The sequence below is a fragment of the Stenotrophomonas sp. 71799_Sma genome (genome assembly GCF_056482505.1).
Genome location: NZ_CM151202.1, coordinates 227509 through 282781, shown reverse-complemented (window position 1 = coordinate 282781; position 55273 = coordinate 227509). Strand labels below are relative to the sequence as shown.

The following is a 55273-nucleotide window of genomic DNA, read 5'->3' as shown; positions in this document are numbered from 1 at the left end:
AGCCCGGCCGCATCCTTACCCAGACCGCGCGCATGCCCGACGGGCGCCGCCATTTCTGGCTGGCGCGGCAGGTCAGCAGCGGCCCGGTCGGCCATGGCCAACCGCGGAAGACGTTCGCGGTGGCGCTGGGCTGCGATCTGCAGCATGCCGAGCGGCTGGTGTATTCATTGGGGCTGGATGTGCAGAGCCCGGGTAATTCGGTGTCGATCGGACCGGGGTGCCGGGTGTGCCCGCGCGAGGACTGCATGCAGCGCGCATTCGCGCAGTTGCCGGGGCGGTAGGGTTGGTTCGGCAGGGCTGCGCCCTGCACCTGCTTCAATCCAAGGCAACAGCAAAAGCAACAGCGGGCTTTCCGTGGGATGGCGGGGTGGATCCGGTTGCGGGGGACGCTGCAAGTCCCCCTCCGGGGCCCGGCCCAGCCGCTGGCGGCTGTGCGTTCGGGCGCTTGCGAAGCAATGCTTCGCAAGCAAAGCGCCCTCACCCATGTAAGCTCGGTCGCCGCTTGCTCGTGTGCGCAGTCCTGCGCACACGGCAAGACCGGGGTTGGGCGTCCTGCCCAACCCGCCCGAGGCATGCCTCGGGCCCATGCGGCTCACGCCCCCGCAACCGGACCCACCCGCCTTCGACAGGTCTCCGCGAGCTGTCGAAACGGCATCCTTTGCTGCTGTGGGTAGGTGTCGACCTTGGTCGACACGGTGGATCCACGTCGTGCAGGGATGCTCTTCGATGAATGTTCGAAATATTCGATTTCGATGGGGTTCCATCCACGCATGGCGTGGATCTACTACCGGGTCAGTAGATCGGCGTCACCTTCATCTGCGGCAGCGGGCGCGGTGCGCCGTCGGTGAGGTCCGGGCCGAGGTCCTCCCAGGTACGTCCCTGCTCGACCATCAGCCCCCACAACTGCTGCGATGCCAGCCGCTTGTCTTCCGAGCCCAGCTTGTACGACGGTGGCGTCGGCTGGCCACTGGCAACCATCGAGTACGCCGCGCGGTAGGCCAGTACCTGCTGCGCCGGGTCGTCGGTGCGCGCCACTTCCAGCGTGTAGCGCTGGTAGGCCGAGGCCAGGTTGCGCCAGCGGATCCAATAGTGGTTCTCGAACGAGAACGAACAGAAGCGCGCACCGGCCAGGCTGCCCTTGTCGGCGATGCGGGTCAGCACGTCCTGCGGCATGTCCAGGTTCATGCCGCCCTCGTCGCCCTGCAGGCTCACATGCACGATGCGGTCGCGGTAGCCCGGGGCACGCGCCTGCAGCAGGTCGCGCCAGTTCTGCATGGTCGCCACCACCGCGAACAGGAAGCGGCCCAGCTCGGCGGCCGCCAACGGCGTGGCGATCGACTGGTAGGTACGCTGCCAACCGTGGCGGTTCTCGGTGGGCAGGAACACAGCATGTTCCAGCGCCTGTCGGCCACTGCTGCCGTGGCTCACGTCTTCGGCGTGCTGCGGGTAGACCAGATTGATGGCGAAGGTCGGCCAGCGCGGCAACGCGGCATCGAACAGGTGGATCGGGAAGTTGCTGCTGATGCCACCATCGGAGAACCAGCAGATGCGGAACGCGGTGATCACCGGTCCGCAGGTCTGCCCGGCACTGGTCAGCCCTTCCATGCTGTCGGCGACGTTGTGCTCCTGGTCGGCCGCAGGTGCGGTCGGTTCACAGCGACGCTCGCGGCGTGAGGGCTCATGCAACGGCACCGCGCTGATCAGCAGCGGGAAGCTCAGGCTCATGCGCGTGGCCACCAGCACCGGCAGCTTCGGGCCCTGCGGCAGGTGGTAGTACCGGCGCCCATCCACCTCCAGTGGCGGGCCGGCCTGCGTCACCAGCCACTGCACCACGCTGGCCGGAAACAGCTGCTCGAACTCCTCGCGCAGGAACCAGAACTGCGCGCCGCCCAGCGGCAGCGTGCGCGGCTCGTTGTGCGACACACAGGTGGTGATCATCTGCAGGCTGATCGCATGCGGGCTGTCCGGCTCGCCGGCATAGCGCGGCGCATCGTGCAGGTCGGCGAAGGTGAGCGGTGCATCCAGCGGCTTGCCGGACAGCTGCTGCAGGCATTCATGCAGCCACTCGGTCAACGCCGGCGTGCGTGCATCGCGGCCGAGGCCGCTGCACAGGCCCAGCAGGTTACGGCGCGCCACCCGCGCTACCCGCAGCGCGGCACCGGCCACGCCGGCACCGTACGCGCACAGCAGTGATGGCAGCAGCGTGGCGGCCACGCCGCTCCAATCGCCGCCCCACCAGCCCAGGCCGAGCAGCAGCGCCAGCGACACCAGCACCTCCAGTGGCGCAATCTCGAACACCGCGATGGCCAGGCACAGCAGCTTGTGTGGCAGGCGGGCATTGCCGGTCAGCACCACCAGCAACCGGTAGGCGGCGCGCGCCCCCCGTGCCGGCTGGAACAGGCTGTAGATGAAGCCGCGCCGCGACAGCTGCGCCGACACCGCCGACAGCCCGCCGTAGCCGGCATCGCCGGGCAGGTGCTCGCCGGCCTGCTGGCGGCGATCACCGCATGCCGCCGCGGCCGCTACGGCTGCAGCGATGGCGCCGGCCGAGGTGCCGCCGATGCTCTTGAAGCGATACTCGCGCGCCAGCGCCAGTACCGCATTGGGGTACACGATGCCGCTGGTGATGCCGCCTTTCATGACCAGATCGCAGTACTTCGCCGCCACGAGCCACCTCCCGTCTGTCGGTGCCCAGTATGGCAAGAGGCGCTCTCACAGCCTGAGAAGCGAGCCACAGCCCTGCGCTTTCATTGGCCCTTGACCATTGGCCTCGACGCGTCCACCGTTGGCACGCCGAAGGTATCCCTGCCGTGGCCTTGATGGCGGCAGGGATTTAAACGGGAATCCGGTGAAGGCGCCTCGCGCGCCCATTCCGGAGCTGCCCCGCAGCGGTGAATGGAAACGAATCCTGCCAACAGCACTGGGCTCACGCCTGGGAAGCGGCGGGTAGTAGGTGGGCTGCGGCCCGTGTCCATCAGCCCGAATACCGGCCCCGGCCGGGGGACACGACCGTCCCCTGACTCGACCTGGAATCTCCGCGGGGAGGTTGCCGGGGCCGTCGTTGTCCTGCGCGTGCAGGCGATGCGGCCGCGCGCGTCCTGTTCACGGTATCCGGCCAGCCCTGTTCACCCACGCGCTGATGCATGGGCCACCGCCGTTGCCGGCGGTCCATGCGGTACCTGACGATGACCGAGCTCCAACGCCCCACCCTGACCCTGCCCGCCGACGGCAAGCGCCTGCTGCTGCATTCGTGCTGCGCGCCCTGTTCCGGCGAAGTAATGGAGGCGATCACCGCCTCCGGGATCGACTACGCGATCTTCTTCTACAACCCCAACATCCACCCGGTGAAGGAGTACGAGCTGCGCAAGCAGGAGAATATCCGCTTCGCCGAACAGCACAACATTCCCTTCATCGACTGCGATTACGACACGGACAACTGGTTCAGCCGTGCACGCGGCATGGAGAACGAGCCCGAGCGTGGTATCCGCTGCACGATGTGCTTCGACATGCGTTTCGAGCGCACCGCGCTGTATGCGCACGAGCACGGCTACGACACCATCAGTTCGTCGCTGGGCATCTCGCGCTGGAAGAACATGGCGCAGATCAACGACTGCGGCATCCGTGCCGCGTCGCGCTATGAAGGCCTGCAGTACTGGGACTACAACTGGCGCAAGGGCGGCGGTGCCAGCCGCATGATCGAGATCAGCAAGCGCGAGCAGTTCTACCAGCAGGAATACTGCGGCTGCGTGTACTCGCTGCGCGATGCCAACCGTCACCGCCGCGAGAATGGCCGCGAACGGATCAAGATCGGCCTGCTGTACTACGGGCAGGACGCTGAGACGCCGCAGGGCGATTGACGTGTGGGCATGGGGCGGCCACGCTGGTCGCCCCTTCTGCTGTACCGGAACTGCCATGACCGCCCTGCCCGCCGATGTCGCCCTGCTGGTGATCGACCTGCAGCCGGACTTCATGCCCGGTGGCGCGCTGGCCTGCGACCAAGGCGATGCGCTGGTGGCACCGATCGCCGATCTGCTGGCACAGCGCCGCTACCGCACCGTGGTGGCAACACAGGACTGGCACCCGGCCGACCATGCCTCGTTCGCCAGCCAGCACCCCGGCCAACGCCCCTTCGAGACCATCCTGCTGCACGCGCAGCCGCAGACCCTGTGGCCGGACCACTGCGTGCAGGGCAGCGCCGGTGCCGCGCTGCATCCGGGCGTGGACTGGACCGTGGCCGACCTGATTCTGCGCAAGGGCACCCGCCAACAGGTGGATTCATACAGCGCCTTCCGCGAGAACCATGGCCCCGATGGCGAGCGCCCGGCCACCGGCCTGGCCGGCTGGCTGCACGAACGCCGCATCCGCGAAGTGCACGTGTGCGGCCTGGCCCGCGACTACTGCGTGCTGTGGAGCGCGCAGGACGCGGTGAAGTCCGGCTTCCGGGTGAAATTCCTGTGGGAGCTGACCAAGCCGGTGACCGACGCCAACGACGCGATGGTGCGTGAAGCGCTGGGCAAGGCGGGGATTTCGATCGCCTGAGGCGTGACCGCCGGGCATGGCCCGGCGCTACCGCGCACGTCGCTTATGCCGCTTGCGCGCTCCTGCCCACGACAACACAATCGATTCATCCAGCCCCCTAACTACGCCCCCCCTACAGATCGCGGGACGGCCGAACCGGGGGCTTTTCATTGGATGAAATCAGGATTCGGTAGTGCCGGCCGCTGGCCGGCAACCTCGGGATCTCTGCAGTTGCCGGCCAGCGGCCGGCACTACCGGATAGCACCCGTGGTAGCGCCGGGCCATGCCCGGCGGACGCGGGATGGGCGATTACCGGAACACGACCGTACGGTGCCCGTTGAGCAGGATGCGGTGTTCCACATGGCGGCGCACGGCGCGCGCCAGCACCAGCGATTCGGTATCGCTGCCCAGCCGCACCAGCTCGCGCGGCGCCATCGCGTGGTCCACGCGGGCCACGTCCTGTTCGATGATCGGGCCTTCGTCCAGATCCTCGGTGACGTAGTGCGCGGTGGCGCCGATGATCTTGACCCCGCGCGCGTGTGCCTGGTGGTACGGCTGCGCGCCCTTGAAGCTGGGCAGGAAGCTGTGGTGGATGTTGATCGCACGGCCGGCCAGCGCGCGGCACAGCGTGGGTGACAGGATCTGCATGTAGCGCGCCAGCACCACCAGATCGATGCGTTCGCGCTCGACCAGGTCGATGATCTGCTGCTCCTGCACCGCGCGCGTATCAGCGGTCACCGGCAGGTGGTGGAACGGCACCTGGTAGGACGCCGCCAGCGGCGCGAAGTCGGCGTGGTTGGACGCTACTGCGGCAATGTCCACCTTCAGCTGGCCGCTGTGGGCACGGAACAGCAGGTCGTTGAGGCAGTGCCCCTGCTTGCTGACCAGCACCAGCAGGCGTGCACGGCGGCGGCCATCATGCAGCTGCCAGTCCATGCCGAAGCCGGCGGCGAGCGTGGCCATGGCGGCGTGCACGGTCTCCAGCGGCAGGCCAGCATCGCGATCGAAATGCACGCGCAGGAAGAAGCGGCCGCTCTCCTCGTCGCCGAACTGCTGGGCGTCGAGAATGTTGCAGCCGTGGTCGAACAGCAGGCCGGATACGCGGTAGACGATGCCGGTACGGTCGGGGCAGGACAGGGTGAGGATGGAATCGGGGCGCATCGCCCGAGTGTAGGGCAGCAGCCTGTCCTCGGGATCGATGGTCACCGATGCAACCGACCTGCTTGGTTCAGTCCCAAGCGATACTTGGGTTTCTCCATGGCAAGCTGGTCGGTCATGAACCTGTTGCAACTGATCCGCAGCTTCACCCGCACCGCAGAGACCGGCAGCATTGCCGCAGCGGCCCGCATCCTTGGCATCAGCGCCACCGCAGTCGGCCAGAACATCAACCGGCTGGAGGCGCATCTGGGCGTACGGTTGCTGAACCGAAGTACGCGCCAGCTGGCCCTCAGCGAGGCCGGCGCGTTGTACCTGGCGCAGGTGCGCCACATCGAAGCCGACCTGGCGCGCGCGCAGGCGATGGTCACCTCCGGTGACATCGAACCGGCAGGACCGCTGCGCATCGCCAGCAGCAGCGCGTTCGGTCGCCACGTGCTTGCGCCGTTGCTGCCTTCGCTGCAGCAGCGCTACCCGCAACTGCAGCTGGAGCTGCGGCTGACCGATCGCGCCGTGCAGCACGGCCCGGAAGCGGTGGATGCCAGCATCCGCATCGGTGCACAGCTGGAGGACGGGGTCGTCGCACGGCAGCTGGCGCGCGTGCCGTTCGTGTTCTGCGCCTCGCCGGCCTACCTGAAGGCACACGGCACCCCGCAGCAACCCTCCGAGCTGAGCGGCCATCGCGGGCTGCTGCACCGCTTTCCCACCGACGGCCGGCCGCTGCGCTGGGGACTGCTGAAGGATGGCCAGCGCGTGGACGCCGCACTGCCGCCGAGCATGGTCTGCGATGACATCGATGCGCTGGCGACGCTGGCCGCAGCCGGTGCCGGCATCACCCGGCTGGCCGCATTCGTGGCAGAGCCGTACCTGCGCGATGGCCGCCTGCAGGCAGTGTTCGGCGCCGACACTGCATGGCGCCCGGAGCCGATGGAGGTCTATTTCTGCGTCAGCGACCGCCGCGATTTCACTGCCAAGATCCGCGCGCTGTTCGAGCACCTGCAGGCCGGCATGGCGCCGGCCTGGCGGGTGTGAGCCTCAGCGCGTCTTGAACACGCCGCGCGCATCACGCGGCTCGCAGCGCAGGTACTGCGGTGCCGGCTCCACGCTGTCACGCAGCGCGGCGGCGGCATGCCACGGCCAGCGCGGGTCGTAGAGGATGCCGCGCGCCAGGGCTACCGCATCGGCGTGGCGATGGCGCAGGATCGATTCGGCCTGCTCCGGCTCGGTGATCATGCCCACGGCGATGACCGGCATGCGCACCTTGGCCTTGATCGCCGCCGCGAACGGCACCTGATAGCCCGGGCCGACGGTGATCTTCTGGCGCTCGTCCAGGCCACCGCTGGAGACATGCAGGAAGTTGCAGCCGCGCGCGTCCATCACCTGCGCCAGCGCTTCGCTCTGCACCAGATCCCAGCCGCCATCGACCCAGTCGCTGGCGGAGATGCGCACGCCCACCGCGACCTTGTCGGACACTGCCGCACGCACAGCATCGAAAACCTCCACCAGCAGGCGCAGGCGGTTCGGCAGCGAGCCACCGTAGCCATCGGTGCGGCGGTTGCTCAGCGGCGACAGGAACTGGTGCAGCAGATAACCGTGCGCGGCATGCAGCTCGATCAGCTCGAAGCCCAGGCGCTCGGCGCGCACCGCACTGGCGGCGAAGGCGGCGATGACCTCGGCGATGCCGGCCTCGTCCAGTTCCTGCGGTGCCGGATCGGCGGCATGGAACGGCAGCGGCGACGGCGCCACGGTGGCCCAGCCACGCGCATCATCAGCCGGCAACTGGCCACCACCGTCCCACGGACGCCTCACCGAGGCCTTGCGGCCGGCATGGCCCAGCTGGACGCCCAGCGGCATCGGCGACCAGCGGCGGACGCTGGCCAGCACCTGCGCCAGTGCGGCCTCGGTGCCGTCATCCCACAGGCCCAGGTCGGCCCAGCTGATGCGGCCGCGCGGTTCGACCGCGGTGGCTTCCAGGATCAGCAGGCCGGCACCGGACTGCGCCAGGTTGCCCAGATGCATGGCGTGCCAGTCGCTGGCGCGGCCATCTTCGGCGGAGTACTGGCACATCGGCGCGATGACGATGCGGTTGGACAGGGTCAGGGGGCCGAACGAGATCGGCGAAAACAGCTGGCTCAAGACGGTGATGAACGACGTAGGGGGTGCGTATTGCACCGCCGCACGGCCTGCGAATCAACCGTCTGGATGGATCTCTGTTTCGCGGTGGGCGTGCAGCCGAGCGTGTGCTCGGCTCAGGACGAAGCCCACGCGGCCAGCGCCTCGGCGCAGTCCCGTTCATCCTTGAACTGCAGCAGGTCGTCGGCGCGGGTGCGGCCACGGTTCAACGCGGCTACCGGCAGCCCCGCCTTGGCTGCGGCCTGCACGAAGCGGAAGCCGGAATAGACCATCAGCGATGAACCCACCACCAGCACGGCGTCGGCCTGCTGCAGGTGCTCCTGCACCGCCTGCACGCGCTCCCGCGGCACGTTTTCGCCGAAGAACACCACATCCGGCTTCAACAGGCCGCCGCAATGCGGGCACTCGGGCACCACGAACGCGGAGAAATCGGTCTCCAGATCGGCATCACCATCGGGCGCGATGCCTGCCTCCAGCGCGTCCCAGCCGGGATTGGCGTCCAGCAGGCGCTGCTGGAAGCCTTCACGATCGCTGCGACGCTCACAGCCCATGCAGCGCACAAGGTCCAGGCGGCCATGCAGGTCGATCACGTTGTGGCTGCCGGCGCGCTGGTGCAGGCCGTCCACGTTCTGGGTCAGCAGCACCTGCAGCGTGCCGCGGCGTTCCAGCGCGGCCAGGGCCTGGTGGGTGCCGTTGGGCCGGGCCAGGCCGAAGCGCGGCCAGCCGAGCAGGCTGCGCGCCCAGTAGCGCTGGCGGGTGGCCGCCTCGCCCATGAAGGCCTGGTAGGTCACCGGCGGCGTGCGTTTCCACTGGCCGTCGGCATCCCGGTAATCGGGAATGCCCGAGGCGGTGCTGCAGCCGGCGCCGGTCAGCACGAACAGGCGCTGGGCACGGTCGATGAAGTCGGTCAGTGGCAGGGTCATGGCTGCCAGATGGGGGCGCGGTGGCGCCCCCGCAAGCGCCGGTCCGTTGGCCGGGTCAGGCCGCCGGCAGCGGCGGTACCGCGATCGGGTGGCCTTCCTCGTCCAGCGCGATCATCACGAAGTGGCCGCGGGTGCACAGCTTGCGCTCGCCGCTGTGCAGGTCTTCGGCGACCAGTTCCACCTCCACCTTCATCGAGCTGCGGCCGACTTCGACGATGCGGCCGATGGTTTCCACCATCTGGCCGATGCGGATCGGCAGCTTGAAGTCGACCTGGTCGCTGCGCGCGGTCACCACGGTGCGGCGCGAGTAACGGGCGGCGGCCAGGAAGGCGGCCTTGTCCATCCACGCCAGCGCCTGGCCACCGAACAGGGTGCCAAGGTGGTTGGTGTGGTTGGGAAAGACGATTTCGGCCATGCGCACTTCGGTGGGCGGCACGGTCTCGGGGATGGGGGTCATGGGGGGCTTCGGTGTGGGGTGCTGCGAATTCTAAGCGACCGGCGTGATGGCCATCGGAATGCACGTGCAACGGTCACCCGGCAGCGGTGCCTGCGCAGGCCGCGCCTGCGGCAGGCGTTAAACTGCGCCACGCCCACTGCCAGGACCGCCCATGCCCGCCACTTCCGACCTGCTGGCCTTCGCGCTGGTTTCACTGGCCATGGTGCTCACGCCCGGACCGAACATGATCTACCTGATCTCACGCTCGATCTGCCAGGGGCCGATGGCAGGCCTGATCTCGCTGGGCGGGGTGGCGCTGGGCTTCGTGTTCTACATGCTGTGTGCGGCACTGGGCATCACCGCCCTGCTGATGACCGTGCCGTTCGCCTACGACGCGCTGCGCATCGGCGGCGCGCTGTACCTGCTGTACCTGGCCTGGCAGGCGCTCAAGCCCGGTGGCCGTTCGCCGTTCGCGGTGCGCGAACTGCCGCAGGACAGCCCGCGCAAATTGTTCACGATGGGCTTCCTGACCAACCTGCTGAACCCGAAAGTGGCGGTGATGTACCTGTCGCTGCTGCCGCAGTTCCTGCATCCGGACGGCGAAGGCGGTGTGCTGATGCAGTCGATCGTGCTGGGCTCCACCCAGATCGCGGTGAGTGTGACCGTGAACGGCATGATTGCGCTGACCGCTGGCAGCATCGCCGGTTTCCTGGCCGCGCGCCCGACCTGGCAGGTGGTGCAGCGCTGGCTGATGGGCACGGTGCTGGCCGGGCTGGCGGTACGCATGGCGGTGGAAGGGCGACGCTGATTGTAGAGTCGAGCTTGCTCGACCGCTTTGCGCGAACGGCAGTCGAGCAAGCTCGACTCTACAAAGGCCCGCGTGCAGCATGACGGCCGGTAGCACCAGGCAGGCTCCGCCGGGCATGGCCCGGCGCTACCAACAAAAAAACCCCGGCGTTGGCCGGGGTTTTTCGTTGCGACAGATCTGATCGTTTCGATCAGAAGTTCATGTCGAAGGCGACTTCGCCCTGCACGCCGACCTGGTAGGCAGAGACGCGGCGTTCGAAGAAGTTGGTCAGTTCCTGCACGTCCTGCAGTTCCATGAACGGCAGCGGGTTGCGCACGTTGTACTTCTTTTCCATGCCCAGCTTGGCGAAGTGCTGGTCGGCGCAGTGCTGCAGGTACTGGCGCATGTCACGGGTCGAGATGCCGGCCACGCCACCGGACAGCACGTCCTCGGCGAACTGCACTTCGCATTCGATGGCTTCGGCCAGCATGTCGTAGACCTGCTGCTTCATCTCGTCGTCGAACAGGTCCGGTTCTTCCTCACGCACCACGCGCACCGACTCGAACGCGAACTCCATGTGCGCGCTCTCGTCGCGGAACACCCAGTTGGTGCCCGAGGCCAGGCCCGGCAGCAGGCCGCGCGAACGGAAGTAGTACACGTAGGCGAAGGCAGCGAAGAAGAACAGGCCTTCGATGCAGGCGGCGAAGCAGATCTGGTTGAGCAGGAACTGGCGGCGCTCGGCACGGGTCTCGATGCGCTTCAGGTCCTGGATCGAGTCGATCCACTTGAAGCAGAAGTCGGCCTTCTTCTTGATCGAGTCGATGTTCTCCACCGCGGCGAAGGCTTTGACGCGCTCTTCCGGATCCGGCAGGTAGTTGTCGAGCAGGGTCAGGTAGAACTGCACGTGCAGCGCTTCTTCGTACAGCTGGCGCGACAGGTACATGCGCGCTTCCGGCGCGTTCAAGTGCTGGTACAGGTTCAGCACCAGGTTGTTGGACACGATCGAGTCGCCGGTGGCGAAGAACGCGACCAGGCGGTGGATCAGGTGGCGCTCACCCGGCGACATCTTGCTGTGCAGGTCGGTGATGTCGATCTGGAAGTTGATCTCTTCCACCGTCCAGGTGTTCTTGATCGCATTCCGGTACATGTCATAGAACTGCGGGTAGCGCATCGGGCGCAGGGTCAGTTCAAAACCGGGATCGAGCAGCATCTGCTTGGGCTTGTCGGCCATGGGTGTTTCCTTTACTCAGATTTGCACTCAGATCGTTAGACAATAAGTACTAAACGATTTTCGTGAAGAATTCTCAACGAGATCACAAAGGCACATCCTTGTGCCAAAGCTCTCAACAAGTCTCCACCACTCCAACTCTCACTTATCTGGCTTCCAGTAATAGGTATAACCAAGTGGAGCAATCGGCTTGATCGGCCTCAGTGGTTGGATCGCCTTGATGGGCTTGATCGGTTTGATTGGTTGAATCGGACGGATCTTCTTAACGCCAGTGGGCTTCTTTCTAAGATTCCACGACATGATCGAACCTCCAAATCAGATTGATTACTGGCAGGCCTCGCAGGCTTCCGGGTTTTCCAGCGAGCAGGCGATGGCTTCGTCCGGGCTGAACACCTTGGCCGGGGCTGCGCTGCTCACCGTGGTCTTGGCGATCTTGGTGGCCGGGCGCGAACGCAGGTAGTAGGTGGTCTTGATGCCCTGCTTCCAGGCGTACATGTACATGGAAGACATCGCGCCGATGTTCGGGCTTTCCATGAACAGGTTGAGCGAGGCCGACTGGTCGATGAAGGCACCACGCTCGGCGGCCATGTCGATCAGCGAACGCATCGGCAGTTCCCACGCGGTGCGGTAGACCTCGCGCAGCGTTTCCGGAATCTGCGCCACGCCGGCGATGGAGCCTTCGGCCAGCTTGATGGCATCGCGCATGTCGGCGGTCCACAGGCCCAGCTTCTTCAGCTCGTTCACCAGGTAGCGGTTGACCTGCAGGAAGTCACCGGACAGGGTCTCGCGCTTGAACAGGTTGGACACCTGCGGCTCGACGCACTCGTAGCAGCCGGCGATCGAGGCGATGGTGGCGGTCGGTGCAATCGCGATCATCAGCGAGTTGCGCAGGCCATGCTCCTTGATGCGGGCACGCAGGGCATCCCAGCGCGCGGTGTCTTCCGGCACCACGTTCCAGGCGTCGAACTGCAGTTCGCCACCGGCGGCGCGGGTGTCGTTGAACGACGGGTGCTTGCCGCGTTCCTGGGCCAGCTCGCAGGAGGTTTCCAGCGCGTGGAAGTAGATCGCTTCGGCGATCTTCTTCGACAGGGCGCGGGCTTCGGCGCTGTCGAACGGCAGGCGCTTGCGGAAGAACACGTCCTGCAGGCCCATGCAGCCCAGGCCGACCGGACGCCAGCGCAGGTTGGCGCGGCGGGCGGTTTCGATCGGGTAGAAGTTCAGGTCGATGACGCGGTCGAGCTGGCGCACGGCCAGGCGCACGGTCTCGGCCAGCTTCTCGAAGTCGAACTCGTTGTGCTCGTCGAAGTGGTTGCCCAGGTTGATCGAACCCAGGTTGCACACTGCGGTTTCATCGTTGGAAGTGACTTCCAGGATTTCGGTGCACAGGTTGGACAGGTGGATCACGTTGCCGGCGCGCAGGGTCTGGTTGCTGGCGCGGTTGCACTTGTCCTTGAAGGTCATCCAGCCGTTGCCGGTCTCGGCCAGCGTACGCATCATGCGGGCGTACAGCTTGCGCGCGGAGATGGTGCGGTTCGCCTTGCCCTGGGCTTCGGCCTGCAGGTAGGCCTGCTCGAAGGCTTCGCCGAACAGATCGGTGAACTCCGGCACGACGCGCGGATCGAACAGCGACCATTCCTGGTCGGCCTCGACGCGCTTCATGAACAGGTCCGGCACCCAGTTGGCCAGGTTCAGGTTGTGCGCACGGCGGGCTTCGTCACCGGTGTTGTCACGCAGCTCGAGGAAGTCCTCGACGTCGGCGTGCCAGGTTTCCAGGTAGACGCAGGCTGCGCCCTTGCGCTTGCCGCCCTGGTTCACCGCGGCCACGGACGAATCCATGGTCTTCAGCCACGGCACGATGCCGTTGGAGTGGCCGTTGGTCGACTTGATCAGCGAACCACGCGAACGCACGCGGGTGTAGCTGACGCCGATGCCGCCGGAGAACTTCGACAGCTGGGCGATGTCGCCGTACTTGGAATAGATCGACTCCAGCGAGTCCTGCGGCGAATCCAGCAGGAAGCACGAGGACAGCTGCTCGTGGGTGGTGCCGGAATTGAACAGGGTCGGGCTGGACGGCAGGTAGTCCAGGTTGCCCATGCGCTTGTACAGCGCCAGGGTCTCGGACACATCCTCGCTCAGCGCGCTGGCAATGCGCAGGAAGAACTGCTGCGGGGTCTCGATCACCTTGCGGGTGTGCGGATGGCGCAGCAGGTAACGGTCGTACAGGGTACGCAGGCCGAAGTAATCGAAGTTCAGGTCCAGCGAGATGTCGATGGCATCGTTGAGCTTGCGCGCGTTGGTCTGCACGAAGTTCAGCAGGCGGTCGTTGATCAGGCCGACTTCATGGCCACGGCTGACCGACTGCGAGAAGGCGTAGATTTCCTGGCCCGAGACTTCCTTGGCGATGTAGTTGGCCAGCAGGCGCGCAGCGAGGCGGCCGTACTCGGGCTCTTCACCGATCAGCAGGGCGGCGGTGCGGATGGACAGTTCGTCAAGCTCGCGGGTGGTGGCGCCGTTGTACAGGCCGGAAATGGTGCGGGTGGCCACGCGCATCGGATCGACGGCGTGCAGGCCTTCGGAGGAACGCTGCACCGCGCGCACGATCTTGTTCAGGTCCACCAGTTCGGTCGTGCCATTGCGCTTGGTCACACTCATCGCGTTGGCCGTCGGCGGCGACGTCAACAGGAATTCGCTTTCCTTCTCGATGGTGGCGCTGGATTCGGTGGTCACGGCGTGTGTCCTCTTGGCGTGATTGGTGGGTGCTCGATGCATCGGGTGACGCAGCCCGGGACATGACAGCCCAGGATGGCAGGACGGCGTCGCAGGGGATGAGACCCTGCGCCTGCCACTGCCGTTGACGATCGCGGATGGGTACCCCGGGCACCCCCTGGAATTGGGGTTGCTGCGACCGACGGCCACAAGATAGTGGGGGTAATGGGGTCCGTCAACGCCAAATGTAGTGAAATTCGGCAATCCCTTGCGCCGCAAGGATCGTGCCATCGGCGCCCGGATCAGACGCTTCAGACCTGCCGGAACGGGCTGCGCAGTCAAGCCCGAAAGGCGTCATCGCGGTGGTACAACGCACCGCGAAAACGGAACAATGACAGCTTCACATGACAGTGATGAAACTGGCTAGGGACAACCCTGTGGATAGCTGGTGGGCAGCCGGTGGGAATCCGGTGGACGGGTGACTTCCGGCCGGTGACGCCCGCGCGCTGGCAGCGGATGCTGGCCGCTCGCTCCCGGAAAAGGATGCTCCGATGCACCTGCGGTTGCCCGCGCTGGCCCTGCTGCCTGCCCTGTTCATTGCCCCAGCGCTGGCCGCCGAGGGGCCGGACCTGCGTTCGGACCAGTGCGGCATCCATACCGACTACGACGTGCTGGTGGACAGCGGCGGCATCTGGCTGCGGCATGGCCCGCAGGCGCCGCACGAGGTGGTGTTCCACGATGGCGTGCTGAGCCTGGACGACACGGTCGTGCCGGTCAGCGAGGCCGACGCCGCCCGCCTGCGGCAGATGGAGGCCGGGGCGCGGCAGCTGATGCCGGCGGCCACCGCGCTGGCCCATGAAGTGAGTGGGCTGAGCTTCGACGTGCTCGACGGGGTCTATGAGAGCCTCACCGGCACCGCCAACAGCCGCAAGGTCCGGCGCCTGCGCCGGCAGGCCGATGACTGGATCGGCGGCACGCTGGGCAAGGGTTACTGGGAACAGGCAGTGTTCGGGCCGGGCTTCGAGGCCAAGGTGCAGGACATGGCCGAGTCGCTGTCCGCGTCCATCGCCCGCAGCGTGCTGTGGCAGGTGTTCACCGGCCGCAGCGATGCGATGGAGGAACGCGCCGACCGCCTGGACGCGCAGATGGAACAGCAGCTGGAAGGCCGCGCCGAGCGCATCGAGGCCCGCGCGCAGGCGCTGTGCCCGCTGGTGGCCGCCGTGGCCGAGGCCCACGACGCGCTGGAGGTCCGCTACCAAGGGCAGCCGCTGCGGCTGATCCAGCGCAGTGAGGGCGTGCAGGTGGCGGCCAGCGTGCGCGAGCAGCCGCAGGATGATGCGGTGGTGCCAAGCAGATAGCTGCGCTGTGGATGCCGGCCAGCGGCCGGCACTACCGGGGGCGCTGCGGGGTAGTGCCGGCCGCTGGCCGGCAGACAGCCCGGATACCCGAACAATCCTGAGCCTGTAGAGACGAGTAGATTACTTCTCGATCAGCCCCAGCGCTTCGCCCAGGCTTTCCACAAAGCCTGCCTGCTCATCTGAATAGTCCACTGCGATGCTTCTGAACTGCGAGCACAACGATGATCGGGACTCCAAGTCCATCATCTGCAATGTCGAAGCCAGTTGTTCGAGCCGCTGGATTGCAGCATCGGGATCCACTACATCATCCGCCGAAAACTCGAGAAATATGGCGAGGTCAACGAGGGCTCGCGCAACGTGCTTGTCGATTTCCTGGCTCATGAATCACCTCTACCGGAATATTTGAAGCAGCCGAGCATGGGCTCGGCTCTACAACCAGCGGCACCCTCACGCCCGGTGCGGGGTACCCAGGTACTCGGCGCTCTGCATCTCGATCAAACGCGAGGCGGTGCGCTCGAACGCGCCCTGCAGGCGCTGGCCGGTGTACAGCTCGATCGGCGAGGTACTGGCGGTGCAGACCAGGTTGACGTGGCGGTCGTACAGTTCGTCGATCAGGTTGACGAAGCGGCGCGCGGCATCTTCGTTCAAACGGTCGAAGGCGGGGATGCCGCCCAGCAGCACGGTGTTGAACTCGTGCGCGATCTCGATGTAATCCGACGGGCCACGCGGGCCTTCGCACAACGCGGCGAAATCGAACCAGGCAATGCTCTTGCCACGGCCGCGCACCGGGATCTTGCGGCCTTCGATCTCGATGTTGCCGGGCTTGGCCGGCTGGCCGCCGCTCAGTTCGTTCCAGCGCGTGGCCAGCCATTCATCGCTGTCGGCGGCCAGCGGTGCGCGGTACACCGGCGAGCGGGTCAGCGCACGCATCCGGTAATCCTCGGTGCCCTCGGCGTACAGCTCGACGCAGAAGCGCTGCAGCAGGCCGATGGCCGGCATGAAGCTCTCACGCTGCAGGCCGTTGAGGTACAGGTTCTCCACCGCCGTGTTGGAGGTGGTCACCAGGGTCACGCCCTCGGCGAACAGGCGCTCCAGCAGCCGTGCCAGCAGCATCGCGTCGCCGATGTCGGTGACGAAGAATTCGTCCAGCACCAGCACGCGCAGGTTGCTGCGCCATTCCTGGGCGATCTTCGCCAGCGGGTCGCTCTGCCCCTGGTGCTCGCGCAGGCGCTCGTGGACGCTGCGCATGAAGCGGTGGAAATGCGTGCGGTACTTCTGTTTGATCGGCAGGCCGTCGTAGAACAGGTCGACCAGGAAGGTCTTGCCACGGCCGACGCCGCCCCAGAAGTACAGACCCTTCACCGGCTCGGGCTTCTTCCAGAACGAGGACAGGCGGTCCAGCCAGCCGTCTTCGGCGCTGTCGACCAGGCCCAGGTGGATGCGGTCCAGTTCGGCCAGCGCTGCGTGCTGGGCCGGGTCGTTCTGCCAGTCGCCACGGGCAACCCCTTCCGCGTACCGCTGCGACGGGGTCAGCTCGGTTGCACTCATGCCGCTGCGCCCAGCCAGTGCTTCACGCCGTGGGTCAGCGCGCCACGCAGATCGATCAGCTTGCGGTGGAAGAAGTGGCTGGTCTCGGGCATGCGCACCAGCTCATGCGGGACGTCCAGCGTGTCCAGCCACTGGTAGACGGCCTGCGGGTCGACGATCTCGTCCTGCTCGCCCTGGATCACCAGCCAGCGGGCCGGCGGCGCGATGCCATCGAAATCCCAGCGGCCGGCCGGCGGTGCGATCGAGATCAGCGCTTCCGGCTGCAACTCGGCCGCAGCCTTCAGTGAAACGAACGCGCCGAAGCTGAAACCGGCCAGCCACAGACGGTCGTCGGGGCGCTGGCTCTGCACCCAGGCGGCGACGGTCTTCAGGTCATCCTGCTCGCCCACGCCGTGGTCGAACTCACCGGCCGACGCGCCGACGCTGCGGAAGTTGAAGCGCACCGTGGTGATGCCCAGCTCGCGCAGGGTGGTGGCGGTCATGGTGACCACCTTGTTGTGCAGGGTGCCGCCTTCGGTGGACAGCGGATGGCAGATGATGGCCACGATCGGCTGCGCCGGCACATCGGCCTTGGGCAGGTCGACGACCACTTCCAGCGGGCCGGCCGGGCCGGCCAGTTCGAGGCAGGCGGTTTCGCCGGGGGCGACGGGGAACGAAGGCTTGTGCATGGCACCATGATACCGTCCCCTGCCCCTGCCCTGTGCCCGCCCCATGCTCTACCTGTCCTTGGCCGTGATCTGCAGCGTGCTGGTTTCGGTGTTGTTGAAGGTGGCCGGACGCCGCCAGCTGGATGTTTCGCAGATGGTCACCTGGAACTATCTGGTGGCGGCAACGCTCACCGCCGTGGTGCTGCAGCCGCCGCTGGACGCACTGCGCGCGCCACATGCCCCGTGGCTGTCGCTGCTGGCACTGGCGGTGGTGCTGCCATCGATCTTCCTGGTGCTGGGCCGCGCGGTGGCGGTGGCCGGCATCGTCCGCAGCGACGTGGCGCAGCGCTTGTCGTTGCTGCTGTCTTTGGCCGCCGCCTTCCTGTTCTTCGGCCAGACTGCGACGCCGTGGAAGCTCGCCGGTCTCGGCCTGGGCCTGCTGGCGATGGTGGCGATCAGCCTGCGCCCGCGCGGCCCGGCGGTGGCGTCCTCACCCGGCGGCTGGGGCTGGCTGCTGGGCGTCTGGGCCGGGTTCGCGGTGGTCGACGTGCTGCTCAAGCAGGTGGCGCTGTCCGGCACGCTGTCGATGGCGGCGGTGCTGGCCAGCTTCAGCGTGGCCTTCGTGCTGATGCTGGCACTTCAGCTGTGGCGGCACGCCAGTGGCCGCAGCCGGTTGGCCTGGCGCAACCTCGGTGCGGGCGCGCTGCTGGGCCTGCTCAACGGCGGCAACATTCTTTTCTATGTGCACGCGCATCAGTCCATGCCGGAGAGCCCGGCCACCGTGTTCGCCGGCATGAACATCGGCGTGGTGGTGCTGGGCGCGCTGGTGGGCGTGTTCGCCTTCGGCGAGGCCACCACGAAGTGGAACCGCGCCGGGCTGGCGCTGGCGGTGCTGGCGATTGGATTGATCGCCTGGGGCTGAGCCCGGCCTCGGGGTCAGAGCCCATTTCGTTGGAATGGGATCCGACCCGGCGCTGGGCGTTATTTATCGAAGCCCAGCAGCAGCGGATCGTGGTCGGAACTGCGCCACGGGCCCTGCACGTTGCGGCCCTGGTAGCCGCTGGCGTCCTGTTCGTCGGCATTGCTGTGCCACTCGGCGGCACCGCGCAGGCGCTGGGCCATGCCCGGGCTCAGCAGCGCATGGTCGAGGCGGCCGGTATAGCCGTTGTAGACGTAGCTGTAAGGATGCTCGACCTGGGCGACCTTGAATGCGTCCTGCCAGCCCAGGTCATGCAGGGTGCGGATCGGGTCCTCCATCGCGTAGGCGTTGAAATCGCCCAGCAGCACCACGTCCTTCACCTTCAGGCGGCCAGCTTCGGCCTGCACCCACTGGTTCAACTGCTTTGCCGATTCCACCCGGGTGGCATTCCAGCAACCCTGGCCATCGTTGCGGTCGGCATCGCCGCCGCTGGCATCACGGCAGCCCTTGGACTTGAAATGGTTGGCGACCACCATGAACGGTGCGCCCTTGCCCTGGAAGGCCTGCGCCAGCGGTGCGCGGCTGTGTTCGGCGAAAGGACCGTCGGTTCTGGTCAACGGCTTGCCCAGCGGCTTGAACGCGCTCCTGCGATAGATGATGCCAACCCGGATCGGGTTGCTGCCCGGCCCCTCGCCGGCATCGACGAAGGCCCACTGCTTGTCGGCGGCAAGACCGGCGTTGAGGGCGCTGACCAGTTCGGCGATGGCCGACTGCGGGCCATAGCCATCGTTTTCCAGTTCCATCAACGCGGCGATGTCGGCACCGAGCGCGTTGACCGTGGCCACCAGCTTGCCGACCTGCGCCTTGTGCTCTTCCAGCGTGCGCGCGCCGCGCAGGGTCGGGAAGCCATCGCCCTGGCCATCGCCATTGAAGAAGTTCTCCAGGTTGAATGCAGCGATATGCAGGCTGCCCGGCACCGTCGGCACCGCCGGACGCTTCAGCTCGGGCAACGTGAGTGCACCCTCGACCTGCAGGCGCGGACGGCCCTGTGCGTCCACGTGCACGACACCTTCCACATTGCGCAGCTGCATGCCGGTGCGCAGCACCGGGTTGGCTGGCAGGTAGGCCACGCTCGCCGGGTCGCGGGCTTCGCTGCCGTCGTCCAGCAGCAGGCGGCGGCGCTGGTTGTCGGCCATCACCTGCTCATAGCCGGCAGTACCCGGCGCGGCCACTTCGGTCGGCTGCCAGAGGCGGCCATCGAAGGCCACGGTGAGCTGCCCAAAGCGCTCCAGGCCATCGGTGCCGGCCAGGGTGAGCGGTGCGGCGATGCGCACGCGCTGGCCATCCAGCGCACGCCAGTCGGCCGGTGCGGTGGTCAGCACCACGGTGGCGCTGCTGCGCGCGGCGGACGGCGACGCGACCGGTGCGGCCTGCGGCTGGGCCTGGGCAAAGGCGCCGGCCGGCAGCAGCAGGGACAGGGCAAGGGCGAGGGAACGGCGGCGCATCGACGGGCGACTCCATGGAAGAGGCGCACAGACTAACCCTGAAATGCGAAACCCCGCCTGCGGGCAGGGTTTTGACCTTGGTGGGCAAAGCCTGGGGAGTGCCGGCCGCTGGCCGGCAACCTCATGACCTTCAAGCCATGCGTGGTTGCCGGCCAGCGGCCGACACTACCGGTTACTTCAGGTTGCCCAGCATCCAGTCCACGGTGGCGTGGATCTGTTCCTCGGTCAGCGCCGGGTTGCCGCCCTTGGGCGGCATGATGCCGCCATCCGGACCGGTATAGCCCTCGATGGCGTGCTTGTAGAGAGTGTCCTTGCCCTGTGCGATGCGCTTGTCCCAGTGCGAATGGTCCAGCGTCGGCGCCATGCCCACGCCGGTGGTGTGGCAGGCGGTGCACAGGTTGTCGAAGATGACCTTGCCGTCCTTGGTGCCGCCGTAGGCCACCTGCGAGGCGGCCTTGGCCAGCGCGGCGGCCTTGGCCGCAGCCTGCGCGGCGGCGCCGGTGCTGCCGGCATAGACCGCGCCGGTGGGCGAGATGCGCTGTTCGGTGCGCTTGGCCGCGGTCGGCGACACCTCGGGCGGAATCCGGGTGTGGATGTAAGCGGCAAGGAGGATGAGGCCGAGGGTGATGGTCGCCAGCAGCGCGATCACCATGGAGAAGCGTTTCAGGAACTCCAGATCGTAATTCCGCACTCTTCGTTACCCCTGGCTGATAGTCGTTGGACCACGGCTGAGCGACTGCGTGATGGACCGAGTATAGAACGCGCTTTGCGTGCGACAACAGGCGTCACTGCTGGTGCGGCGCAGCATTCGGACCCGGTAGTGCCGGCCGCTGCCCGGCATCGCCAGCCCGCCGGATGGATCGTGCAGAAGCCGGCCAGCGGCCGGCGCTACCGGATTACCGGGCGCCGATCGCGCGCAGGCAGAAGCTGCAGATCGCATCCACCAGTGCGTCTTCGTCGCGGTGTGCTTCGCGGCTGGGCGCGGTCGGGCCGACCATCGCCTCGGTGAAGGCGCCGACCAGGCAGGCGGCGGCCACATGCGCGTCCTGCGCCGGCAGCTCACCGGCGGCCACGCCCTCCTCCACCAGCCGCAGGAACACGTCGCCGAAGGCACGACGACCACGCATGCGCTCGGCTTCCACGTCCGGGTCGACCGGTTCGACGATGAAGGCATGCGCCAGCCCCGGCCCGGCCAGGGCGCGGCGGACGAAGGCGGTGATCGCCAACCGCAGGCGCTCGCTGGCCACCTCCGGGCCGCTGGCGATGCGCTCCATGATCGCGACCTCGTGGGCCACCGCGGCGTTGAGCACCTCCACGAACAGCTCGGCCTTGGACGGGAAGTGCCGGTAGATCAGGCCGGTGGACACCCCCGCCTGGGTCGCCACGGCGGTCACCGGGGCATTGCGCCAGCCCCCGGTGGCGACCAGCTCACGGGTGGCCAGCAGGATCCGTTCACGGGCCCCGGCCAGGCGTTCTTCCATCAGTGCAGAGCGTTTGTAGGCCATGTTTTGATTCTAGTTTCAATTTTTGAATTTGTATTCACTTCTTACCCGAACCCCGCTACGCTGGGGTCCAATCGCCCGTGCGGGCAGCGGTCCTGCAGACCGCCGCCCGCTCCCCCGCCGGGTGCGTCCATTTCCTGCCATCCCGCCGTGGAGCCACCACAATGCACGTGCCATCCCTGAACTTCGACCTTGGCGAAGACATCGACCTGCTGCGCCAGAGCGTGGCCCATTTTGCCGCCGCCGAGGTCGCACCGCTGGCCGCCGAGGCCGATGCCAGCAACCAGTTCCCGCTGGCCCTGTGGCCGAAGCTGGGCGAACAGGGCCTGCTCGGCCTCACCGTGGAAGAAGAATACGGCGGCACCGGCATGGGTTACCTGGCCCATGTGGTGGCGATGGAAGAAATCTCGCGTGCCTCCGGCGGCATCGGCCTGTCCTATGGCGCGCACTCCAACCTGTGCGTGAACCAGCTACGCAAGAACGGCAACGAAGAACAGAAGCAGCGCTTCCTGCCCGGCCTGTGCAACGGCAGCCTGGTCGGCGCGCTGGCGATGAGCGAGCCGGGTGCCGGTTCGGACGTGGTGTCGATGAAGCTGCGCGCCGACAAGCGCGGTGACCGCTACGTGCTCAACGGCAACAAGATGTGGATCACCAACGGCCCGGACGCCGACGTGCTGGTGGTCTATGCCAAGACCGACATGGAAGCGGGTGCCAAGGGCATCACCGCGTTCCTGGTCGAGAAGGGCATGGAGGGCTTCTCCACCGCGCAGAAGCTGGACAAGCTGGGCATGCGCTCCTCGCCCACCTGCGAGCTGGTGTTCCAGGACTGCGAGATTCCCGAAGAAAACGTGCTGGGCCAGGTCGGTGGTGGCGTGCGCGTGTTGATGTCCGGCCTGGATTACGAGCGCGTGGTGCTGTCCGGTGGCCCGCTGGGCCTGATGGCCGCGGCCATGGACGTGGTCATGCCCTATGTGCACGAGCGCCACCAGTTCGGCGAACCGATCGGCAGCTTCCAGCTGATCCAGGCCAAGATCGCCGACATGTACGTGGGCCTGGGCGCGTGCCGCGCCTACGTCTATGCCGTCGCGCGCGCCTGCGACCAGGGCCGCACCACCCGCCAGGATGCCGCCGGTGCCATTCTGTACGCCGCCGAGAAGGCCACCTGGCTGACCGGCCAGGCGATCCAGATCCTGGGCGGCAACGGCTACATCAACGAATATCCGACCGGCCGCTTGTGGCGCGACGCCAAGCTGTATGAAATCGGCGCCGGCACGTCGGAGATCCGCCGCATGCTGATCGGCCGCGAACTGTTCCAGCGCACCCTGTAAGGCCAACGCGATGACCGTCCTGAACAGCCAGCTGCAACCGGGCAGCGAAACGTTTGAAAGCAACCGCGCCGCCATGCAGGCCGTGGTCGACGACCTGCATGCCACCCTCGCCCGCACCGCGCTGGGCGGCAGCGAAGCCGCGCGCGCCAAGCACACCGCACGCGGCAAGCTGCTGGTGCGCGACCGCATCGACGCCCTGCTCGATCCCGGCAGCGCCTTCCTGGAAATCGCGCCGCTGGCCGCGCACGGCATGTACGAAGACGCCGTGCCCGCCGCGGGCGTGGTGGCCGGCATCGGCCGCGTCAGCGGCGTGGAATGCGTGATCGTGGCCAACGACGCCACGGTGAAGGGCGGCACCTACTACCCGATGACGGTGAAGAAGCACCTGCGCGCGCAGGAGATCGCCGAGCAGAACCACCTGCCCTGCATCTACCTGGTCGATTCCGGTGGCGCCTTCCTGCCGCTGCAGGACGAGGTGTTCCCCGACCGCGATCATTTCGGCCGCATCTTCTACAACCAGGCCAACCTGTCCGCGCAGGGCATCCCGCAGATTGCCTGCGTGATGGGTAGCTGCACCGCCGGCGGCGCCTATGTGCCGGCGATGAGCGATGAGACGGTGATCGTGCGCGAGCAGGGCACGATCTTCCTCGGCGGCCCACCGCTGGTGAAGGCGGCCACCGGTGAAGTGGTGACGGCCGAGGAACTGGGCGGTGCCGACGTGCACACGCGCATTTCCGGCGTGGCCGACCACATGGCCGACAACGACCTGCAGGCGCTGGCACGGGTGCGCGCGATCATCGCGCAGTTGAACTGGCGCAAGCCGGAACCGGCGATGGCGGTGCAGGCCAACGAGGAACCACTGTTGCCGGCATACGACCTGTACGGGGTGATCCCGGCCGACACGCGCAAGCCCTACGACGTGCGCGAAGTGATCGCGCGCCTGGTCGATGGTTCGCGTTTCGATGAATTCAAGCCGCGCTACGGCGCAACGCTGGTGACCGGCTTCGCGCATCTGAACGGCTACCCGATCGGCATCATCGCCAACAACGGCATCCTGTTCTCCGAGTCGGCACTGAAGGGCGCGCACTTCATCGAGCTGTGCACCCAGCGCAACATCCCGCTGGTGTTCCTGCAGAACATTACCGGCTTCATGGTCGGCCGCAAGTACGAACAGGGCGGCATCGCCAAGGACGGCGCCAAGCTGGTGATGGCCGTGGCCTGCGCCAAGGTGCCCAAGTTCACCGTGGTCATCGGTGGTTCGTTCGGTGCCGGCAACTACGGCATGTGCGGCCGCGCATACTCGCCGAACTTCCTGTGGATGTGGCCGAACGCGCGCATCGGCGTGATGGGCGGCGAACAGGCCGCCAGCGTGCTGGCCACGGTCAAGCGCGATGGCATCGAAGCCAAGGGCGACCAGTGGCCGGCGGCGGAAGAGGATGCGTTCAAGGCACCGATCCGCGAGCAGTTCGAACAGCAGGGCCATCCGTACTACGCCAGCGCGCGCCTGTGGGATGACGGCGTGATCGATCCGGCCGACACCCGCCGCGTGCTCGCCCTGGCGCTGTCGGCCAGCCTCAACGCCGCCCCGCAGCAGACGCGCTTCGGCGTGTTCCGCATGTAACCCGTGCCATGACCGAGCCTGTTGCCATGTTCACCAAAGTCCTGATCGCCAACCGCGGCGAGATCGCCTGCCGCGTCATCGCCACCTGCCGCCGCCTCGGCATCGCCACCGTGGCGGTGTATTCCGATGCCGACCGCAACGCCCGCCACGTGCGCCTGGCCGACGAAGCCATCCACATTGGTCCTGCCGCCGCACGTGAGAGCTACCTGCGCGGTGATGCCCTGCTCGATGCCGCACGCCTGACCGGCGCGCAGGCGATCCACCCCGGTTACGGCTTCCTGTCCGAGAATGCCGACTTCGCCGATGCCTGCGCGGCGGCCGGCATCACCTTCATCGGCCCGCCGGCCAGCGCCATCCGCGCGATGGGCGACAAGAGCGCGGCCAAGGCGCTGATGGCCAAGGCCGGTGTGCCGCTGACCCCCGGCTATCACGGCGACCAGCAGGCGCCGGACTTCCTGCGCGCACAGGCCGACGGCATCGGCTACCCGGTGCTGATCAAGGCCAGCGCCGGCGGCGGTGGCAAGGGCATGCGCAAGGTCGAGCGCAGCGAGGACTTCGTCGATGCACTGGCCAGCTGCCAGCGCGAGGCGGCCTCGGCGTTCGGCAACGACCACGTGCTGGTCGAGAAGTATGTCGAGCGCCCGCGCCATATCGAGATCCAGGTGTTCGGCGACAGCCACGGTGAGGCGGTGTACCTGTTCGAGCGCGACTGCTCGGTGCAGCGCCGCCACCAGAAGGTGCTGGAAGAGGCGCCGGCGCCGGGCATGAGCACAGAACGTCGTGCTGCAATGGGCAAGGCGGCAGTCGATGCAGCGCGCGCGGTGGGCTACGTCGGTGCCGGCACGGTGGAGTTCATTGCCGGCCCGGACGGCGATTTCTACTTCATGGAAATGAACACCCGCCTGCAGGTCGAGCACCCGGTGACCGAGTACATCACCGGTACCGACCTGGTGGAGTGGCAGCTGCGCGTGGCCTCGGGCCAGCCGCTGCCGCTGCGCCAGGAACAGCTGGCGATCCACGGCCACGCTATCGAAGCGCGCCTGTATGCCGAAGATGCCGACCGGGGCTTCCTGCCCTCCACCGGCACCCTGCGCCGCCTGCGCCTGCCGACCCCGTCGGCCCATGTGCGCGTGGATACCGGCGTGGAGGAAGGCGACAGCATCACCCCGTACTACGATCCGATGATTGCCAAGCTGATCGTCTGGGACGTGGACCGCGATGCCGCCCTGCGCCGCATGAGCCAGGCGCTGGCGGACTGCCAGGTGGTGGGCGTGACCACCAATGCCGGCTTCCTGCGCCGCCTGGTGAACACCGATTCGTTCGCGCAGGCCAAGCTGGACACCGCGCTTATCGAGCGCGAGCAGGCGGCATTGAGTGCAGTGGGCGACACGGATGATGCCCTGTGGCAGCTGGCTGCGGTGGCTGCGGTTGCAAGCACGGGCGGCGCCAGCACCGACGCGCGCGATCCGCATTCGCCGTGGCAGGCCCAGGACGGCTGGCGCCTTGGCGCATCGGCACCGCGCGTGCTGCCGCTGCAGCAGGGCGAACGCAAGCACACGCTGAAGGTGTGGACGCAGACCGATGGCTGGCGCGTGCAGTGCGATGACGCCGCGCCGGTGCAGGTGCTTGGCACGGCCGATGCGCAGCATCTGACCGTGCTGCTGGGCGAGCGCCGCTGGTCGTTGCAGCTACTGCGCGAAGGCGACCAGCTGTATCTGTTCGGCGCCGATGGCCAGCACCGCTTCACCCTGCACGATCCGGTGGGCGAATCGGACCACGCCGTGGCCGATGCCGGCAGCCTGCTGGCGCCGATGCCGGGCAGGATCGTCGCGACACTGGTCGCGGCCGGCACCGAGGTCAAGCGCGGCACGCCGCTGGTGGTGCTGGAAGCGATGAAGATGGAGCACACCCTGCAGGCACCGGCAGACGGCACGGTGAAGGGCTACCGCGCCAAGGCCGGCGACCAGGTGGGTGATGGTGCGGTGCTGGTGGACTTCGAAGCGGCGTGACGTGGCGGGGGCCGCGTGGGTTCAGACCGCGCGGTCCTCGGGATTCCAGATCACACCTGCCGGGTCCAGTTCGGTCGTGGTTATGGTCGGGGCGCGCCAGCCAAAACCGCATACGGCGAGGACGCCCTCGGAACGCGGATCTAGGCCAAATTCGTGCTCGATGGGCCAGGTCGCCGACGACGCCTCCGACCTGGACACCGCCCTGAAACTGTGTCGCAGGAACGTCAAGCTGGCATCTCCGGTGCGCTCTTCCAACGTTTCTGGAACCACGGTGCCATGCCCAGCAGGACCACTGGCCTGTACCGGCTCGGCGCGCCTTGCTTGACGCTGCGCTGCGGCACGCTCGCGGTAGTCACACGTGGTTTAATCGGCGGACATTGACCCACAAGGAGTGTTTGCGATGTCCGCAAAGTCCCCGATGACCACTGTCAATGCCGGTCGGCTGCTCGACCTGCTGTGTTCTGACGACGCCTTCCGCGCAGAGTTCACAGCCGATGCCGGCGCTGCGATGGCGCGGCATGGGCTGCAGGCACAGTCCGGCACAAGCCCCTGCGCCATCCACAACGTCCTGGCCAGCAAGGAAGAGTTCCAACAGGTGCGCCAGCAGATCGCCGCGCTCCTGGCCCAGCGCGCCGCATTCACTGTCCCCTTCATGTTCGAATCCGGGCATCTGCAGGGAAGCGTGCACCACTCCGCCGTACCGCAGGCCGCTTGAACGCCCCTCAATCCACTTCAGAGGTAGATTCGATGTTGCCATCCACTCGTACCCGGTTCTCCAGCGAACACACCACCACCGAGTCGCCGCGCTTTGAGCCGCAAACCGCCATTGCCCTGCTCGACCGCCTGTGCAGCGATGATGTGTTCCGTGCGCAGTTCAGCAGGAACCCGCTGCAGGCCTGCCGGCAGATCGGCCTGGCATTCGACTCGATGGCGCAGGTGCCGCCCTGCCTGAGCACCGGCAAGCTGGCCAGCAAGGAAGAGCTGAGCCAGGCCCGCGATGCCCTGGTGAACTATCTCTCCAGCCACCGCGCATCCATGACCGTGGTCTTCACCTTCGAAGCCGGTCACGTCCACCGCATCATCCAGTAATGCACCCGACAAGGGGCGCTGGGTACTCCAGCGCCCTGCCGGGCTTGTTCAATCGCGGGCCTCGCGCTTCCAGACATGCCCCGCAGGGTCCAGCTCCGCCGTGGTCATGCTCTGCGCACGCCAACCGAATCCGCACACCGCCATTGCGCCGTCGACCATCGGGTCGAACCCCAGCAGCGACTCGATCTCCGTCTCATTGATCGCCGCGGTGACGAAGCCGCCCAAGCCATTGGCCGTGGCCGCTGTATACAGTGCCTGCGACACATGGCCGACATCCAGGCTAACGGCGCGATAGGCCTTGGCGTGGTTGCGGTACTTCCAGAAGTTGCGACCGAAACGGCAGACCAGCACCACCATGGCGTGGGCCGAAGCGAACCAGTGCTGGCCCGACAACAGGCGCAGGCAGAAATCGTCCAGCTGGGCGGGCTGTGCCTGTTGCCGTGCCAGCTCGTGAGCCACAGCATGGTAGTGATACAACCCAGGCTGCAGGCCATCGACCTTGCGCGCAATCACGTACGCTTCCAGCGGATGCAGGCTACCCGCGGACGGTACGTTCTTCTTCAGGAAGCGCACGCCGGGTTCGGTTTCTACCTGTGCCTGCGCCATCAGCACGTGCTGCATCATGCCCGCCAGCATCTCCAGCGATAGAGGCTTGTCCTCGGCGTAGTTGCGGCAGGTGGTACGTGCAGCCAACAGCTGTGCCACGGCATCGGGTGCCGCGACCGGCAGAGCGATGGCACCCGGCTGCCGCACCGGGGCTTCGGCCGGTGGCTTGCCGAGCTGCTGCACCAGGTCCTGTGCGGTCACCATCCGGTGCTTCTCCATATCGCCGGCACTGTCTACGCCCGCCCAGCGGGAATGGCGATGATGGATGGCTGACAAGGCCCACCAGTGTCCGTCGCGAACACGCTGGTCAGCCTGTCGCGCCGCCTCGGGCGCGCCCTTCTCGGCGATGAGCAACCCCGCCTCCAGCAGCGATGCCACTCGGGCGCGGTTCTGCAGGTCATCCGGCAAGACCTGCCAGCGCTCGGCGCTGGTCTGCAACAGCAACGCACAAGCGTCGGCATCGAGCGTCACAGGCTGATCGAGATGGGCAGCACGCACCTGCAACTGCTGCACGAACTCCACACCGGTTCCACCAGCCAGCAGGCTGTTCAGGGAGAACGATGGTTGTTCATCGGGAACAACAGCCAGCGCGTGGCATCGGCGGTACCGCGAAGAGGTCATCGACGTTCCTGTGGCAAATGGGATTCCGGCAATGTGCTGCCGGTGGAGCTGGGTAAGTATGGCCCAGTACCGCGTTCAAGACCCATCGATCCGCGCCGCTATGACTACGGTCAAAGGCACGCGCCACTTGTTCGACCTTCCCTGTCTCCTTGGATCCCACGCTCATGACCAACCGCAAATCCCCACTGTCCCTCGCTGACGCCACCACGCTGCTTGATCTGCTCACCACCGACGCAGACTTCCGCACAGCATTCAAGCAGGACCCGGCAACAGCCCTGCAGCAGATCAGTGTCGAGGCGGGTGCCGCCGCGCAGGGCTGCATGCTGTCCGCCGACCTGGCCTCCAATGAAGATCTGGCCGCTGCACGCGACAATCTGGTGCAGCAGCTGACCGAGCGCGCGGTGTTCAGCCATCCGCATTGCTTCATCGACGGTTCGCAGGCACCGACGCCCTGACCTTGGTGCCGATCGCTCAGGATGCGTCCGGTGAGAGGGCGCATCCCGGGCGTGATGGCCCACGCTGGCTGTCGCCTACATTCAATGCCTGCAACACGGACGAGCCTGCGAATTCGGTATAGGCGCGCCCGCGGTGCCGACGCATCCAGTCCAGCTGCGACTGCTGCTCCTGTATCGCGCCCTGTGCGGCGTAGGCCGCTGCCAGCACGCTGTGGACCTGGAACAGCTCGCTGCCATCAACCATCGCCTGCAGCATCTTGATTGCCTGCGCGCTGTCACCGGACAGATGCAACGCATTGGCCTTGACCACCGCCGCCAACTGGCGCGCACGTGGGTCGACGGCGTCGGCCGCCAATACGTCAAGCTCGGCCACCTGCCGGCCGATCGAGGATTGCAGGCCCAAGCGCTGTGCCGCATACAAGCTGGCCGCAGCGAAATACAGATACTGTCCGCGTTCACCGTTTTCGGGGCGTGCCGCATTCCGCAGCAGCGCGCTGGCCTGCGTTGCGAAGTCGCGTGGCGCTACGCATCGAGCCGCCGCGGCGTGAACAGCCAAATTGACCGTGCCCAGCAGATCACATACGAAGGGACCGCCATTGCACCGGCCTGCGGACGCGACCGAGGCTGCCAACGCCTCCTCGAATCGCCCCTCATCAATGGCCAGTGAAGTCCCTTCCAGCCACCGTCCCGGCCCGTTCTCCGGCAACCGCGCCAGCACTGCACTGGCCTCTGCATTTCGCCCGGACACGGCCAGCGCCGCAACCAGCTGCCGGTTCGGGCGACCTTCGGCGAGCTGCATGGCACGATGCAGCGTTGCTACCGCCTCATCGACCTTTCCCCGTGCCAACTGGATGCGCCCGAGCAGCTCCAGCGTCACGCTGCGCAACGGGTTCTGCTCCACGTTGGCATGGGCAACGGCCTGCTCCGCCTTTTCGTAGTGGCCCAGCACGAACTCGGCCAGACCATGGTTGACGCTGGCCCCGTGATGATCCGGATACAGATCGGCCAGTACCTTCCAGGCCTCGCCAGCGGCGGATTCAGAACCGGACTCCAGCTCCACCTGCCATGCATCCAGATACAGGCCCTCACGCGTGCTCAGCCGATGACGCAGCGTCCTGACCTTGGTCAGCAAACCGCGCGCGTCCTCCAGTTGGCCCTGGCTGAACATCGATCGCATCTGCCCGACATAGGCCATGGCGAAGTCAGGATCAATGCGCGTTGCGATCTGGAAAAATTTCAACGACGACTCGGTCTGTCCGCGGCCATAGGCAAGCTGTCCGCGTGCGTAGGCATGCAGTGCGTCGAGGTTGGCTGTTGCCACCTGCGGCAACGGTGCCGATGTCTTGCCGATCTGCGCCATCGCTTCGCCCAACCGCGATCGCAATTGCACCACCACTTGGTCACTGGAGGTCAGCGCGGAAGGCAGGCCTTTGCCATCGGAATAAACCGAGTAGACGGTCTCGCCAGTGGCAGGATTGACGACATCGACGGCCACACGCAGCTGGCCGTGTACCTCACGGATCGAGGGATCGAGTACCGCGCGCGCGCCATCGCGCATTGCGATCTGGACAGCGGCCGCACGATCGATCTCGGTGTTTTCTGGCATCAACATGCGCGCCATGGTGTCGCGCGCCTTCATGTCGCTGATCACGTTTACGTAACGCGACTGCTCAAGCCCGATGCGCAACGCCTGGTTCAGGGCGTCGTCCAGGACCGGGTTATCGGTCAGGTTGCGCGCATCGGCCATCACCACCCAGTCGCGTTCGGCGAAGGCAATCGCCGGCTGTGGTCGGGCCAGCAGCCACAGGCCCAGCCCGACAGAGACAATCAGGGCCGCCTGCGCGGCCATCGCCAGCGGACGCCGCCAGACCGGAACATCAGGGCGCGCCTTGTCGCTGGCACGCGGCCGGGAAAGCATGCCCTTCCCCGCCACCGCCACGCCCAGCACTTCCATCGGTTGCGCCACACCGCGAAAGCGCCAGCGACCGAATGACCTCCACTGCAGGCGACCGCCCAGTTCACCCAGCTCCGTCGCTGCACGGCGCACCACCGATTCAGCAGCCGCCGACATCAGCAGTTGTCCGGGGGGGGCCAACTGCATCAGGCGCGCTGCCATCGGCTTGGCCAGGCCCTCCACCTCCACAGCCTTGGCTCCAAGCGCGATCGATTCCGAGCTGTTGTTCCACAGGATGACCTCACCCACGTGCAACCCGGCCCGCGCCTGCAGTCGGAGATCACGCGCCTGCCCCAGCGGCTGCAGGCCACGCTGGTAATCCAGGGCGAATCCGAGCGCATCAATCGGGCGCTCGAACAGCATGAACAATCCGTCGGAGCGGTCGATCAGCTGGCCGTGCCAGCGCTGCTGCAGCGCCAGCACCAAGCGGTCGTGTTCCTGGAACAGCTCGGCGGCAGCCACATCGCCGATGCGTTCGACCAGCAGCAGCGAATCACACAGATCGGTGAACAGCAGCGCACGCAGTTGCTGGTTGTGCGGCGTCGACGTTCCGTTGTCGCCATTCATCGCCGGTCTCTCCCGATCAAGGTATGTCCGCTGCATCCGCCCAGCGCAGGCAGTTGCCACCATCGCGCTTGGCCTGGTACAGCGCGCGGTCCGCGTTGGCGTACCACTCGCTCCAGCCCGCCTCCGGCGCCAGCAGGCTGGCACCGATGCTGACCAGGCTGACGTGCGGCGTGCCATGACTGCGTTCGAGCAGGCCATGCACCGCGCTGAGGATGAACTCGGCCGCGTGCTGCACGATCTCATGGTTGCCACGGCGCAGGATCAGGCAGAACTCATCGCCGCCGAGGCGGCAGGCCAGGTCCTGCTCACCGGCCATCGAGCGCAGGATGTTGCCCATGCTCTGCAGTACACGGTCGCCGGCCTGGTGGCCGTGGCGATCATTGATCTGCTTGAAGCGGTCGCAGTCGATCAGCAGCAGTGCCTGCGGCAACCCTTCGCCATCGGCGCGGCATTCCTGCAGGTACAGGGTGAGGCCACGACGGTTGTGCAGCCCGGTCAGTTCATCGGTACGTACCAGTTCACGGGTGTGGGTCAACTGGTGGGTGGTGATGTACAGGTTGTCCAGCGCGGTTTCCAGATCGTGGTTGCGCCGGCGCAGCTGGCTGATCAGCGCCTGCTCGTTGGTCAGCACGCGCATGATCGTACGGCGCAGGAAGTAGGCGACCAGGCCGGGATCGGATTCCACCAGGCGATGGAAGTCGGCCGGGCCCAGCTCCAGTACTTCACAGTCGGCCAGCGCGCGTGCACTGGCGCTGCGCAGGTGATCGCCGACCAGCAGGCCAAGCTCACCGAAGAACTCATGCTGGCCGAGCGTCTTGATCACCAGGTCCTCTCCGAAGTCCAGTTCGATCTGGCCTTGGAGGATCACATACATCCGTTCGCCGCGATGGCCACGCTGGAACAACCACTGTCCGGCATGAAGCTTGCATGGACGGGCAAATCTGGCGAACAATGCAACCTCGGCAGCGGAAAGCAGCGCGTGCACGATCTCGGCCATCGCCACCCGGGCGATACCTGACGTCACATCACTGTTCTCGGCCGCACCCCTGCCGGTCATTCCCTGCACCCGCCGCCAGCGTCCCCTGGTGAGCCGCGGAGCATAGCACCGCTTTAAAGTGTGCGCCCTATCTCATTTTGACCCGTCTGCCGATCTTGATTGATGTGAAGATCGGTGGTGGCCCGTTCTGGTCACGGGTGTCCGGGCAAAACCCCTGCTGGATCAATCCGATGCTGGATTTCACAGGCTTTCGGCCAAGTTGCCGGCACGCGTGGGTGCGCCTGATTGACGCTGGCTGCGCGCTGCTCCCTTGCATCGATACAACAACGCCGGCAGGTCCCCCGACCGGCCGGCGTTGTCTGGCCCTTCCCTGGCCACCCTGATCGGATTCCGAAGCTTCGGTAGCGCCGGCCGCTGGCCGGCTTCCCTGTGGTGCCCGAAGGATCACGCGGTTGCCGGCCAGCGGCCGGCACTACCGCATCACGCCGCGCGTTCGCTGCGCCCGCCGTGGAACTGCTCTTCCTCGGTCGAACCGGTCAATGCGGTGGTCGACGACTGGCCCTGCTGGATCGCCTGGGTCACCGCATCGAAGTAGCCGGTGCCAACCTCACGCTGATGCTTGACCGCAGTGAAGCCGCGCTCGGCCGCTTCAAACTCGGCTTCCTGTAGTTCCACGAACGCGCTCATCTGTCGACGTGCATAGCCGTGGGCCAGATTGAACATGCCGTAGTTCAGCGCATGGAAGCCGGCCAGGGTGATGAACTGGAACTTGTAGCCGTAGCTGCCCAGCTCCTTCTGGAACTTGGCGATGGTGGCGTCGTCCAGGTTCTTCTTCCAGTTGAAGCTGGGCGAGCAGTTATAGGCCAGCAGCTTGCCGGGGAACTTCGCATGGATCGCCTCGGCGAACTTGCGTGCGAATTCCAGGTCCGGCTTGCCGGTCTCGCACCACACCAGGTCGGCATAGGGCGCATAGGCCAGGCCGCGGCTGATCGCCTGGTCCAGGCCATTACGGGTCTTGTAGAAGCCTTCCACGGTGCGCTCGCCGGTGGCGAACGGCTTGTCGTTGCCATCGATGTCGCTGGTCAGCAGATCCGCGGCCTCGGCATCGGTACGCGCCACCAGCAGGGTCGGCACGCCCAGCACGTCGGCGGCCAGGCGCGCGGCGTTGAGCTTCTCGATGGCCTCGCGGGTCGGCACCAGCACCTTGCCGCCCATGTGGCCGCACTTCTTCACCGAGGCCAGCTGGTCTTCGAAGTGCACGCCAGCGGCACCGGCCTCGATCATCGCCTTCATCAGTTCGAACGCATTGAGCACGCCGCCGAAACCGGCTTCCGCATCGGCCACGATCGGCTGCAGGAAGTCGATGTCGTCCTTGCCTTCGGCGTGGTGCAGCTGGTCGGCGCGCAGCAGCGTGTTGTTGATGCGCTTGACTACCGCCGGCACCGAATCGGCCGGGTACAGCGACTGGTCCGGGTACATCTGCCCGGCCAGGTTGGCGTCGGCCGCCACCTGCCAACCGGACAGGTAGATCGCCTTCAGGCCCGCCTTGACCTGCTGCATGGCCTGGTTGCCGGTCAATGCACCCAGCGCGTTGACGAACTCGCGCTCATGCAGCGTCGCCCACAGCTTCTCCGCACCCAGGCGGGCCAGCGAATGCTCGATGTGGACGGTGCCGCGCAGGCGCACCACGTCAGCGGCGCTGTAGTTGCGCTGGATGCCTTCCCAACGCGGGTTGGTATCCCAGTCGTGCTGGATCTGTTCGGCAGTGGGCAGCTTGCTCATGTCTTTCTCCAGTTCGGTTCGTGCGTGCAGCGGGGAGGGAAACGGCGGAATTGCGAGCGGTCGGTCAGTCGATGCGCGCGTAGGCCGGCAGGGTCAGGAAATCAGTCAGCTCTTCGCTGCGGCTCAGTTCGCCGAGCAGGGCGATGGCCTCGCCGATGCGTGCACCACCGGGCAGCGCGGCGGTATCGCCCAGCCGTGCCGGCAGCTGCGAGAGGGTGGAATCCAGCAGCACCAGGTCGATCGCAGTGCCATCGTCCAGCTGCTGGCCCGGCGTATGCAGCCACTGCCACAGCTGGCTGCGGCTGATCTCGGCGGTGGCCGCGTCCTCCATCAGGTGGTGGATCGGCACGCAGCCGTTGCCATCCAGCCACGCCGCCAGATAGCGCACGCAGACTTCCACGTTGCCCTCAAAGCCGGCACGGGTGATGGTGCCCGGCGGCCGCGCGATCAGTTCGTCGCGGCCGACGCGCACATCCTGGCGCAGCACGCTGTGCTGGTTCGCGGTGGGCATGTGTTCGTCGAAGATCGCCATCGCCACCGGAATCAGCGCCGGGTGCGCCACCCAGGTACCGTCGTGGCCGGCAGTGACCTCGCGCAGCTTGTCAGCACGCACGCGGGCCATCGCCTGCTCGTTGGCAGCGGCATCGTTGTTGATCGGAATCTGCGCAGCCATGCCGCCCATCGCATGCGCACCGCGGCGATGGCAGGTCTGGATCAACAGCTCCGAATACGCCTTCAGGAACGGCTGGGTCATGGTCACCTGGCCGCGTTCGGGCAGCACGCGGTCGGCATGGCGGCGGAAGGTCTTCAGGTACGAAAAAATGTAGTCCCAGCGCCCGCAGTTCAGGCCGACGATGCGGTCACGCAGCGCGTGCAGGATCTCGTCCATCTCGAACACCGCCGGCAGCGTTTCGATCAGCACGGTCACCTTGATCTGGCCGTGCGGCAGGCCGAGCATGCCTTCGATGTGCGACAGCGCGGTCTCCCACAGCGCCGCCTCTTCCATGCTCTGCAGCTTGGGCAGGTAGAAGTACGGGCCGCGATCCTTGGCCTGCAGGGTGCGGGCGTTGTGGAAGGCGAACACCGCCGCGTCGAACAGGCCACCAGCGATGAACTGGCCATCGATGCGCACGTGCTTCTCGTCCAGGTGCCAGCCGCGCGGGCGTACGATCAGCACCGCCTGTTCGTCGTATGGGCGCAGGGCGTAGTGCTTTCCATTGGGTGCGGTGTATTCGAGATCGCCACGCACCGCGGCGGCCAGCGACTGCTGCCCGGCCAGCAGGTTGCGCCAGGTCGGCGAGGTCGAATCCTCGAAGTCGGCCATGAATACCTTGGCGCCGGAGTTCAGCGCGTTGATGACCATCTTCGGGTCGGTCGGGCCGGTGATCTCGACGCGACGGTCCTGCAGCGCGGTCGGCAGCGGGGCAACACGCCAGTCGCCGCTGCGGATCGCGGTGGTGTCTTCGCGGAAGTCCGGCAGGCCGCCCTGGTCGAAGAACGCCTGACGCTCCCGACGGGCCTGCAGCCGTGCCTGCCGGCCCGGTTCCACCGCGCGGTGCAGCGACACCAGCAGGGCCAGCAGCGGCGCCGGCAGCAGGGTGTCCTGGCCGGCCACGCGGGTCGCCAGGGCGATACCGGGGGTGGCCTTGGCGGCAAGGGTGGGAACAGCGGAAGCGACGGCGGACATGGGGCGACTCCAGCGGTGGGGGAACGCCTCCACGGTGCCGTCGGCGCCGAGTATTTGGCAAAACAGTTTTTGCAATGCTCTACATAATTTGTGCTAATACTTGTGACGCCATGACCACGCGCCCTTCGCCAAGTCCTCGTTTTTCCTACAAATCCGACCGGTTGAAGCCGCTGCGCGCGTTCTGCCAGACGGTGCGTCTGGGCTCGGTCTCACGGGCGGCTGAGGCGCTTTTCGTCAGCCAGCCGGCTATCAGCCTGCAGTTGCAGGCCTTGGAGCGAGAGCTGGGGGTGCCGTTGTTCGAACGCAGCGGGCGCCGCCTGGTGCCCAGCCGCGAGGGCCAGCTGCTGTACGAGATGGCGCAGCCACTGGTGGAGAGCCTGGACGGGCTGGAGGCGCGCTTCCGCGACAAGGTGCGCGGCCTGGACGCGGGCGAACTGAACATCGCCGCCAACAGCTCGACCATCCTGTACCTGCTGCCGAAGATCGTCGAACGCTTCCGCCTGCATCATCCGGACGTGCGCCTGACCCTGCACAACGCGATCAGCGCCGACGGCACCGACCTGCTGCGCGAGGACGCCGCCGACCTGGCGATCGGTTCGATGACCGATGTGCCGGCCGATCTCAGCTACGCACCGGCCTACCGTTTCGAGCAGGTGCTGATCGCGCCGCACGACCATCCGCTGGCCAGCGGTGGCGAGCTGGAACTGGCCGACATCGCGCGTTTTCCGCTGGTGCTGCCACCGAAGCGGCAGATCACCTACCGCCTGGTCGACCAGGTATTCCAGCGCCACCGCATCGCCTACACCGTGGCATTGGAAGTGGGTGGCTGGGAGGTGATCAAGCAGTACGTGGCGATGGGCATGGGCATTTCAATCGTGCCGGCGCTGTGCCTGAACGAGGCCGACCGCGAGCGGCTGGCGGCGCGGTCGATGAAGCGCTGGTTCCCGGAACGCAGTTACGGGGTGATCGTGCGGCGTGGCAAGGCGCTGTCGGCGCAGGCGCGGGCGTTTGTGGAGCTGATCCAGCCGGAGTTGTTCAGTCCGCGCGATTACGACCAGAGCGGGCATTCCGAGCGGTGAGGGTGTGCGGCAGGGCTGCGCCCTGCACCTGCGGTAGTGCCGGCCGCTGGCCGGCAACAGCAACAGCGGGCTATCCGTGGGATGGCGGGGCGGCGTGGGTGGGCAGGACACGCCGTAAACCCGTCCATGGGGGCTCGATGGCGCCATCCATGGCGCCAACGGTCCTGCCCACCCACGCCGTCCCGCCTCTGACAGATTCCCGCGATCTGTCGGGGTCGGATCCCGTTGCTGCGCAATGGGCTCTGACCCCCGCTGCAAATGATCGAAACCGGATTTTGTAGAGTCGAGCCATGCTCGACTGGCGGAAAAGCGATCGAAGAAGGCGACAAGCCCGGTGCCGGTCTGGCTAGACTGGCCCCATGTCCATCGAACTCCGCCACCTGCGCTATTTCCTTGCCGTTGCCGATACGCTGCACTTCGGACAGGCGGCGGAGCGGCTGGGCATGTCGCAGCCGCCGCTCAGCCAGCAGATCCGCCAGCTGGAAGATCTGATCGGTGCGCGCCTGTTCGTGCGCAGCCATCGTCGTGTGCAGCTGACGCCTGCCGGTGAGCTGCTGCAGGAACGTGCACGCGCCATCGTGCAGCAGGTGGAAACGGCGGTGGACGAGGTGCAGCGCGCGCAGCGCGGTGAGCAGGGTGAGCTGCGCATCGGATTGACCCGCGCCACGCCGCTGTCGCCGCAGATTCCGCGTTCAATCCTGCAGTACCGCCAACGCTATCCGCAGGTGCGGCTGCAGCTGAGCGAGATGAACACCCTACAGCAGATCGATGCACTGCTCGATGGCAGCCTGGACGTGGGCATCATCCGCAAGCGCGCGTTGCCGCCGGAACTGGTGGCGCACAGCCTGTTCGTCGATCCGCTGGCGTTGATCGTGCATGCCGACCATCCTGCCCTGCGCAGACTGTCGAAGCAGGGCACGTTGTCGCTGCGCGACTTCGCGCAGGAACCGTTCGTGGCGTTCCGCCGCAGTGCCGGTGCCGGCATCCACGACCACATGATCGCGCTGTGTGCGGCGGCGGGATTCACCCCGCGCATCGTGCAGGAGGCGGGCGAGGCATCGACGCTGATCAGTCTGGCCGCCGCAGGCCTGGGCGCAGCGATCCTGCCGTCGTCGTGCGACCACATCCGGGTGGAAGGCGCGCGCTTCGTGGCGATGGCCGATGCCGGGGCGCATTCGGAAGTGCAGCTGGCGTGGCACCGCGAGGGTGTGACGCCGCTGATCCGCAATTTTGCTGGGCTGCTGCGCGAGGCGTTCGCCGAAGGGTGAGGTGCAACTCACCCGGTAGTGGCCAACCTTGGTTGGCCCACGGCCACAGCGCCGACCAAGGTCGGCATCTACCAGAGCAGGATCACGCCGTCACCGGCTGCGGCGCGCGCTGCTGCAGCGCCCAGACGATGCCACCGCCGATCAGGGTCAGCACGGCGGCGAACAGGCACACGCCCAGCCAGTCCCACGCTGCATAGGCCAGGCCACCCACACCACCGAGCACGCTCGAACCCAGGTAGTAGGCGAACAGGTACAGCGCCGAGGCTTCGGCGCGCATCGCGCCGGCGCGGCTGCCGACCCAGCTGCTGGCCACGGAGTGACCGCCGAAGAAGCCGAACGTCACCAGCGCGATACCGAGTGCCATCGTGCTCAGCCACGGCATCGCCAGCAGCGCGATGCCGGCACCAATCAGTGCGAACGAGATCGACAGGATGCGCCCGCGCCCGTAACGCGTCGCCTGCTGGCCCATCCACGCCGAACTGAAGGTGCCCACCAGGTACACGCTGAAGATCAGCCCGACCACGGTCTGGCTGAGGTGGTACGGCGGCGCCAGCAGGTGATACCCGAGGTAGTTGTAGAGGGTGACGAACACGCCCATCAGCACGAACGAGGTGGCGAACAGCCACGGCAGGCCCGGGTCGGCGAACAGCGTGCGCCAGCGCGACGGCAATTGGCGCAGGCCGCCGCGACGTGCATGGAAGTGCCGCGACGGTGGCAGCTGCAGCCACAGCAGCACGGTGCTGGCCACGGCGATGATCGAGACCACGCCGATGCCCCAGCGCCAGCCCCAATGGTCGGCGATGATGCCGGCCAGCAGGCGCCCGCTCATGCCACCGATGGCGTTGCCGCCGATGTACAGGCCCATCGCCAGGCCCAGCGCGCGGCTGTCCATTTCCTCGACCAGGTAGGTCATCGCTACCGCCGGCACGCCGCTCAGCGCCAGGCCAAGCAGGGTGCGCAGCACCAGCAGCGTGGTCCAGTCGTCCACTAGCGCGGTGCACAGCGACAGCATGGCCGACGCCAACAGCGCAACGATCATCAACGGGCGACGGCCGACCGCGTCGGACAGCAGGCCGGCCAGCAGCATCGCCACCGCCAGCGTGCCAGTGGTCAACGACAGCGACATCGCGCTGCCGGCGGCGGACACGCCGAAGTGACGGCTGAACTCGGGCAGCAGCGGCTGCACGGTGTACAGCAGGCCGAAGGTGGAGAAACCGGCTAGGAACAACGCGAGCGCGGTGCGGCGGAAGGCCGGTGTGCCCTGCTGGATGCGGGTCTCGGCGATGGAATCGACGGTGGAGGGGCGGCGTTCGACGGCCGCCGCGGTTTCGCCAGTCATGGGATCGATGGGCCGGTGGGGCGGCCAAGCGTGGGAGGGAACGGGCCTCAGACTAGGCCCGTCGATCCAGTCGATCCATAACCTGGTAGGTCAGGATTGATACATAAGAAGTATCAATTCAGCTTACAGACGCTGCCACTCGAAACCGTCGCCACGACGGTAGTACACCGCCACGGCGCGGCCGTAGAGCTTGTCGGCGTCAACGAAGCCGAAGAAGCGACCGTCGAAGCTGTTGCCGCGGTGGTCACCCAGCACCAGCACCTTGCCGGCCGGTACCACCAGGTCGGCAATGTCCGGACCGCCGCCCATGTCCAGGTCGAGGCGGGCACGGCGCTCGCCGAAGGCTTCCACGTCCTGCAGGTCGGCGATCTGCAGCGGCTGGCCGTTGATGCTCAGATGGCCCTCGCGCATCTGCACATGGTCACCGGCCACTGCAGCCACGCGCTTGATCAGGCGGGTGCCGTCGGCCGGTGAATCGAACACCGCCACTTCACCGCGCTGCGGAACGCCGGTCGACATCAGTTCCTTGCCGGTGAACGGCAGGCGCAGGCCATAGGCGCGCATGTCCACCACCACCCGGTCGCCGGGCTGCAGGGTCGGCTGCATCGAGCCGCTGGGCACCACGTAGTGGTTGGCGAGGGTATCGCGGGCGGCGGCGAGCAGGCCAAGCATCACCAGCAACGGCAGCGCCTCCTTCTTCAGCCAGACCAGCGCGCGTTCGGAAAACGGGGGGCGGGCAACAGCATCCATGACAGGCTCCGAGCAAGTGGTAGCGCTATCAGACCACATCCGGGCGCAGGAGGTTCCCGCGCTTGGAACCTGTAGAGCCGAGCCCATGCTCGGCTTGCTCTTGTAGCGTCGAGCTTGCTCGACTGAGGCGCAGAGCAGTCGAGCAAGCTCGACTCTACGGAACGGCAGCCGAGCATGGGCTCGGCTCTACAAAACGGGTTACGCAGGTTTTACGCTGCGCCCCGACAGCGGGCATCGCACCTTTACGGCCACCACGCGCATCGTGTGCCCACCGCGCCGCAGGGCGCATTCCGCAAGGTGTTGTATGACCCTCCTGGTGATCCGCCACGCATCTTCGTCGGCGCCGCGTCCGCAGCTGCCGGCACAGTTGGCCGGCCATCGCGTGCTGTGCAGCGACTGCGCCAGCCTGTCTGAAGTGCGCCAGTGCCTGTGCCAGACGCAGGCGCGCTCGGCCGACTGGGTGCTGCTGGATGTCGGCGTGGCCGACGAGGCGCAATGGCAGGCCGAGGGGGGCGCGCTGCAGGCGGCGCTGGAACGGCTGCCGGCGCAGTACATCGAACTGCAGTCACCCAGCGAACCCGGCCTGGATGCGCGCCTGCGCCTGCAGCATGGTCCTGCCGCGGTAGTGGTCGACCAGCGCAGCCAGCAGGCCGGCTATCCGCTGTCGCTGGCCATCGTCGGCCGCCGCCTGACACAGGAGGGCTGAGCCATGTCGATCTTCATCATCCGTGGCCCGGAAGCGTCCGGTGCGTTGATCCGCACAGCAATGCCGCTGCCGGCGCCGGTACTGAAGTCGCTGGTGCATCGCGCGATCGACGCCGGTACCAGTGTGGCGATCCGTGCCTGCGGTTCGGAACAGGAACTGCTGGATGCGCTGCGCGTGGCCGATCACAGTCGCGGCGAGGTGACCCTGCTGGATCCGGGTGCGTGTGCCAACAGCCTGCGCCTGCAGCGGCTACTGCCCTATCTGCACAACGCCTATGTGGAAGTGCATGACGACGGCGCAGTGGCCGAGCCGTGCCTGCCGGCCGGCGTCGGCCAGCGCCTGGGCATCGCTGCTGGGTATGGCGCGCAGAGTTATGTGCTGGCGCTGGATATCGCGCTCGATCACCTGGGCCTGGCCGAGCAGGCGAACCGGGTGCACGTGGGGACGTAACGTTGTTTGTAGAGTCGAGCCATGCTCGACTGGTTTTTCATCGAAAGGCAGCCGAGCATGGCTCGGCTCTACAAGGGCGGGAATCGCAGCCGAGCGTAGGCTCGGCTCTACAGAAGAACGTCGAGCATGGCTCGACGCTACACAAAGAAAAACGGCGGGGTTGCCCCCGCCGTTTTCGCTTTCTTATTTCAGCCCGCGGAACTTCAGCAGCGGTTCCACCGACGGGTCCTTGCCGCGGAAATCGCGGTACAGGGTCGACAGCTCCACGCTGTTGCCGCGCGAGAGGATCTTGTCGCGGAACTCCTGGCCATTGGCCGCAGTCAGGCCACCGTGTTCGGTGAACCACTGGTAGGCGTCATGGTCCAGCACTTCGGCCCAGAAGTAGGCGTAGTAACCGGCCGAGTAACCACCACCCCAGATGTGGTCGAAGTAGGTGGTGCGGTAACGCGGCGGCACCTGCGGCAGGTCGACCTTGAACTTCTTCAGCGCACTGGCTTCAAAGGCGCCGACATCCTGCAGCGGCGCATCGGCCTTCTGCGTATGCCAGGCCAGGTCCAGCAGCGCGGCCGACAGGTACTCGGTGGTCGCATAACCCTGGTTGAAGCTGCGTGCCTTGAGGATCTTGTCGACCAGTTCCTGCGGCATCGCCTCGCCGGTCTTGTAGTGCTTGGCGTAGTTGGCGAACACCTTCGGATCCAGCGCCCAGTGCTCGTTGAACTGCGACGGGAACTCGACGAAATCACGCGAGGTGGCGGTACCGGCGATCGACGGGTACTTCACGTTCGAGAACATGCCGTGCAGCGCATGGCCGAACTCATGGAACATCGTGGTCACGTCGTCGAAGCTGATCAGCGCAGGCTGGCCGGCGGCCGGCTTGGTGAAGTTGCAGACGTTGTAGACCACCGGCTTGGCACCGGTCAGGCCGTCCTGCTCGACGAACACGTCCATCCAGGCGCCGCCGGACTTGCTGTCACGCTTGAAGTAGTCGGTGTAGAACAGGGCCAGCGAGGTGCCGTCCTTGTCGAACACTTCGTACACCTTCATGTCCGGGTTGTAGGTCGGAATGTCGGTACGCGGCTTGAAGGTGATGCCGTACAGCTGGGTGGCGGCGTAGAAGACGCCGTTCTGCAGCACGTTGTCCAGTTCGAAGTACGGCTTGATCTGCGACTCGTCCAGATCGTACTTGGCCTTGCGCACCTGCTCGGCGTAGAAGTCCCAGTCCGAGGCAGCGACCTGGAAACCACCCTTCTGCGCGTCGATCACCTTCTGGATCTCGCCGGCCTCGGCGCGCGCCTTGGCGGTGGCGGCCGGCACGGTGTCGGTCAGCAGCTTGAGCGCGGCGGCCGGGGTCTTGGCCATCTGGTCGCCCAGCTGGTAGTCGGCGAAGGTGTCAAAGCCGAGCAGCTTGGCCTTCTGCGCACGCAGCTGGGCCAGGCGCTGCACGGTCTGCCGGGTGTCGTTGGCATCGCCACGCTCGGCGCGGGTTTCCGAAGCCTTCAGCACGGCGGCACGCTGGTCGCGGTCGCTCAGCGAGCCGAGCACCGGCTGCTGGGTGGTGTTCTGCAGCGGCAGCAGGAACTTGCCATCCAGCTTGCGGTCCTTGGCGGCGTTGGCGGCGTTGTTGATCGCGTCCTCGTCCAGGCCGGCCAGCTTGGCCTTGTCGTCGACAACGACGGCCGCAGCGGCGGTGGCGGCCACCAAGCGGGTATGGAACTGGGTGGAAAGGGTGGTCTCTTCCACGTTGAGCTTGCGCAGACTCGCCTTGTCGGCATCGGACAGCTGCGCACCGGCGCGCACCAGGCCGTCGTAGTAGTGCTCGACCAGGCGCTTCTGCACCGGGTCCAGCTCCAGCGTGTCACGCTGGTCGTACAGCGACTTCACGCGCGCGAACAGCTTCGGATCGAGGTTGATCTCGTCCTGGTGCGCGGCCAGCTTCGGCGCCACGTCTTCCTGGATCTTCTGGCGCGCATCGTTGGTATCGGCCTGGACCAGGCCGAAGAAGATGCGCGACACACGGTTCAGCGTCTCGCCGCTGCGCTCCATCGCCACGATGGTGTTGTCGAAGGTGGCCGGCTCGCTGCTGTCAGCGATCTTGCGCACGTCGGCCAGGTGCTGGCGCATGCCTTCTTCGAACGCCGGCAGGTAGTCGCTGTCCTTGATCTTGTCGAACTGCGGCGCCTGGAACGGCAGCGTGCTGGCGCTCAGCAGCGGATTGGTGGAGGCTTCGGCCGGCTGCTGGGCCGGGGCTTTCTGGGCATCGGACACGGGGGTGGACTCCTTGCCGGAACAGGCCGCCAGCGCCAGGCTGATGGCGGCGGCCAGGACTACGGTACGCGACATGTAAAACACTCCTTGGGCAGACGGTACGGGATACCAGCCCTCCACCCTACTCCTGTCGCGCTCGCCCGGCATGTGCCGGACGTGGCGTCTATGCGGCAGCCTGCGGCCGGCTCAGACCGTACCGCGGGTCTTGCCGATCCAGGGCCGGTAGAACTCGCGGATGGCGGCCATGTCGGCGGCGTCATCGCCGGTCGGCGTGAACAGCGGGCCGATGCCGATGGTCTTCTCCGGGTAGTGGAAATACGCGGCCAGGATCGGCACGTCGGCCATCCGCGCGATCTTCAGGAAGCCGGCCTTCCAGTCCTTCACGGCCTTGCGGGTGCCCTCGGGCGTGATGGCGAACCACATCTTCTCGTTGTTGCGCAGCAGGTCCACGGCCTGGCCGACGGTGCCCTGCGGCGAGCTGCGGTCCAGCGGGATCACACCCAGCTTGTGCAGCAGCGGGCCGAGCGGCCACCAGAACAGCGATGCCTTGCCCAGCACCTTCACCTTCATGCCCAGCGCGATCTTCGCGGCCATGCCCCACAGGCCATCCCAGTTGGACGAATGCGGGGCGATGATGAAGACCAGCCTGGGGATGTCAGGCAGGGTACCGGTCACCTTCCAGCCGCCCATGCGCAGGGTGCAGCGCGCCAGCCAGCGCAGGAAGGCGTTGGGTTTGACCTGCGGCATCTGCGGCGGCACGGCCGGCAGCAACGAAGTCGGGTTGTTCAAGCAATCACTCCCAGTCACGTGATGAGCGCCCGCGCTTGATCTGCGCGCGCCCGCGTTTGGCGTCCAGACGACGCAGTTTCGACCCGAGGGTCGGCTTGGTGGCCTTGCGCGGCTTGGGCACGCTCAGCCCGGCCTGGATGAAGGCCGCCAGCCGATCGCGCGCATCCTCGCGATTGCGATCCTGGGTCCGGAAACGTTGCGCGTCGATGACCAGCACGCCTTCGCCGGTCATGCGCCGGTCACGCCGCGCCAGCAGGCGCGCGCGCAACGGTTCGGGCAACGAGGGCGAGTTGGCCACATCGAAACGCAGTTCCACCGCGGTGGAGACCTTGTTGACGTTCTGGCCACCGGCGCCACTGGCACGCACGAACCGCTCGACGATCTCGCCGTCGGGGATTTCAAGCTGCGCGCTGATGGTGACCGGTCCACTGCCCATCCGCGCATTGTAGCGGCAGCCACGCACCGGAGTGCGGCATCGCGCCCCGTATGCCGCCGATCAGGTACCGAACACGCCGCCTTCGCCTTGGCTGCGGGTATGCTGGCCGTCCCATGTACTGCAGGAAGCCCCGCATGACCCGCACCGTACCCGCCCTGCCGTCCCTGCTGCGCCGCGCCGCCCTGCTGCTGGCGCTGGCCGTGGCCAGCGTTCCGGCCCTGGCCGCGCCGCCGACCGATGGCGACATCAACCGCCTGCTGTCGGCCTCGCGCGCGCAGAGCATGATCGACACCATGCTGCCGCAGATCGAGGCGATGCAGCAGCAGCAGTTCCAGCAGGTAGCCGCACAGCGCCAGCTCAATGCCCAGCAGCAGGAACAGCTGAAGCGGATCCAGGCGCGGACCAGCCAGACCCTGCGCCAGGCCCTGTCCTGGCAGCAGCTGCGGCCGATGTACGTGGACCTGTACAAAAAGACCTTCAGCAAGGAAGACGTGTTGGCGATGGCCGAGTTCTACGAGAGCGCGGCCGGCCAGAGCCTGCTGGACAAGACCCCGGCGCTGATGCAGAACGTGATGGTCGCGATCCAGGCGCGCATGCAGCCGCTGTTTGCGGACCTGCAGAAGGATCTGGAAGCGATCGTCAACGAGCCGGAAAAGAAATGAGGTAGTGCCGGCCGCTGGCCGGCTCCCCATTACATCTGGAATCGCGCAGATGCCGGCCAGCGGCCGGCACTACCGTCAATCGGTATCCACCTGCCAACCGAACAGGTCCAGCGCCTTCTGGAACCCACCGTCCAACGGCGCACGCACGTCCACCGCGCCACCGTCCGGATGCGGGAAGCGCAGGCGCTCGGCGTGCAGCAGCATGCGGTGCACGCCCTGCATGCGGAAGATGCGGTTGTGGCGACCATCGCCGTGGCTGGTGTCGCCGATCATGTGATGCGAGAGGTGCTTGAGGTGCCGGCGGATCTGCCGGAAGCGTCCGGTCTGCGGCTGGCAGCGCAGCAGTGCGTAGCGCGAGCTGGTGAATTCACCGACCGGCACCGACAGCTCGCCGGTGGCCAGGCGCTGGAAGTCGGTGATCGCCGGCTTTTTCACCGGCTTGCCCGGGCCGCCGTCCAGATCATGATCGACCTGCCAGGTGAGCTCGGCCGGCCAGCCCCGGCAGACCGTCAGGTAGTCCTTCAGCACTTCGCCGCCCATCAGGGCCTTGCCCAGCGCACTGGCGGTATCGCGGTCGAAGCCCAGCAGCAGGCAGCCACTGGTGGCCCGGTCCAGGCGATGCACGAGGAAGATCGGGCGGCCCAGCTGCTCGCGCAGGCGGTCGGCCAGGAAGTCGTCTTCGCCACGGGCCAGCTTGCTGTCGTGGACCATCAGCCCGGCAGGCTTGTTGACCACGGCCAGGCGCTCATCCAGGTGCAGCAGCTGCAGGGGCGCGGTGTCGGTCTCGACCGCGGCGAGGGTATCGGGTTCGGTGCTCACGGCAGGATTATCGGGGCTGGGCACTGAATGGGGTAGAGCCGGCCGCTGGCCGGCTGCCTCCGGGCAATCGGATGGCTGCGGTTGCCGGCCAGCGGCCGGCAACCGCGTGCCAACCAAGGTTGGCACCTACCTGTAGAGCGGTCAGGCGCTGCGCACGGCCAACAGCTCGCCGTTGCCCACCGGCACCAGGCTGGTGCTGAAGTCCGGATCAGCGTCCAGCAGCACGCGCAGCGGTTGCATCTCTTCCGCATGCGAGGTGGCGTTGTCCACCACCAGCAGGCCACCGGGACGCAGCACGCGGCGCAGCTGCGGCCACCAGCCGGCGTACTGCCCGCGGTCCGAATCGAGGAACAGCAGGTCGATGCAGGCATCGGCGGCCTGCGCCAGCCAGAGCCCGGCATCGCCACGGACCAGGCTGATGCGATCACCCAGGCCACTCCGTGCAAACGTGGCTCGCGCCATCGCCACCTTGTCGTCGGCGTACTCCAGCGTGGTCACGTGGCCGTCGATGGCTGTGGCTGCCTCGGCCAGCCACAGCGTGGAATAGCCGTTGGACGTACCGATTTCCAGCACCCGGCGAGCGTTGCCGAAGCGCACCAGCACCGACAGGAATTCACCGGTGTCGGGCGTGATGTTGAGCATGCGTCGGCCGCGCTCGCTTTCGCGTGCGTCGTTGTCGGCGCCGAAGCGGATCAGTTCGTCCTTGAGTGCCTGCAGCATGGGGCCTACTTCCACCACGCGCGCAGCAGCGCCACTGCGCCGACCGCACCGGACAGCCAGCTCCACGCCGGCACGTCGCCCCAGTACCAGCCCGGCGGCTGCAGCACATACATCAGTGCAGCGATGGCCAGCAGGCCGACACCGGTGATCGCGCCGACCGCATGCTTCTGCAGGCGCTGCACGCTGGCATCCAGTGCGGCCAGGTCGCGCGAACGCATCGACAGTTCGTGGCGGCCTTCCACCTGCTGGGTCAGCCAGGCGTGCACCAGGCGCGGCATGTCCGGCGCATGGGTCATGATTTCCGGCAGGCGCTTGCCGATCTCGCGTACCACCCGGCGCGGGCTGTAACGCTCGCGCAGGATCTTCGCCAGCACCGGCTTGGCCACCGCCCAGATGTCGATCTGCGGGTCGAGCTGGCGGCCGACGCCTTCGATGTTCAGCAGGGTCTTCTGCAGCAGGATCAGCTGCGGCTGCAGGGTCAGCTGGTAACGCTGGGCCACGCGGAACAGCTTCATCAGCACTTCGGCCAGCGAGATCTGCGACAGCGGCCGGGTGAAGTACGGCTCGCACACCGAACGCACGGCGGCCTCGAGGTCATCGATGCGCACGTTGTCCGGCATCCAGCGCGCCTGCACGTGCAGTTCGGCGATGCGGCGGTAATCCCGGTTGAAGATGGCCATGAAGTTCTCGGCCAGGTAGTACTGATCTTCCTGCGAGAGCTGGCCCATGATGCCGAAGTCCAGCGCGATGAAACGCGGGTTGGCGCGGCGCGCCGGATCGGTGTCGACCCAGATGTTGCCGGCGTGCGCATCGGCGTGGAAGAAGTTGTCGCGGAACACCTGGGTGTAGAACACCCGCACGCCCTTGGCGGCCAGCGCCTTGCGGTCGATGCCGGCCTTGTCCAGTGCGGCGATGTCATCGGACGGGATGCCCCACACGCGTTCCAGGGTCAGTGCCCGCTCGGCGGTGTGGCTCCAGATCACTTCCGGCACGTACAGATCGTCGCTGTTTTCCCAGAAGCGGCGCAGCACGCTGGCATTGGCGCCTTCGCGCTGCAGGTCCAGCTCGGCAGCCAGGGTGTTCTCGACTTCGGCCACCACTTCGCGCGGGCGGATCTTTTCGGCGCGCGGGTGGGTGCGCTCGACCAGGGCAGCCAGCGAATTGAGCAACGCGATATCGGCGTCGATCTGCTTCTCGATGCCCGGGCGCAGCACCTTGACCACCACCTGGCGGCCATCGGCCAGCGTGGCTGCGTGCACCTGCGCGATCGAGGCCGAGGCCAGCGGTTCGGTATCGAAGCTGGCGAAGGCCTCGCTGACCGGCAGGCCCAGCGCTTCCTCGACGATGCGACGCGCGGTCTCACCATCGAACGGCTTGACCCGGTCCTGCAGCAGGGTCAGTTCATTGGCCACATCCGGCGGCACCAGGTCGCGGCGGGTGGACAGGATCTGGCCGAACTTTACGAAGATCGGGCCCAGATCCTGCAGCGCCAGACGCAGGCGTGCACCGCGCGACTGAGCGGCGATGTCGGCCGAGGCGCGCGGCACGAACGGCTTGGCCAGGCGCAGCCAGCGCTCGGCAGGAGTGCCCTGCAACAGGTCGTCGAGGCGGTAACGCAGGATCACCCGGCCGATGCGGCTGGCACGCAGCACGGCCTTCATGCGGCACCCCGCAGACGCTGCACGCGTGCACCGAGGCGTTCGACGTCGTCGCGCAGCACGTCCACATCGTCGTGGAAGGCATCCAGCTCGGCACGCGGCACCACGTCGCGCGATTCCTCGGTGATGAACTCGGCGGCGCTGTGGGCCAGGTCGATCGCGCCCTGGCGCGCATTCTGCAGGGCGCTGCGCAGGGTGTTGGCCACCTGCACGCCCAGCACGTCGCCGAACACGCTGACGAACGGTTGCTGCCAGTCAGGATCGAAGCCCTTGGCCAGCTGCTGCAGGCGACGCGCCAGTTCGGCATCACCGGCCACGCGCACGCGACCCTTGCCGTTGTTGTCGCCGCGCCGTGCGTTGGCCAGCAGCGGCAGCTGCGCCAGCACGCCGGCCAGGCTGCTGCGCACGGCCAGGTCGGCTTCCTGCGCGTCCACCGGGCCGACCCGCAGTGCATCACCGTCGACGCTGATGCGCATGGCCAGCGACGGCGCTTCCAGGGTCAGGTCGATGTGCCGGCCGTCGAGGCTGGCCAGTGCATGGCGGGTATCCGGATCCAGCGCCAGCGCGCGGTTCAGGGCGATCTGCAGGGCGCGGCCAGCGACCGGCTTGAGGGACTTGAGCAGGGAGAGAGCCATGTGCGCATTCTACCTGCGTGGGTGGGGGGCTTGGGCCGGGCTGCCGCCCGGCACCCGCAGATGCCACTGCCAGAGCAACATCAAAGGCTGGCTTCCTGTGGAGAGGCGGGGTGGGTTCGGTTGCGGGGGCCGCTGCAAGTACGTCCCTGTAAGCTCGGTCGCCGCATCCATGCGGCTCACGCCCCCGCAACCGGACCCACCCCGCCTTCGACAGGTTCCTGCGATCTGTCAGGCTATCCGGGGTCGGATCCCGTTGCTGCGCAACGGGCTCTGACCCCCTATTGATGGGCCATGGAGGACGCTAGATCCACGCCATGCGTGGATGGATTTCTGGTTCATCTGTGCCTCACGCGGAGGGCCGATGAAGGTTCATGCTATGAGGCCATGCAACGCACAGGACATCGCAACACCATGGCACGGACCCGGGTCGGCATCATCTTCGGGGGCAAGTCCTCCGAGCACGAAGTTTCGCTGCAGTCGGCGAAGAACATCCTCGATGCGCTTGATCGCGAGCGCTTCGAGCCGGTGCTGGTCGGTATCGACAAGCAGGGCCAGTGGCATCTGAGCCAGCCGGATACTTTCCTGATCAATGCCGATGATCCGTCGCGCATCGCACTGCATCGCTCGGGCCAGTCGTTGGCGGTGCGCCCGGGTGTCGAACAGGCACAGCTGCAGCCCTCCGATGCGGCCAGTGTGCTGGGGCAGATCGATGTGGTGCTGCCGATCGTGCACGGGCCGCTGGGCGAGGACGGTGCGCTGCAGGGGCTGCTGCGCATGGCGAACCTGCCCTTCGTCGGTTCGCCGGTGCTGGGCTCGGCGGTGGCGATGGACAAGGACGTGACCAAGCGCCTGTTGCGCGACGCTGGCCTGCAGGTGGCGCCGTGGCTGTGCATCCGACGTCACCAGGCCGCTGACGTCGATGTCGATGCGGTGATCGCGCAGCTCGGCCTGCCGTTGTTCGTGAAGCCGGCCAACCAGGGTTCGTCGGTGGGTGTGAGCAAGGTCAAGGATGCGGCGGGCTTCGCCGAGGCGCTGGCATTGGCGCTGCGCTACGACCACAAGGTGCTGGTGGAATCGGCGGTGGTCGGCCGTGAGATCGAGTGCGCGGTGCTGGGCAACGAACAGCCGCAGGCCAGCCTGTGCGGCGAGGTGGTGGTACACGACGAGTTCTACGCCTACGACACCAAGTACATCAACGAGGATGGCGCCGAGGTGGTGGTGCCGGCGGATATCGATGCTGCAACCCAGGCACGTATCCAGCAGATCGCGCTGCGGGCCTACCAGGCGCTGGAGTGTGCGGGCATGGCGCGCGTGGATGTGTTCCTCACCGCAGACGGCGAGATCGTCATCAACGAGGTCAACACGCTGCCGGGCTTCACCCGCATCAGCATGTACCCGAAGCTGTGGGGCGCCAGCGGTGTGGACTACACCACGCTGATCACGCGCCTGATCGAACTGGCGCTGGAGCGCCATGAAGCCGATCGCGGATTGCACAGCGCCGTGTAGAGGCGCTCTGTGTCTCTGTAGCGTCGAGCGATGTTCGACTCTACAAAAGGCGTGCCAACCAAGGTAGGCACCTACCAGACGATGGCGTGCCGACCGACGGTCGGCACCCACCGGAAAGAACAGTGCCGGCCAGCGGCCGGCACTACCCTGCGGTCTTCTAGCCGCGCTTGCGGAACATCGAGATCACCGCCAGCACCAGGAAGATCACGAACAGGATCCAGGCGATGTTGCTGGCGGCACCGGCGATGCCGGAAAAGCCGAGCACGGCGGCGATGATGGCGATGACGAAAAAGATGACGGCGTAATGCAGCATGGCGCTCCTCGCAGATGTACGGGCCGTTGGATGGCGTGGGTCCATCCTCCCGATCTGGCGGTGTGCAACCAGTGATGGCGACCTATGCGGCAGATGAAGCCTTCAGCCTGCGCAGCCCTTCTTCAATGCTGACCTGCGGCACGTAGCCGAAGTCACGGCGCGCCGGCTCCATGCTGTACCAGTGCGGCGTGCACAGCTGCTCGGCCAGGAAGCGGGTCAGCGGTGGCTCGCCACGCAGGCGCAGCAGCGGCCACAGCCGCTCGCAGACCGCACCGATGCGATAGGCGGTCTTGAAGCTGATCGCCTTGTCCACTGTCGGCGCACCAACGGCGGCCAGCAGCTTGTTGACCAGCTCACGCATCGGCAGTGGTTCGCCGTTGGAAATGAAGTAGGCCTTGCCCGCACACGCGGCGCCCGGCGCCAATGCTTCGAAAGCGAGGAAGTGCGCGAGCGCGGCATTGTCGATGTAGGTGGTATCCACCTTGTTGTTGCCATCACCCACCAGACGCAGGCGCCCCTGCCGCGCACGCTCGGCCAGCCTCGGCACCAGCTGTTGGTCGCCCGGGCCCCAGATCAGGCGCGGTCGCAGTGCCACCGTCGCCAACGAGGCATCGTTGGCGGCCAGCACGCGCTGTTCGGCGATTGCCTTGGTGGCCGCATACGGCGCCTGGAAGTCCTCGCCGTACGGCACGTCGTCGGCACCGAGGCCTTCCACCGGATGGGTAGCGCGGTGGGTCACGCTGGGCGTGGAGGTGTAGACCAAGCGACTGATGCCGTGCGCGCGGCAGGCCGCGATGACGTTGTCGGTGCCGACCACGTTGGCCTGGTGGTAGCTGTCATAGCTGCCCCAGGCGCCGGCCTTGGCACCGTTGTGGAATACCGCGTCGACGCCGGCCACCGCATGCAGCACCGCCTGCGCATCGGCCAGATCGCCACGGATCTGGCCCACGCCCATGGCCTGCAGTTCCGGGTAGTGGCTGCGGTTGAACGCCAGCACCTGGTGGCCACGTTCGACCAGCCCGCGGCACAGCGCCTGGCCAAGGAAACCACCACCACCGGTGACCAGGATCTTCATGCGCGCTTCTCCAGTTCGGCGCTGGCCCAGACGGCGAGCTTCTCGCGGCCGATCTTGGCGTTGTGACGGATATCGACGGGGAACGCGGGATGCATCAGTACGTGCTGCAGGTTCGCCTCGGGCAATTGCAGGGTGGCCTGGGCGCGCAGCGCCTCGCGCAACGCCGGACTGTCGCTCTGGCCACGCTGCAGTTCCACGCACAGCACCGGCACCTGCGCACCCGCCGGGCCAACGCCAACCAGTGCCGTGCGCGCCACGCCGGGCACGGTGTTGAACACCGGCTCGACCTGTTCGGTGTACAGCGGCCCCTGCGCGGTTTCCACGCGATGGGTCTTGCGACCGCAGAACCACAGGCGGCCCTGCGCATCGAAGTACCCCACGTCACCCATGCGATGCACCACGCGCGTGCTGCCATCGGCCAGCGTCTCGCGGATCTTCGCCGCCGCGGTGGCCTGCGGGCGGTTGAAGTAACTGTCGGTAGCGGTCGGTCCGGCCACAGTGATCTCGCCCACCTCGCCGGTGGCCAGCACGCGCGCCTGCGACCAGTCGGCCAACGGTGCGTCATCGATGGCGATGATGCGCACCTCATTCGGTTCAACCACGCTGCCCACGCAGGTACCGGCACCGGCCTCGGTGGCGGCACGGGTGCGCTCCAGCTCGCGGCCTTCCACCACCGCCACCGGCAGGCACTCGGTGGCGCCGTACGGGGTCCAGAACTGCGCATCGGCCGGCAACAGGCTGCGGATGGTGGCGACCACATCCGGCGGCACCGGCGCACCGGCCGAGGTCACCCGGGTCACCGTCGGCAACGGCCGGCCGTGACGGGCCAGCACCCGCATCAGCGCAGGCGAGCCAAACAGTTGGGTCACGCCGAAACGCTGGATGGCGTCATGCAGGCGTGCCGGGTCGGCCTGTGCCGGCCGGGTCGGGTCCATGTCCGGGATCACCGAGGTCAGGCCCAGCGCCGGGTCGAACAAGGCAAACGGCGGGAAGGTCGGCAGGTCCACCCCGCCCGCTTCCATGCCAAAGGCACTGCCCAGCAGCTGGATCTGGCCGACGAAATGACGGTGGCGGTAGACCACGCCCTTGGGCACGCCGGTGGAGCCGCTGGTGAACAGGATCGCGGCCATGTCCTCGCCATCGGTGGCGGCCAGCATCGCCCCCCCGTTGGCACCGGCGCGCTCCAGCGCGGCCAGCGTGGTCCCGCCCCAGCCGAGGCGGCGGCCGACGGTGACCAGGCGGGTCGCCGAGGGCGCCCAGCGCAGCGCCAACCGCGCCACGTGTGCCAGCGGAATGCCAATGAAAGCCTCCGGCTGCGCCTCGTCCAGGCACTGCTTCAGCGCGCGTTTGTCGATGCCCGGGTCGACCAGCACCGGCACCGCACCCAGTTTGAACAGGGCAAACATCAACAGGAAGAACTCCGGCGACGGCCGCACCATCACCACCGTGCGCACCCCGCGACCGATCCCGTAGCCGGCCAGGCCAGCCGCCATGGCGTCGCTGCGGGCGTCCAGCTGGCGGTAATCCAGGGTCACGTCGTAGGCGGCCATGCCGTTGCCGGCGCCACGGCGGCCCGGGCAGCGGATGGCGATCTGGTCGGGCCGTTCACGCGCCAGTTCAGGCAAACGGGCGGCAATATTGCAGGGTCGGTTCATCCGTTCATTGTCGCCGCTTACGGAATTTCTTGCGCGGCGGCCAACTTCGTGGAAAATCCGCACCCTCGTTCCTGATTCCGACTGCCGCCCGAGGCGGCTTGCCCATGCAACATCCCTGCATGACCTGCGGCGCCTGCTGCACCCAATACCGCGTGGCCTTCCACTGGATGGAATCGGACGAGGTCACCCCCGGCGGCGTACCGCACCAGCTGACCGAGGTGCTGGACCCGCATCGCCTGTGCATGCGCGGCACCCACTCCAAGCCGGTACGCTGCGTGGCGCTGGATGCGCAGATCGGCGTGTATTCACGCTGCACCATCCACCCCAACCGGCCCAGCGTGTGCCGTGAGGTGGATGCATCGTGGGAGTACGGCAAGGCCAGCCCGCAGTGCGACAAGGCGCGCATTGCCTATGGCCTGGATCCGTTGACCCTGGCCGACTGGCGCTGGCGCGACGAAGCGGGCAACGACGACGACCACCCGGACGACAACGGCAACAGCCCGTCACCGCAGGCGCCGATCGCGGCGTAGGGGTAGTGCCGGCCGCTGGCCGGCAACCTCATGAACCCTTCGGGTGTGCCGACCAACGGTCGGCACCTACCCATTTCCTCTTCCGGTGGGTGCCGACCGTTGGTCGGCACACCTCAGATCGGGTTCTTGTCCAGGAACGCGCGGATTTCCGGCACCAGCACTTCGTGCCTGTCTTCCAGCACGTAATGCCCGGCGTCCTCGAAGGCATGCACCTGGGCCTGCGGCAGCGCGGCCTGGAAGCCCTTCAGGAAGTGATGGTCGAACACGAAGTCGCGCAGGCCCCAGCCGAGGAAGGCCGGGCGGTCGGCGAACGACGGCAGCGCCTTGCCGGCACGCTCCAGCAGCGACCAGGCCTTGTCGGCCGGCGACAGCGGAATGTCCTGCATGAAGCGGATGGTGCTGATGCGGTTGGCGTAGCTGTTGTACGGCGACACGTACGCGCGGCGCACGTCGGCCGGCATCTTCCGCTCCACGCCCAGCCACGAGGCACCGGACGAGAAGGCGTTGAATGTGCGGATGATCCACTCGCCGATCTTC

General features: G+C 66.9%; 52 protein-coding genes, 1 pseudogene and 1 riboswitch (2 of these 54 running past the window's edge). Of the genes and pseudogenes, 20 read left to right on the top strand and 33 right to left on the bottom strand.

The window, feature by feature from the left end; translation table 11 throughout:
• Positions 1-281, top strand: partial view of a helix-turn-helix domain-containing protein gene (locus tag ACZK4Z_RS01245; RefSeq protein ID WP_293794145.1) — the 3' portion only. 1087 nt of this gene lie to the left of the window's left edge; the window shows 281 of its 1368 coding nt (coding positions 1088-1368); its start codon lies beyond the left edge, outside the window; the stop codon is at positions 279-281.
• Positions 282-792: 511 nt separating this feature from the next.
• Here ACZK4Z_RS01245 and ACZK4Z_RS01240 read toward each other — a convergent pair.
• The gene (locus ACZK4Z_RS01240) at positions 793-2667 is read right to left on the bottom strand and encodes a patatin-like phospholipase family protein (RefSeq protein WP_125895983.1); all 1875 of its coding nucleotides are present in this window, start codon (positions 2665-2667) and stop codon (positions 793-795) included.
• Positions 2668-2794: 127 nt separating this feature from the next.
• Positions 2795-3009, top strand: a riboswitch (cobalamin riboswitch).
• Between the two features lie 161 nt (positions 3010-3170).
• On the opposite strand from ACZK4Z_RS01240, the gene ACZK4Z_RS01235 reads away from it, so the two are divergent.
• Complete coding sequence (locus ACZK4Z_RS01235; protein ID WP_422348122.1) at positions 3171-3857, top strand: epoxyqueuosine reductase QueH; 687 nt, start codon at positions 3171-3173, stop codon at positions 3855-3857.
• 55 nt (positions 3858-3912) lie between these two features.
• Positions 3913-4539, top strand: a complete 627-nt coding sequence (gene pncA, locus ACZK4Z_RS01230; protein ID WP_032128204.1) for a bifunctional nicotinamidase/pyrazinamidase — start codon at positions 3913-3915, stop codon at positions 4537-4539.
• Between the two features lie 288 nt (positions 4540-4827).
• On the opposite strand, the gene purU is transcribed toward pncA, so the two are convergent.
• Positions 4828-5679 (bottom strand): formyltetrahydrofolate deformylase, encoded by an 852-nt coding sequence (gene purU / locus ACZK4Z_RS01225; protein WP_032128205.1) that lies wholly within the window; start codon positions 5677-5679, stop codon positions 4828-4830.
• Between the two features lie 114 nt (positions 5680-5793).
• Here purU and ACZK4Z_RS01220 point away from each other — a divergent pair, with 114 nt between their 5' ends.
• Positions 5794-6705, top strand: coding sequence for a LysR family transcriptional regulator (locus ACZK4Z_RS01220; protein ID WP_049399772.1), 912 nt, complete (start codon positions 5794-5796; stop codon positions 6703-6705).
• Positions 6706-6708: 3 nt separating this feature from the next.
• Here the strand turns inward: ACZK4Z_RS01220 and ACZK4Z_RS01215 are convergent, their stop codons facing one another.
• The 3 genes from ACZK4Z_RS01215 to ACZK4Z_RS01205 all read right to left on the bottom strand — a co-directional run bounded on the left by ACZK4Z_RS01215 (position 6709) and on the right by ACZK4Z_RS01205 (position 9186).
• The gene (locus ACZK4Z_RS01215) at positions 6709-7809 is read right to left on the bottom strand and encodes an NADH:flavin oxidoreductase/NADH oxidase (RefSeq protein ID WP_032128207.1); all 1101 of its coding nucleotides are present in this window, start codon (positions 7807-7809) and stop codon (positions 6709-6711) included.
• 113 nt (positions 7810-7922) lie between these two features.
• On the bottom strand, positions 7923-8729 hold the full coding sequence (locus ACZK4Z_RS01210) for an NAD-dependent protein deacetylase (RefSeq protein WP_125895457.1): 807 nt from the start codon (positions 8727-8729) through the stop codon (positions 7923-7925).
• A 55-nt stretch (positions 8730-8784) separates the two neighbouring features.
• Entirely contained in the window at positions 8785-9186 is a 402-nt protein-coding gene (locus tag ACZK4Z_RS01205; protein ID WP_004153688.1) for an acyl-CoA thioesterase, read from the bottom strand.
• A gap of 151 nt (positions 9187-9337) precedes the next feature.
• Here ACZK4Z_RS01205 and ACZK4Z_RS01200 point away from each other — a divergent pair, with 151 nt between their 5' ends.
• On the top strand, positions 9338-9973 hold the full coding sequence (locus tag ACZK4Z_RS01200; RefSeq protein ID WP_125895456.1) for a LysE family translocator: 636 nt from the start codon (positions 9338-9340) through the stop codon (positions 9971-9973).
• 190 nt (positions 9974-10163) lie between these two features.
• Here the strand turns inward: ACZK4Z_RS01200 and ACZK4Z_RS01195 are convergent, their stop codons facing one another.
• From ACZK4Z_RS01195 to ACZK4Z_RS01185, 3 genes are all read right to left on the bottom strand, one after another.
• Positions 10164-11183: a ribonucleotide-diphosphate reductase subunit beta gene (locus ACZK4Z_RS01195; RefSeq protein WP_008264781.1), complete on the bottom strand. Its 1020-nt coding sequence runs from the start codon at positions 11181-11183 to the stop codon at positions 10164-10166.
• Between the two features lie 138 nt (positions 11184-11321).
• Positions 11322-11480: a hypothetical protein gene (locus ACZK4Z_RS01190; RefSeq protein ID WP_185749974.1), complete on the bottom strand. Its 159-nt coding sequence runs from the start codon at positions 11478-11480 to the stop codon at positions 11322-11324.
• A gap of 24 nt (positions 11481-11504) precedes the next feature.
• Positions 11505-13907, bottom strand: coding sequence for a ribonucleoside-diphosphate reductase subunit alpha (locus tag ACZK4Z_RS01185; RefSeq protein WP_049462817.1), 2403 nt, complete (start codon positions 13905-13907; stop codon positions 11505-11507).
• 530 nt (positions 13908-14437) lie between these two features.
• On the opposite strand from ACZK4Z_RS01185, the gene ACZK4Z_RS01180 reads away from it, so the two are divergent.
• Positions 14438-15244, top strand: coding sequence for a DUF2884 family protein (locus tag ACZK4Z_RS01180; protein ID WP_125895455.1), 807 nt, complete (start codon positions 14438-14440; stop codon positions 15242-15244).
• A gap of 120 nt (positions 15245-15364) precedes the next feature.
• Here ACZK4Z_RS01180 and ACZK4Z_RS01175 read toward each other — a convergent pair whose 3' ends face one another.
• From ACZK4Z_RS01175 to ACZK4Z_RS01165, 3 genes are all read right to left on the bottom strand, one after another.
• The gene (locus ACZK4Z_RS01175; RefSeq protein ID WP_053511174.1) at positions 15365-15625 is read right to left on the bottom strand and encodes a hypothetical protein; all 261 of its coding nucleotides are present in this window, start codon (positions 15623-15625) and stop codon (positions 15365-15367) included.
• A gap of 66 nt (positions 15626-15691) precedes the next feature.
• Entirely contained in the window at positions 15692-16792 is a 1101-nt protein-coding gene (gene zapE / locus ACZK4Z_RS01170) for a cell division protein ZapE (protein ID WP_125895454.1), read from the bottom strand.
• Positions 16789-17460, bottom strand: a complete 672-nt coding sequence (locus ACZK4Z_RS01165) for an alpha/beta hydrolase (RefSeq protein WP_125895453.1) — start codon at positions 17458-17460, stop codon at positions 16789-16791. The genes zapE and ACZK4Z_RS01165 overlap by 4 nt, the downstream gene beginning before the upstream one ends.
• 43 nt (positions 17461-17503) lie before the next feature.
• On the opposite strand from ACZK4Z_RS01165, the gene ACZK4Z_RS01160 reads away from it, so the two are divergent.
• Positions 17504-18361 carry an EamA family transporter gene (locus tag ACZK4Z_RS01160; protein ID WP_125895452.1) on the top strand — a complete coding sequence of 286 codons (858 nt, stop codon included), beginning with the start codon at positions 17504-17506 and terminating at the stop codon, positions 18359-18361.
• A 59-nt stretch (positions 18362-18420) separates the two neighbouring features.
• On the opposite strand, the gene ACZK4Z_RS01155 is transcribed toward ACZK4Z_RS01160, so the two are convergent.
• From ACZK4Z_RS01155 to ACZK4Z_RS01145, 3 genes are all read right to left on the bottom strand, one after another.
• On the bottom strand, positions 18421-19863 hold the full coding sequence (locus ACZK4Z_RS01155) for an ExeM/NucH family extracellular endonuclease (RefSeq protein WP_125895451.1): 1443 nt from the start codon (positions 19861-19863) through the stop codon (positions 18421-18423).
• Positions 19864-20035: 172 nt separating this feature from the next.
• Positions 20036-20554 (bottom strand): c-type cytochrome, encoded by a 519-nt coding sequence (locus ACZK4Z_RS01150; protein WP_005407662.1) that lies wholly within the window; start codon positions 20552-20554, stop codon positions 20036-20038.
• Between the two features lie 205 nt (positions 20555-20759).
• Positions 20760-21368 (bottom strand): TetR/AcrR family transcriptional regulator, encoded by a 609-nt coding sequence (locus tag ACZK4Z_RS01145; protein ID WP_005407661.1) that lies wholly within the window; start codon positions 21366-21368, stop codon positions 20760-20762.
• 161 nt (positions 21369-21529) lie between these two features.
• On the opposite strand from ACZK4Z_RS01145, the gene ACZK4Z_RS01140 reads away from it, so the two are divergent.
• The 3 genes from ACZK4Z_RS01140 to ACZK4Z_RS01130 are packed head-to-tail and all read left to right on the top strand — an operon-like array spanning position 21530 to position 26323.
• Positions 21530-22693, top strand: a complete 1164-nt coding sequence (locus tag ACZK4Z_RS01140; RefSeq protein WP_032128216.1) for an isovaleryl-CoA dehydrogenase — start codon at positions 21530-21532, stop codon at positions 22691-22693.
• Positions 22694-22703: 10 nt separating this feature from the next.
• Positions 22704-24314 (top strand): carboxyl transferase domain-containing protein, encoded by a 1611-nt coding sequence (locus ACZK4Z_RS01135; RefSeq protein ID WP_125895450.1) that lies wholly within the window; start codon positions 22704-22706, stop codon positions 24312-24314.
• Positions 24315-24340: 26 nt separating this feature from the next.
• Complete coding sequence (locus ACZK4Z_RS01130; protein ID WP_125895449.1) at positions 24341-26323, top strand: acetyl/propionyl/methylcrotonyl-CoA carboxylase subunit alpha; 1983 nt, start codon at positions 24341-24343, stop codon at positions 26321-26323.
• Between the two features lie 21 nt (positions 26324-26344).
• Here the strand turns inward: ACZK4Z_RS01130 and ACZK4Z_RS01125 are convergent.
• Positions 26345-26485 (bottom strand): annotated as a pseudogene (locus tag ACZK4Z_RS01125) (putative peptide maturation dehydrogenase); the annotation flags it as partial.
• 238 nt (positions 26486-26723) lie between these two features.
• Here ACZK4Z_RS01125 and ACZK4Z_RS01120 point away from each other — a divergent pair.
• Together ACZK4Z_RS01120 and ACZK4Z_RS01115 are read left to right on the top strand one after the other, a co-directional pair.
• Entirely contained in the window at positions 26724-27038 is a 315-nt protein-coding gene (locus ACZK4Z_RS01120; protein ID WP_125895448.1) for an NHLP-related RiPP peptide, read from the top strand.
• A gap of 32 nt (positions 27039-27070) precedes the next feature.
• A complete protein-coding gene (locus tag ACZK4Z_RS01115; RefSeq protein WP_080355176.1) occupies positions 27071-27412 on the top strand; it encodes an NHLP-related RiPP peptide in 342 nt (113 codons plus the stop codon).
• 48 nt (positions 27413-27460) lie between these two features.
• Here the strand turns inward: ACZK4Z_RS01115 and ACZK4Z_RS01110 are convergent, their stop codons facing one another.
• On the bottom strand, positions 27461-28639 hold the full coding sequence (locus tag ACZK4Z_RS01110; protein ID WP_125895447.1) for a putative peptide maturation dehydrogenase: 1179 nt from the start codon (positions 28637-28639) through the stop codon (positions 27461-27463).
• 164 nt (positions 28640-28803) lie between these two features.
• On the opposite strand from ACZK4Z_RS01110, the gene ACZK4Z_RS01105 reads away from it, so the two are divergent.
• A complete protein-coding gene (locus tag ACZK4Z_RS01105; protein WP_012509741.1) occupies positions 28804-29094 on the top strand; it encodes an NHLP-related RiPP peptide in 291 nt (96 codons plus the stop codon).
• Between the two features lie 16 nt (positions 29095-29110).
• Here ACZK4Z_RS01105 and ACZK4Z_RS01100 read toward each other — a convergent pair whose 3' ends face one another.
• The 4 genes from ACZK4Z_RS01100 to aceB form a co-directional block, all read right to left on the bottom strand.
• Complete coding sequence (locus ACZK4Z_RS01100) at positions 29111-31615, bottom strand: putative peptide modification system cyclase (RefSeq protein WP_049421011.1); 2505 nt, start codon at positions 31613-31615, stop codon at positions 29111-29113.
• 16 nt (positions 31616-31631) lie between these two features.
• Positions 31632-32672, bottom strand: coding sequence for a GGDEF domain-containing protein (locus ACZK4Z_RS01095; RefSeq protein WP_049400576.1), 1041 nt, complete (start codon positions 32670-32672; stop codon positions 31632-31634).
• A gap of 420 nt (positions 32673-33092) precedes the next feature.
• On the bottom strand, positions 33093-34394 hold the full coding sequence (aceA, locus tag ACZK4Z_RS01090) for an isocitrate lyase (RefSeq protein WP_125895446.1): 1302 nt from the start codon (positions 34392-34394) through the stop codon (positions 33093-33095).
• A gap of 64 nt (positions 34395-34458) precedes the next feature.
• A complete protein-coding gene (gene aceB / locus ACZK4Z_RS01085; protein ID WP_125895445.1) occupies positions 34459-36081 on the bottom strand; it encodes a malate synthase A in 1623 nt (540 codons plus the stop codon).
• A 110-nt stretch (positions 36082-36191) separates the two neighbouring features.
• On the opposite strand from aceB, the gene ACZK4Z_RS01080 reads away from it, so the two are divergent.
• Positions 36192-37160: a LysR family transcriptional regulator gene (locus ACZK4Z_RS01080; RefSeq protein ID WP_125895444.1), complete on the top strand. Its 969-nt coding sequence runs from the start codon at positions 36192-36194 to the stop codon at positions 37158-37160.
• A gap of 359 nt (positions 37161-37519) precedes the next feature.
• Positions 37520-38428 (top strand): LysR family transcriptional regulator, encoded by a 909-nt coding sequence (locus ACZK4Z_RS01075; RefSeq protein WP_125895910.1) that lies wholly within the window; start codon positions 37520-37522, stop codon positions 38426-38428.
• Between the two features lie 82 nt (positions 38429-38510).
• On the opposite strand, the gene ACZK4Z_RS01070 is transcribed toward ACZK4Z_RS01075, so the two are convergent.
• On the bottom strand, positions 38511-39767 hold the full coding sequence (locus tag ACZK4Z_RS01070; RefSeq protein ID WP_125895909.1) for an MFS transporter: 1257 nt from the start codon (positions 39765-39767) through the stop codon (positions 38511-38513).
• Positions 39768-39890: 123 nt separating this feature from the next.
• Positions 39891-40517 carry a signal peptidase I gene (gene lepB, locus ACZK4Z_RS01065; RefSeq protein WP_101764712.1) on the bottom strand — a complete coding sequence of 209 codons (627 nt, stop codon included), beginning with the start codon at positions 40515-40517 and terminating at the stop codon, positions 39891-39893.
• A gap of 304 nt (positions 40518-40821) precedes the next feature.
• Between lepB and ACZK4Z_RS01060 the strand changes: the two genes are divergently transcribed.
• Both ACZK4Z_RS01060 and ACZK4Z_RS01055 read left to right on the top strand, forming a co-directional pair.
• A complete protein-coding gene (locus ACZK4Z_RS01060; RefSeq protein WP_125895908.1) occupies positions 40822-41223 on the top strand; it encodes a hypothetical protein in 402 nt (133 codons plus the stop codon).
• Positions 41224-41226: 3 nt separating this feature from the next.
• Entirely contained in the window at positions 41227-41673 is a 447-nt protein-coding gene (locus tag ACZK4Z_RS01055) for a 3-dehydroquinate dehydratase (protein ID WP_032968155.1), read from the top strand.
• A 183-nt stretch (positions 41674-41856) separates the two neighbouring features.
• Here ACZK4Z_RS01055 and dcp read toward each other — a convergent pair whose 3' ends face one another.
• The 3 genes from dcp to arfB form a co-directional block, all read right to left on the bottom strand.
• Positions 41857-44013, bottom strand: a complete 2157-nt coding sequence (gene dcp, locus ACZK4Z_RS01050; protein WP_032130469.1) for a peptidyl-dipeptidase Dcp — start codon at positions 44011-44013, stop codon at positions 41857-41859.
• Between the two features lie 111 nt (positions 44014-44124).
• Positions 44125-44685: a lysophospholipid acyltransferase family protein gene (locus tag ACZK4Z_RS01045; protein ID WP_223276957.1), complete on the bottom strand. Its 561-nt coding sequence runs from the start codon at positions 44683-44685 to the stop codon at positions 44125-44127.
• A gap of 46 nt (positions 44686-44731) precedes the next feature.
• On the bottom strand, positions 44732-45163 hold the full coding sequence (arfB, locus tag ACZK4Z_RS01040; protein WP_032130467.1) for an alternative ribosome rescue aminoacyl-tRNA hydrolase ArfB: 432 nt from the start codon (positions 45161-45163) through the stop codon (positions 44732-44734).
• 134 nt (positions 45164-45297) lie between these two features.
• On the opposite strand from arfB, the gene ACZK4Z_RS01035 reads away from it, so the two are divergent.
• A complete protein-coding gene (locus ACZK4Z_RS01035; protein ID WP_125895907.1) occupies positions 45298-45825 on the top strand; it encodes a DUF2059 domain-containing protein in 528 nt (175 codons plus the stop codon).
• A 75-nt stretch (positions 45826-45900) separates the two neighbouring features.
• Here ACZK4Z_RS01035 and ACZK4Z_RS01030 read toward each other — a convergent pair whose 3' ends face one another.
• From ACZK4Z_RS01030 to ACZK4Z_RS01015, 4 genes are all read right to left on the bottom strand, one after another.
• Positions 45901-46668, bottom strand: coding sequence for a pseudouridine synthase (locus tag ACZK4Z_RS01030; protein ID WP_428993086.1), 768 nt, complete (start codon positions 46666-46668; stop codon positions 45901-45903).
• 117 nt (positions 46669-46785) lie between these two features.
• On the bottom strand, positions 46786-47364 hold the full coding sequence (locus ACZK4Z_RS01025; RefSeq protein ID WP_125895905.1) for an O-methyltransferase: 579 nt from the start codon (positions 47362-47364) through the stop codon (positions 46786-46788).
• A 5-nt stretch (positions 47365-47369) separates the two neighbouring features.
• The gene (gene ubiB / locus ACZK4Z_RS01020) at positions 47370-49025 is read right to left on the bottom strand and encodes a ubiquinone biosynthesis regulatory protein kinase UbiB (protein ID WP_125895904.1); all 1656 of its coding nucleotides are present in this window, start codon (positions 49023-49025) and stop codon (positions 47370-47372) included.
• Complete coding sequence (locus tag ACZK4Z_RS01015; RefSeq protein WP_125895903.1) at positions 49022-49657, bottom strand: ubiquinone biosynthesis accessory factor UbiJ; 636 nt, start codon at positions 49655-49657, stop codon at positions 49022-49024. Before ACZK4Z_RS01015 ends, ubiB begins: the two co-directional genes overlap by 4 nt.
• 411 nt (positions 49658-50068) lie before the next feature.
• Here ACZK4Z_RS01015 and ddlA point away from each other — a divergent pair, with 411 nt between their 5' ends.
• Positions 50069-51163, top strand: a complete 1095-nt coding sequence (ddlA, locus tag ACZK4Z_RS01010) for a D-alanine--D-alanine ligase (protein WP_125893098.1) — start codon at positions 50069-50071, stop codon at positions 51161-51163.
• Positions 51164-51320: 157 nt separating this feature from the next.
• On the opposite strand, the gene ACZK4Z_RS01005 is transcribed toward ddlA, so the two are convergent.
• The 3 genes from ACZK4Z_RS01005 to oleC all read right to left on the bottom strand — a co-directional run bounded on the left by ACZK4Z_RS01005 (position 51321) and on the right by oleC (position 54206).
• Complete coding sequence (locus tag ACZK4Z_RS01005; RefSeq protein ID WP_049429804.1) at positions 51321-51476, bottom strand: DUF1328 domain-containing protein; 156 nt, start codon at positions 51474-51476, stop codon at positions 51321-51323.
• Positions 51477-51558: 82 nt separating this feature from the next.
• On the bottom strand, positions 51559-52551 hold the full coding sequence (oleD, locus tag ACZK4Z_RS01000; protein ID WP_125893096.1) for a 2-alkyl-3-oxoalkanoate reductase: 993 nt from the start codon (positions 52549-52551) through the stop codon (positions 51559-51561).
• A complete protein-coding gene (gene oleC / locus ACZK4Z_RS00995; RefSeq protein WP_125893094.1) occupies positions 52548-54206 on the bottom strand; it encodes an olefin beta-lactone synthetase in 1659 nt (552 codons plus the stop codon). Before oleC ends, oleD begins: the two co-directional genes overlap by 4 nt.
• A gap of 104 nt (positions 54207-54310) precedes the next feature.
• Between oleC and ACZK4Z_RS00990 the strand changes: the two genes are divergently transcribed.
• Positions 54311-54736: a YkgJ family cysteine cluster protein gene (locus ACZK4Z_RS00990; RefSeq protein WP_004135417.1), complete on the top strand. Its 426-nt coding sequence runs from the start codon at positions 54311-54313 to the stop codon at positions 54734-54736.
• A 113-nt stretch (positions 54737-54849) separates the two neighbouring features.
• Here the strand turns inward: ACZK4Z_RS00990 and ACZK4Z_RS00985 are convergent, their stop codons facing one another.
• A protein-coding gene (locus tag ACZK4Z_RS00985; protein WP_012509723.1) for an alpha/beta fold hydrolase crosses the window boundary here: on the bottom strand, positions 54850-55273 show its 3' portion. It continues 467 nt past the right edge of the window; only the last 424 of its 891 coding nucleotides appear in the window; the start codon falls outside the window, past its right edge; its stop codon occupies positions 54850-54852.

What these genes read in the sequence shown, in the direction of transcription:
- ACZK4Z_RS01235 (WP_422348122.1), top strand. Translation starts at nt 3,171, where the DNA reads ATGCGGTACCTGACGATGACCGAGCTCCAACGCCCCACCCTGACCCTG.
- pncA (WP_032128204.1), top strand. Translation starts at nt 3,913, where the DNA reads ATGACCGCCCTGCCCGCCGATGTCGCCCTGCTGGTGATCGACCTGCAG.
- purU (WP_032128205.1), bottom strand. Translation starts at nt 5,679, where the DNA reads ATGCGCCCCGATTCCATCCTCACCCTGTCCTGCCCCGACCGTACCGGC.
- ACZK4Z_RS01220 (WP_049399772.1), top strand. Translation starts at nt 5,794, where the DNA reads ATGAACCTGTTGCAACTGATCCGCAGCTTCACCCGCACCGCAGAGACC.
- ACZK4Z_RS01210 (WP_125895457.1), bottom strand. Translation starts at nt 8,729, where the DNA reads ATGACCCTGCCACTGACCGACTTCATCGACCGTGCCCAGCGCCTGTTC.
- ACZK4Z_RS01205 (WP_004153688.1), bottom strand. Translation starts at nt 9,186, where the DNA reads ATGACCCCCATCCCCGAGACCGTGCCGCCCACCGAAGTGCGCATGGCC.
- ACZK4Z_RS01200 (WP_125895456.1), top strand. Translation starts at nt 9,338, where the DNA reads ATGCCCGCCACTTCCGACCTGCTGGCCTTCGCGCTGGTTTCACTGGCC.
- ACZK4Z_RS01195 (WP_008264781.1), bottom strand. Translation starts at nt 11,183, where the DNA reads ATGGCCGACAAGCCCAAGCAGATGCTGCTCGATCCCGGTTTTGAACTG.
- ACZK4Z_RS01190 (WP_185749974.1), bottom strand. Translation starts at nt 11,480, where the DNA reads ATGTCGTGGAATCTTAGAAAGAAGCCCACTGGCGTTAAGAAGATCCGT.
- ACZK4Z_RS01180 (WP_125895455.1), top strand. Translation starts at nt 14,438, where the DNA reads ATGCACCTGCGGTTGCCCGCGCTGGCCCTGCTGCCTGCCCTGTTCATT.
- ACZK4Z_RS01175 (WP_053511174.1), bottom strand. Translation starts at nt 15,625, where the DNA reads ATGAGCCAGGAAATCGACAAGCACGTTGCGCGAGCCCTCGTTGACCTC.
- zapE (WP_125895454.1), bottom strand. Translation starts at nt 16,792, where the DNA reads ATGAGTGCAACCGAGCTGACCCCGTCGCAGCGGTACGCGGAAGGGGTT.
- ACZK4Z_RS01165 (WP_125895453.1), bottom strand. Translation starts at nt 17,460, where the DNA reads ATGCACAAGCCTTCGTTCCCCGTCGCCCCCGGCGAAACCGCCTGCCTC.
- ACZK4Z_RS01160 (WP_125895452.1), top strand. Translation starts at nt 17,504, where the DNA reads ATGCTCTACCTGTCCTTGGCCGTGATCTGCAGCGTGCTGGTTTCGGTG.
- ACZK4Z_RS01155 (WP_125895451.1), bottom strand. Translation starts at nt 19,863, where the DNA reads ATGCGCCGCCGTTCCCTCGCCCTTGCCCTGTCCCTGCTGCTGCCGGCC.
- ACZK4Z_RS01145 (WP_005407661.1), bottom strand. Translation starts at nt 21,368, where the DNA reads ATGGCCTACAAACGCTCTGCACTGATGGAAGAACGCCTGGCCGGGGCC.
- ACZK4Z_RS01140 (WP_032128216.1), top strand. Translation starts at nt 21,530, where the DNA reads ATGCACGTGCCATCCCTGAACTTCGACCTTGGCGAAGACATCGACCTG.
- ACZK4Z_RS01135 (WP_125895450.1), top strand. Translation starts at nt 22,704, where the DNA reads ATGACCGTCCTGAACAGCCAGCTGCAACCGGGCAGCGAAACGTTTGAA.
- ACZK4Z_RS01130 (WP_125895449.1), top strand. Translation starts at nt 24,341, where the DNA reads ATGTTCACCAAAGTCCTGATCGCCAACCGCGGCGAGATCGCCTGCCGC.
- ACZK4Z_RS01120 (WP_125895448.1), top strand. Translation starts at nt 26,724, where the DNA reads ATGTCCGCAAAGTCCCCGATGACCACTGTCAATGCCGGTCGGCTGCTC.
- ACZK4Z_RS01115 (WP_080355176.1), top strand. Translation starts at nt 27,071, where the DNA reads ATGTTGCCATCCACTCGTACCCGGTTCTCCAGCGAACACACCACCACC.
- ACZK4Z_RS01110 (WP_125895447.1), bottom strand. Translation starts at nt 28,639, where the DNA reads ATGACCTCTTCGCGGTACCGCCGATGCCACGCGCTGGCTGTTGTTCCC.
- ACZK4Z_RS01105 (WP_012509741.1), top strand. Translation starts at nt 28,804, where the DNA reads ATGACCAACCGCAAATCCCCACTGTCCCTCGCTGACGCCACCACGCTG.
- ACZK4Z_RS01100 (WP_049421011.1), bottom strand. Translation starts at nt 31,615, where the DNA reads ATGAATGGCGACAACGGAACGTCGACGCCGCACAACCAGCAACTGCGT.
- ACZK4Z_RS01095 (WP_049400576.1), bottom strand. Translation starts at nt 32,672, where the DNA reads ATGACCGGCAGGGGTGCGGCCGAGAACAGTGATGTGACGTCAGGTATC.
- aceA (WP_125895446.1), bottom strand. Translation starts at nt 34,394, where the DNA reads ATGAGCAAGCTGCCCACTGCCGAACAGATCCAGCACGACTGGGATACC.
- aceB (WP_125895445.1), bottom strand. Translation starts at nt 36,081, where the DNA reads ATGTCCGCCGTCGCTTCCGCTGTTCCCACCCTTGCCGCCAAGGCCACC.
- ACZK4Z_RS01080 (WP_125895444.1), top strand. Translation starts at nt 36,192, where the DNA reads ATGACCACGCGCCCTTCGCCAAGTCCTCGTTTTTCCTACAAATCCGAC.
- ACZK4Z_RS01075 (WP_125895910.1), top strand. Translation starts at nt 37,520, where the DNA reads ATGTCCATCGAACTCCGCCACCTGCGCTATTTCCTTGCCGTTGCCGAT.
- ACZK4Z_RS01070 (WP_125895909.1), bottom strand. Translation starts at nt 39,767, where the DNA reads ATGACTGGCGAAACCGCGGCGGCCGTCGAACGCCGCCCCTCCACCGTC.
- lepB (WP_101764712.1), bottom strand. Translation starts at nt 40,517, where the DNA reads ATGGATGCTGTTGCCCGCCCCCCGTTTTCCGAACGCGCGCTGGTCTGG.
- ACZK4Z_RS01060 (WP_125895908.1), top strand. Translation starts at nt 40,822, where the DNA reads ATGACCCTCCTGGTGATCCGCCACGCATCTTCGTCGGCGCCGCGTCCG.
- ACZK4Z_RS01055 (WP_032968155.1), top strand. Translation starts at nt 41,227, where the DNA reads ATGTCGATCTTCATCATCCGTGGCCCGGAAGCGTCCGGTGCGTTGATC.
- dcp (WP_032130469.1), bottom strand. Translation starts at nt 44,013, where the DNA reads ATGTCGCGTACCGTAGTCCTGGCCGCCGCCATCAGCCTGGCGCTGGCG.
- ACZK4Z_RS01045 (WP_223276957.1), bottom strand. Translation starts at nt 44,685, where the DNA reads ATGCCGCAGGTCAAACCCAACGCCTTCCTGCGCTGGCTGGCGCGCTGC.
- arfB (WP_032130467.1), bottom strand. Translation starts at nt 45,163, where the DNA reads ATGGGCAGTGGACCGGTCACCATCAGCGCGCAGCTTGAAATCCCCGAC.
- ACZK4Z_RS01035 (WP_125895907.1), top strand. Translation starts at nt 45,298, where the DNA reads ATGACCCGCACCGTACCCGCCCTGCCGTCCCTGCTGCGCCGCGCCGCC.
- ACZK4Z_RS01025 (WP_125895905.1), bottom strand. Translation starts at nt 47,364, where the DNA reads ATGCTGCAGGCACTCAAGGACGAACTGATCCGCTTCGGCGCCGACAAC.
- ubiB (WP_125895904.1), bottom strand. Translation starts at nt 49,025, where the DNA reads ATGAAGGCCGTGCTGCGTGCCAGCCGCATCGGCCGGGTGATCCTGCGT.
- ACZK4Z_RS01015 (WP_125895903.1), bottom strand. Translation starts at nt 49,657, where the DNA reads ATGGCTCTCTCCCTGCTCAAGTCCCTCAAGCCGGTCGCTGGCCGCGCC.
- ddlA (WP_125893098.1), top strand. Translation starts at nt 50,069, where the DNA reads ATGGCACGGACCCGGGTCGGCATCATCTTCGGGGGCAAGTCCTCCGAG.
- ACZK4Z_RS01005 (WP_049429804.1), bottom strand. Translation starts at nt 51,476, where the DNA reads ATGCTGCATTACGCCGTCATCTTTTTCGTCATCGCCATCATCGCCGCC.
- oleD (WP_125893096.1), bottom strand. Translation starts at nt 52,551, where the DNA reads ATGAAGATCCTGGTCACCGGTGGTGGTGGTTTCCTTGGCCAGGCGCTG.
- oleC (WP_125893094.1), bottom strand. Translation starts at nt 54,206, where the DNA reads ATGAACCGACCCTGCAATATTGCCGCCCGTTTGCCTGAACTGGCGCGT.
- ACZK4Z_RS00990 (WP_004135417.1), top strand. Translation starts at nt 54,311, where the DNA reads ATGCAACATCCCTGCATGACCTGCGGCGCCTGCTGCACCCAATACCGC.